51 protein-coding genes (2 of these 51 only partly in view) are annotated in these 57,671 nt (G+C 39.9%); 23 read left to right on the top strand and 28 right to left on the bottom strand.

Annotation, left to right across the window (positions count from 1 at the left end; all coding sequences use genetic code 11):
• The 3 genes from metH to OQX62_RS17805 all read left to right on the top strand — a co-directional run.
• Positions 1–641 carry the final stretch of a methionine synthase gene (gene metH / locus OQX62_RS17815; RefSeq protein WP_265832977.1) on the top strand. 3,019 nt of this gene lie to the left of the window's left edge, so only the last 641 of its 3,660 coding nucleotides appear in the window; its start codon lies off the left edge, out of view; it ends in the stop codon at positions 639–641.
• 8 nt (positions 642–649) lie between these two features.
• Entirely contained in the window at positions 650–1,603 is a 954-nt protein-coding gene (gene metF / locus OQX62_RS17810; protein WP_265832976.1) for a methylenetetrahydrofolate reductase [NAD(P)H], read from the top strand.
• A gap of 76 nt (positions 1,604–1,679) precedes the next feature.
• Positions 1,680–2,117 carry an META domain-containing protein gene (locus OQX62_RS17805; RefSeq protein ID WP_265832975.1) on the top strand — a complete coding sequence of 146 codons (438 nt, stop codon included), beginning with the start codon at positions 1,680–1,682 and terminating at the stop codon, positions 2,115–2,117.
• 56 nt (positions 2,118–2,173) lie between these two features.
• Here the strand turns inward: OQX62_RS17805 and thrC are convergent, their stop codons facing one another.
• From thrC to thrA, 3 genes are read right to left on the bottom strand one after another with little or no spacing between them, the layout of a single operon-like run.
• On the bottom strand, positions 2,174–3,484 hold the full coding sequence (thrC, locus tag OQX62_RS17800) for a threonine synthase (protein WP_265832974.1): 1,311 nt from the start codon (positions 3,482–3,484) through the stop codon (positions 2,174–2,176).
• A gap of 11 nt (positions 3,485–3,495) precedes the next feature.
• On the bottom strand, positions 3,496–4,431 hold the full coding sequence (locus OQX62_RS17795; RefSeq protein ID WP_265832973.1) for a homoserine kinase: 936 nt from the start codon (positions 4,429–4,431) through the stop codon (positions 3,496–3,498).
• Positions 4,428–6,875, bottom strand: a complete 2,448-nt coding sequence (gene thrA, locus OQX62_RS17790) for a bifunctional aspartate kinase/homoserine dehydrogenase I (protein WP_265832972.1) — start codon at positions 6,873–6,875, stop codon at positions 4,428–4,430. The genes OQX62_RS17795 and thrA overlap by 4 nt, the downstream gene beginning before the upstream one ends.
• Before the next feature lie 303 nt (positions 6,876–7,178).
• Here thrA and rsgA point away from each other — a divergent pair, with 303 nt between their 5' ends.
• Genes rsgA through OQX62_RS17775 form a run of 3 tightly spaced genes read left to right on the top strand, consistent with a single transcriptional unit; the run spans position 7,179 to position 8,885 of the window.
• On the top strand, positions 7,179–8,099 hold the full coding sequence (gene rsgA, locus OQX62_RS17785) for a ribosome small subunit-dependent GTPase A (protein ID WP_265832971.1): 921 nt from the start codon (positions 7,179–7,181) through the stop codon (positions 8,097–8,099).
• Positions 8,100–8,104: 5 nt separating this feature from the next.
• Positions 8,105–8,557 (top strand): D-aminoacyl-tRNA deacylase, encoded by a 453-nt coding sequence (gene dtd, locus OQX62_RS17780; RefSeq protein ID WP_265832970.1) that lies wholly within the window; start codon positions 8,105–8,107, stop codon positions 8,555–8,557.
• 1 nt (position 8,558) lies between these two features.
• Positions 8,559–8,885, top strand: a complete 327-nt coding sequence (locus OQX62_RS17775) for a nucleotide pyrophosphohydrolase (protein ID WP_265832969.1) — start codon at positions 8,559–8,561, stop codon at positions 8,883–8,885.
• Positions 8,886–8,893: 8 nt separating this feature from the next.
• Here OQX62_RS17775 and OQX62_RS17770 read toward each other — a convergent pair whose 3' ends face one another.
• Positions 8,894–9,286, bottom strand: a complete 393-nt coding sequence (locus OQX62_RS17770) for an HIT family protein (RefSeq protein WP_265832968.1) — start codon at positions 9,284–9,286, stop codon at positions 8,894–8,896.
• A 9-nt stretch (positions 9,287–9,295) separates the two neighbouring features.
• The gene (gene greA, locus OQX62_RS17765) at positions 9,296–9,769 is read right to left on the bottom strand and encodes a transcription elongation factor GreA (RefSeq protein ID WP_265832967.1); all 474 of its coding nucleotides are present in this window, start codon (positions 9,767–9,769) and stop codon (positions 9,296–9,298) included.
• 186 nt (positions 9,770–9,955) lie between these two features.
• On the opposite strand from greA, the gene OQX62_RS17760 reads away from it, so the two are divergent.
• Positions 9,956–11,833: a M1 family metallopeptidase gene (locus OQX62_RS17760; protein ID WP_265832966.1), complete on the top strand. Its 1,878-nt coding sequence runs from the start codon at positions 9,956–9,958 to the stop codon at positions 11,831–11,833.
• A 262-nt stretch (positions 11,834–12,095) separates the two neighbouring features.
• Here OQX62_RS17760 and OQX62_RS17755 read toward each other — a convergent pair whose 3' ends face one another.
• Positions 12,096–13,037, bottom strand: coding sequence for a 2-hydroxyacid dehydrogenase (locus OQX62_RS17755; protein WP_265832965.1), 942 nt, complete (start codon positions 13,035–13,037; stop codon positions 12,096–12,098).
• Between the two features lie 12 nt (positions 13,038–13,049).
• Entirely contained in the window at positions 13,050–13,838 is a 789-nt protein-coding gene (gene rsmA, locus OQX62_RS17750) for a 16S rRNA (adenine(1518)-N(6)/adenine(1519)-N(6))-dimethyltransferase RsmA (RefSeq protein ID WP_265832964.1), read from the bottom strand.
• A gap of 271 nt (positions 13,839–14,109) precedes the next feature.
• Here rsmA and pdxA point away from each other — a divergent pair, with 271 nt between their 5' ends.
• The 12 genes from pdxA (at position 14,110) to OQX62_RS17690 (ending at position 26,986) form a co-directional block, all read left to right on the top strand.
• Complete coding sequence (gene pdxA, locus OQX62_RS17745) at positions 14,110–15,189, top strand: 4-hydroxythreonine-4-phosphate dehydrogenase PdxA (RefSeq protein ID WP_265832963.1); 1,080 nt, start codon at positions 14,110–14,112, stop codon at positions 15,187–15,189.
• Positions 15,190–15,278: 89 nt separating this feature from the next.
• Positions 15,279–15,812, top strand: a complete 534-nt coding sequence (locus OQX62_RS17740) for a YceD family protein (protein WP_265832962.1) — start codon at positions 15,279–15,281, stop codon at positions 15,810–15,812.
• 18 nt (positions 15,813–15,830) lie between these two features.
• Positions 15,831–16,022, top strand: coding sequence for a 50S ribosomal protein L32 (rpmF, locus tag OQX62_RS17735; protein WP_090556981.1), 192 nt, complete (start codon positions 15,831–15,833; stop codon positions 16,020–16,022).
• Positions 16,023–16,121: 99 nt separating this feature from the next.
• Positions 16,122–17,060 (top strand): phosphate acyltransferase PlsX, encoded by a 939-nt coding sequence (gene plsX / locus OQX62_RS17730; protein WP_265832961.1) that lies wholly within the window; start codon positions 16,122–16,124, stop codon positions 17,058–17,060.
• An 11-nt stretch (positions 17,061–17,071) separates the two neighbouring features.
• Positions 17,072–18,061: a beta-ketoacyl-ACP synthase III gene (locus tag OQX62_RS17725; protein ID WP_265832960.1), complete on the top strand. Its 990-nt coding sequence runs from the start codon at positions 17,072–17,074 to the stop codon at positions 18,059–18,061.
• 69 nt (positions 18,062–18,130) lie between these two features.
• Positions 18,131–18,610, top strand: coding sequence for an acetyl-CoA carboxylase biotin carboxyl carrier protein (gene accB, locus OQX62_RS17720; RefSeq protein ID WP_265832959.1), 480 nt, complete (start codon positions 18,131–18,133; stop codon positions 18,608–18,610).
• Between the two features lie 37 nt (positions 18,611–18,647).
• Entirely contained in the window at positions 18,648–19,988 is a 1,341-nt protein-coding gene (gene accC, locus OQX62_RS17715) for an acetyl-CoA carboxylase biotin carboxylase subunit (RefSeq protein WP_265832958.1), read from the top strand.
• Between the two features lie 81 nt (positions 19,989–20,069).
• The gene (gene tatC, locus OQX62_RS17710) at positions 20,070–20,960 is read left to right on the top strand and encodes a twin-arginine translocase subunit TatC (RefSeq protein ID WP_265832957.1); all 891 of its coding nucleotides are present in this window, start codon (positions 20,070–20,072) and stop codon (positions 20,958–20,960) included.
• A gap of 73 nt (positions 20,961–21,033) precedes the next feature.
• A complete protein-coding gene (locus OQX62_RS17705; protein WP_265832956.1) occupies positions 21,034–22,647 on the top strand; it encodes a M28 family peptidase in 1,614 nt (537 codons plus the stop codon).
• 83 nt (positions 22,648–22,730) lie between these two features.
• The gene (locus OQX62_RS17700; RefSeq protein WP_265832955.1) at positions 22,731–24,122 is read left to right on the top strand and encodes a LutB/LldF family L-lactate oxidation iron-sulfur protein; all 1,392 of its coding nucleotides are present in this window, start codon (positions 22,731–22,733) and stop codon (positions 24,120–24,122) included.
• A 5-nt stretch (positions 24,123–24,127) separates the two neighbouring features.
• Positions 24,128–26,104 carry an alpha-ketoacid dehydrogenase subunit alpha/beta gene (locus OQX62_RS17695; RefSeq protein ID WP_265832954.1) on the top strand — a complete coding sequence of 659 codons (1,977 nt, stop codon included), beginning with the start codon at positions 24,128–24,130 and terminating at the stop codon, positions 26,102–26,104.
• Between the two features lie 60 nt (positions 26,105–26,164).
• Entirely contained in the window at positions 26,165–26,986 is an 822-nt protein-coding gene (locus tag OQX62_RS17690; protein ID WP_265832953.1) for a hypothetical protein, read from the top strand.
• Here OQX62_RS17690 and OQX62_RS17685 read toward each other — a convergent pair.
• The 21 genes from OQX62_RS17685 to OQX62_RS17585 all read right to left on the bottom strand — a co-directional run bounded on the left by OQX62_RS17685 (position 26,935) and on the right by OQX62_RS17585 (position 53,850).
• Complete coding sequence (locus tag OQX62_RS17685; protein WP_265832952.1) at positions 26,935–27,549, bottom strand: SprT-like domain-containing protein; 615 nt, start codon at positions 27,547–27,549, stop codon at positions 26,935–26,937. The genes OQX62_RS17690 and OQX62_RS17685 overlap by 52 nt on opposite strands.
• Before the next feature lie 17 nt (positions 27,550–27,566).
• Positions 27,567–29,684 (bottom strand): ferrous iron transport protein B, encoded by a 2,118-nt coding sequence (feoB, locus tag OQX62_RS17680; RefSeq protein WP_265832951.1) that lies wholly within the window; start codon positions 29,682–29,684, stop codon positions 27,567–27,569.
• Positions 29,685–29,689: 5 nt separating this feature from the next.
• On the bottom strand, positions 29,690–29,905 hold the full coding sequence (locus OQX62_RS17675; protein WP_265832950.1) for a FeoA family protein: 216 nt from the start codon (positions 29,903–29,905) through the stop codon (positions 29,690–29,692).
• A gap of 164 nt (positions 29,906–30,069) precedes the next feature.
• On the bottom strand, positions 30,070–32,874 hold the full coding sequence (locus OQX62_RS17670) for an outer membrane beta-barrel family protein (RefSeq protein WP_265832949.1): 2,805 nt from the start codon (positions 32,872–32,874) through the stop codon (positions 30,070–30,072).
• A 271-nt stretch (positions 32,875–33,145) separates the two neighbouring features.
• Complete coding sequence (locus OQX62_RS17665) at positions 33,146–33,553, bottom strand: VanZ family protein (RefSeq protein WP_265832948.1); 408 nt, start codon at positions 33,551–33,553, stop codon at positions 33,146–33,148.
• Between the two features lie 4 nt (positions 33,554–33,557).
• Positions 33,558–33,938, bottom strand: coding sequence for a glycine cleavage system protein GcvH (gene gcvH / locus OQX62_RS17660; protein ID WP_265832947.1), 381 nt, complete (start codon positions 33,936–33,938; stop codon positions 33,558–33,560).
• 52 nt (positions 33,939–33,990) lie between these two features.
• A complete protein-coding gene (sprA, locus tag OQX62_RS17655; RefSeq protein WP_265832946.1) occupies positions 33,991–41,181 on the bottom strand; it encodes a cell surface protein SprA in 7,191 nt (2,396 codons plus the stop codon).
• Between the two features lie 11 nt (positions 41,182–41,192).
• Entirely contained in the window at positions 41,193–41,777 is a 585-nt protein-coding gene (gene ruvA / locus OQX62_RS17650; RefSeq protein WP_265832945.1) for a Holliday junction branch migration protein RuvA, read from the bottom strand.
• Between the two features lie 278 nt (positions 41,778–42,055).
• A complete protein-coding gene (locus tag OQX62_RS17645; protein ID WP_265832944.1) occupies positions 42,056–43,390 on the bottom strand; it encodes a lytic transglycosylase domain-containing protein in 1,335 nt (444 codons plus the stop codon).
• Positions 43,391–43,427: 37 nt separating this feature from the next.
• Positions 43,428–44,870, bottom strand: coding sequence for an Asp-tRNA(Asn)/Glu-tRNA(Gln) amidotransferase subunit GatA (gatA, locus tag OQX62_RS17640; protein ID WP_265832943.1), 1,443 nt, complete (start codon positions 44,868–44,870; stop codon positions 43,428–43,430).
• A 51-nt stretch (positions 44,871–44,921) separates the two neighbouring features.
• Positions 44,922–45,131, bottom strand: a complete 210-nt coding sequence (tatA, locus tag OQX62_RS17635; protein ID WP_265832942.1) for a twin-arginine translocase TatA/TatE family subunit — start codon at positions 45,129–45,131, stop codon at positions 44,922–44,924.
• A gap of 5 nt (positions 45,132–45,136) precedes the next feature.
• Positions 45,137–45,538, bottom strand: a complete 402-nt coding sequence (locus OQX62_RS17630; RefSeq protein ID WP_265832941.1) for a Sec-independent protein translocase subunit TatA/TatB — start codon at positions 45,536–45,538, stop codon at positions 45,137–45,139.
• A gap of 51 nt (positions 45,539–45,589) precedes the next feature.
• A complete protein-coding gene (locus OQX62_RS17625; RefSeq protein ID WP_265832940.1) occupies positions 45,590–46,843 on the bottom strand; it encodes a murein hydrolase activator EnvC family protein in 1,254 nt (417 codons plus the stop codon).
• A 22-nt stretch (positions 46,844–46,865) separates the two neighbouring features.
• The gene (locus OQX62_RS17620) at positions 46,866–47,657 is read right to left on the bottom strand and encodes a DUF4292 domain-containing protein (RefSeq protein ID WP_265832939.1); all 792 of its coding nucleotides are present in this window, start codon (positions 47,655–47,657) and stop codon (positions 46,866–46,868) included.
• A complete protein-coding gene (locus OQX62_RS17615) occupies positions 47,635–49,089 on the bottom strand; it encodes a tetratricopeptide repeat protein (protein WP_265832938.1) in 1,455 nt (484 codons plus the stop codon). Before OQX62_RS17615 ends, OQX62_RS17620 begins: the two co-directional genes overlap by 23 nt.
• 5 nt (positions 49,090–49,094) lie before the next feature.
• A complete protein-coding gene (gene dut / locus OQX62_RS17610) occupies positions 49,095–49,526 on the bottom strand; it encodes a dUTP diphosphatase (RefSeq protein ID WP_265832937.1) in 432 nt (143 codons plus the stop codon).
• An 8-nt stretch (positions 49,527–49,534) separates the two neighbouring features.
• Complete coding sequence (locus OQX62_RS17605) at positions 49,535–51,019, bottom strand: lipopolysaccharide biosynthesis protein (protein ID WP_265832936.1); 1,485 nt, start codon at positions 51,017–51,019, stop codon at positions 49,535–49,537.
• 8 nt (positions 51,020–51,027) lie between these two features.
• Positions 51,028–51,300: an acylphosphatase gene (locus OQX62_RS17600; RefSeq protein ID WP_265832935.1), complete on the bottom strand. Its 273-nt coding sequence runs from the start codon at positions 51,298–51,300 to the stop codon at positions 51,028–51,030.
• Between the two features lie 164 nt (positions 51,301–51,464).
• The gene (locus tag OQX62_RS17595) at positions 51,465–52,640 is read right to left on the bottom strand and encodes an amidohydrolase family protein (RefSeq protein WP_265832934.1); all 1,176 of its coding nucleotides are present in this window, start codon (positions 52,638–52,640) and stop codon (positions 51,465–51,467) included.
• 50 nt (positions 52,641–52,690) lie between these two features.
• Positions 52,691–53,302, bottom strand: coding sequence for a cupin domain-containing protein (locus OQX62_RS17590; RefSeq protein WP_265832933.1), 612 nt, complete (start codon positions 53,300–53,302; stop codon positions 52,691–52,693).
• Positions 53,299–53,850, bottom strand: a complete 552-nt coding sequence (locus OQX62_RS17585) for an RNA polymerase sigma factor (protein ID WP_265832932.1) — start codon at positions 53,848–53,850, stop codon at positions 53,299–53,301. The genes OQX62_RS17590 and OQX62_RS17585 overlap by 4 nt, the downstream gene beginning before the upstream one ends.
• Before the next feature lie 94 nt (positions 53,851–53,944).
• Here OQX62_RS17585 and OQX62_RS17580 point away from each other — a divergent pair, with 94 nt between their 5' ends.
• The 4 genes from OQX62_RS17580 to OQX62_RS17565 form a co-directional block, all read left to right on the top strand.
• Positions 53,945–55,276 (top strand): M23 family metallopeptidase, encoded by a 1,332-nt coding sequence (locus OQX62_RS17580; RefSeq protein WP_265832931.1) that lies wholly within the window; start codon positions 53,945–53,947, stop codon positions 55,274–55,276.
• Between the two features lie 80 nt (positions 55,277–55,356).
• A complete protein-coding gene (gene rluF, locus OQX62_RS17575) occupies positions 55,357–56,409 on the top strand; it encodes a 23S rRNA pseudouridine(2604) synthase RluF (protein ID WP_265832930.1) in 1,053 nt (350 codons plus the stop codon).
• A gap of 69 nt (positions 56,410–56,478) precedes the next feature.
• On the top strand, positions 56,479–57,528 hold the full coding sequence (gene rlmN, locus OQX62_RS17570; RefSeq protein ID WP_265832929.1) for a 23S rRNA (adenine(2503)-C(2))-methyltransferase RlmN: 1,050 nt from the start codon (positions 56,479–56,481) through the stop codon (positions 57,526–57,528).
• A gap of 44 nt (positions 57,529–57,572) precedes the next feature.
• On the top strand, positions 57,573–57,671 hold the 5' end (the start) of the coding sequence (locus OQX62_RS17565; protein ID WP_265832928.1) for a ComF family protein. 600 nt of this gene lie beyond the right edge of the window; only the first 99 of its 699 coding nucleotides appear in the window; the start codon lies at positions 57,573–57,575; its stop codon lies beyond the right edge, outside the window.

Below are 57,671 nucleotides of genomic sequence, written 5' to 3'. Positions count from 1 at the left end.
ATGACATTTTACTCGAAGCAGAAGGTCAGCCTGTTACGATACATACCTTACGTCAGCAAGCAGAAAAAGTAGCTGGTGAACCTTATTATGCGCTTTCAGATTTTGTTGTACCCAAAGAGACCGGCGTACAGGATTATTTTGGTGGTTTTGCGGTAACAACAGGTATAGGATGCGACGAAATGGTGGCAGAATTTGAAGCCAATCATGACGATTATAACAGTATCATGGCAAAAGCACTGGCAGATCGTTTAGCAGAAGCCTTTGCTGAGCGTATGCATGAGCTGGTACGTAAGGAATACTGGGGATATGCAAAAGACGAGCATTTAAGCAGTGAAGATCTCATTAAAGAGGAGTACACGGGAATCCGTCCTGCTCCGGGTTATCCGGCATGTCCCGATCACACAGAAAAAGAAACGCTTTTTGAGCTGCTTGGTGCCGAGCAAAAAATCGGACTTCGCCTCACTGAAAGTTTTGCAATGTACCCTACCGCAGCAGTAAGCGGATTTTATTTTGCACACCCCCAATCAAGATATTTCGGCCTGGGAAAGATCACCAAAGATCAGGTAGAAGAGTATGCAGTAAGAAAAAACATGTCCCTGGAAGATACAGAAAGATGGCTTAGCCCGAATTTAGCTTATTAAACCTTAAAATGAAAATCACCGACCATATCACCAACGCTGAGGGCAAAACCCTTTTCTCATTTGAATTGCTGCCACCTGTTAAAGGGAAAAGTATCACCGATATATACGATGCTATTGATCCCCTAATGGAATTCAACCCCCCGTTTATTGATGTAACCTATCATAGGGAAGATTATATTTATAAACAGCATGACAATGGTTTACTGGAAAAAGTTTCCTACAGGAAACGTCCGGGTACAGTTGCCATCTGTGCTGCAATCATGAACAAATATAAAGTAGATGCGGTGCCTCATTTGATCTGTGGTGGTTTTACAAAAGAAGAAACAGAAAATGCATTGATTGACCTGCAATTTCTGGGTATAGATAATGTACTGGTATTGCGTGGCGATGCACGTCATGCTGATTCGTCTTTTATTCCCACACCGGGAGGCCACGCTTTCGCTACGGATTTATTAGGTCAGGTAACAGATATGAACAACGGTCGCTATCTTTTTGAAGATCACTCTGCTTTCCAGACAGACTTTTGTATTGGTGTAGCGGGTTATCCGGAGAAACATTTTGAAGCGCCTAACCTGAAGACAGATTTTAAATACCTGAAGAAAAAGGTAGAAATGGGTGCCGAATTTATTGTTACACAAATGTTTTTTGACAATAAAAAGTATTGCGAATTTGTTGAGCAATGCCGGAGTAACGGGATAAATGTCCCCATTATTCCCGGTTTAAAACCGATAACTTCTTCTAAACAGCTGATCAGCCTGCCTAAAATTTTCCACATTGATTTACCAGAAGACCTGACTGAAGCTGTACAGCAATGTAAAAATGAGAAAGAAGTAAAAGAAGTTGGAATTGAATGGATGATACAGCAGTGCAAAGAGTTAATTAATGTAGGTGCTCCGGTATTGCACTTTTATACCATGAGTAATCCGGAACCTACCAAGAGAATTGCCCAGGCAATATTTTAAAATTAGAAGGCCATTTTACTTATCTGCAATTTTTTTGGCAGATTCTTTGTACATTCCACTATCTAAGGAGATTGCTATGAGAAGAATGACATTGGTAGTACTTGCGGTTATGGGTACGTTATCTGCGTGTAATACGCTGAAAAATGTAGTTGAGGCAAGTTCTGACCTATCTAAGTTAGGCGGAACCTGGGAACTCGATTATGTTTCTGGTCCAAGAATAGCATTCAATGGCCTGTATCCTGGTAAAAAGCCAGTACTTGCTTTCGACATTCAGGAGAAAAGAGTAACAGGTAATAGCAGCTGTAATTCTTTTTCAGGGAAACTGATCGCGGATGACACCTCCATTAACTTCAATGAGCCATTGATAATGACCAAAATGGCTTGCCCGGGCGAAGGTGAAGCTATTTTTCTTGAAACAATAAAAAAGGTAAATAAGTACACCATTACTGGTGATACTACGCTGAACTTCCTGATGGGCGATATTGCGATCATGAGGTTCCATAAAATAAAATAGGATTATTTTTAAATAAAGAAGCAGAGGCGGTTTATGAGCAGCCCTGCTTCTTTATTTTAATTAGATGCAAGCAGAAAATGCTTAAAATCTTCAAAATCAAATTGCATCGAAGTCGCCTGCTTTACCTTACTTTTCAATACTTCCACCTGTGAAGGAATAACTATTTCAGCTCCTATTTCCTCGGTAAATACATCAGGAAACTTGCATGGATGGGCCGTCGATAAAAATACAAAGGTATCGTCTGCTGATGAGTATTGTTTTTGATAATCCTGAACAGCGAGCCATGCAATAGCGGTATGCGGACAAGCTACATAATTGAATTGTTTGTAGATCTCTGCGATAGCGCCTACTGTTTCCTCATCCGTATAACGGTAGCTTTTTACAATCTGTGCCAGTTGATCTCTGTCCCCTTCAAACATATCCATTATTCTAACCCAGTTGCTCGGTGCCCCAACATCCATTGCATTGGCATAGGTTTGTACAGAAGGTCTTGTTTCATACACCCCACTTTCCATAAATCTTGGAACAGTATCATTTGCATTTGTTGCGGCAATGAACTTTGCTACCGGCAATCCCATCTTATATGCTAATAAACCAGCACCTATATTGCCGAAATTTCCACTAGGAACTGAAAACACTACCTTTCTTTTACCGGCACGGTATAACTGTGCAACAGCATTGAAATAATAGAAAGTCTGCGGGATCAGTCGGGAGATATTGATTGAGTTTGCCGAAGTAAGCCTGAGCACAGCGTTCAGTTCTTCATCCGCAAAAGCTTGTTTCACCAAATGCTGACAGTCGTCGAACGTCCCATCAATCTCTATCGCCCTGATATTTTCTCCATTGCTGCACAGCTGCAGTTCCTGAATATCGCTCACTTTACCTTTAGGATACAGAATAGTTACACGCGTATTCGGAACTCCCAGAAAACCGAGTGCAACGGCACCACCTGTATCACCTGAAGTAGCTACCAGCACATCCAGCATCTTCTCGTTGTCTTTCAGAAAATAAGCCATAATACGGCTCATAAAACGGGCACCAAAATCTTTAAAAGCCAAAGATGGTCCATGAAACAACTCAAGTACATAAGTCTTTTCATTTAACTGCTTTACCGGCGCATTAAAGTTAATTGCATCCTCAATAATAGCTTTCAGATCATCTGCCGGAATATCATCTTGTAACAACGCAGAAGCTATTGTATAAGCAATTTCCGGCAAGGTATATTGATCCAGGTGCTGAAGAAATTCATTGTCCAGCACAGGAATAATTACCGGCATATATAAGCCTTTATCCTGAGGCATACTGTTAAAAACAGCCGATTGAAAATCTACTTTTAAATCACGGTTATTGGTACTGTATAATTTCATTATCTTATATTTTAATCAAGTATTACCGGGCCTTTTTTGTTGACTGATGACACGAATGAGAGACTATTGATCTGAATTGATTTCAACTGCTTTTGCAGCGCTGCTGTGATCAGCTGAGCGGTAGCTTCGTCTTTTGTCAATGCAAAAACAGAAGGACCCGAGCCCGAAATGCCAAAACTAATTGCACCAGTTTCCATGGCAATACTTCTCATTTTATAGAAATCAGGAATTAAGATAGAGCGGGTAGGCTCAACCAGTACATCAACCATGCTACGGCCAATCAGATCATAATCCTTCATAAATAAACCGGTCACTAATCCTGCAACATTTCCCCATTGTTTTACCGCATCTTTTAACAAAACTTTAGAACGAATCATCTGACGCGCATCTTTTGTAGGTACATCTACTTCCGGGTACACTATTGCAGCATACATTTCTTCGGGAAAAGGTAATGAAATTACATCCAGTGGCTCGTAACTTCTGATCAGTACAAAACCGCCAAGCAGTGCAGGCGCTACGTTATCTGCATGACCATAGCCGCAGGCCAGTTCTTCGCCCTTCATGGCGAAAGGAACAAGCTCCTGGTTAGTCAGCAGGTTATTAAACAAAGTATTAACAGCAAACAAACCCGCGACAGTACTTGCAGAACTTGAACCTAATCCGCTGCCAATTGGCATCTTTTTATGCAATTCAATAGATATACCTGCGTCAGGGCGACCAATATGTTTTAAGTAATCCTGCACACTGGCACTTACCGTATTTTTTGCAGGGTCGAGTGGCAGGCGACCATCATCACCGGTAATTTTTGTGATGATCACACCTGGTTTATCTGTCTGGTGCATAATTACTTCATCGCCCGGGGCATTCACCGCAAAACCAAGGACATCAAATCCACAGACTACATTTGCAACAGTAGCCGGGGCAAAAACTTTTACTGAATTTCTCATTTCTTGCCTACGTTTATAATGTCAGCAAATACACCCGCAGCTGTAACTTCAGCACCTGCACCAGGACCTTTGATCACTAAGGGACGCACCTTATAACGATCTGTTGTGAACGAGATGATATTATCACTGCCCGAAAGCATATAAAACGGGTGTGCATCATCTACCATCTGTAAAGTAATGGCTACTTTTCCATCCTCCAGCTTACCGATATACCTCAATACCTTTCCGCCATCGGCTGCCTGTTTTTTAAGGTCTTCGAAATAAGCGGCATTATTTTCCAGTTCCTGATAAAAATCAGCCACACTTTCTGCAGCCATACATGCCGGTGGCAGCATACTCTGAATACTTACATCTTCAGCTTCCAGCGGATAACCAGCATCACGGGCAAGAATCAGCATCTTGCGCATAAAGTCCTTTCCATTTAGATCATCACGCGGATCTGGTTCCGTATATCCTTTTTCCTGTGCATCTTTTACAATCTCATGGAAACGGACTTCATCTTTGAAATTATTGAATATATAAGAGATTGTTCCTGAAAGAATAGCTTCAATACTAAATAGATTGTCGCCACTCATCATCAGGTCCTTCAGCGTCCGTATTATCGGCAAACCTGCACCGACATTTGTCTCATAATAGAAATCCACACCATATTTACGGGCAGCATTTTTAAATGACTCATACTGCGCATACTCAGCAGAATTGCCAATTTTATTACAGGTCACAATAGAAATACTTGATTCCAGAATTTCCTGATAAAAATTAACCGGATTGGCACTCGCTGTATTGTCTACAAATACACAATTAGGCAGGTTCATCGCTTTCATCTTCTGCACAAATTCTTTAAGATCTGCCGGCTCAGCATGCTGTTCCAGTTCACTTTCCCAATTTTCAAGATCCAGCGCTTCATTGCTTAAATACATCTGACGTGTATTGCTGATCCCCATCACCTTTACTTCAAGATCATTGTTTTTTGCCAGTAAAGGACTTTGTACCAGTAACTGACGGAATAACGTTTTGCCAATGTTGCCTGTACCAAGGCAAAATACATGGAGTGTCTTTTTAAGATCTGCAAAAAAGGCATCATGGACCGCATTTACAGCTTTTGAGAGATCTGTTTTAGAAACGATTACTGATATATTATATTCTGAAGACCCTTGTGCAATCGCACGCACGTTAATTCCATTTCTACCTAAGGCATAGAATAACTTGCCGGACATACCAGGCGTATGTTTCATATTCTCCCCAACAATGGCAAGAATAGACAGGCCATTTTCTACCTGCGGATATTCCAGTTTCTTGGCCTGCAGTTCGAGTTCAAATTCCTTACTAATAATAGCAAGTGCTTTTAATGCATCTGCAGGTTTAACTGCAAAAGTGATACTGTGTTCGGAAGATGATTGTGTAATAAGCACTACATTGATCTGCTCCCGTGATAATAAAGAGAAGAGACGACCGCTAAAGCCGGCTTTACCTACCATACCACTGCCAGATAAATTCAGCACACTAATTTCATCTATCGATGAGATTCCTTTAATAGGTAAATCTGATACATTTCCACCATGACGGATATAAGTACCTGTAAAATCCACATTAAATGTATTCTTTATAACAATAGGGATCTTTTTAAGGAAAGCAGGAATCATCGTTGGCGGATAAATCACCTTCGCACCAAAATAGGACAGCTCCATAGCTTCCGTATAACTCAACTCAGGCAGTGAAAATGCTTTCTCCACCATTCTTGGATCAGCTGTTAACATACCATCTACATCTGTCCAGATTTCGATCTGACTTACATTAAGTGCAGATCCCCATATGGCTGCAGTGAAATCACTACCTCCCCTGCCCAGTGTGGTGATTCTTCCTTCGTTGTTACTCGCGATAAATCCGGTTACAAATAAAAGCTGTTCCTTATTTGCGTTGTAGAAATCCTGAATCAGCATCTCTGTTAATTCCGTATTTACTTTAGCCTGCCCGAAATTACTATCAGTTTTAATCAGTTCGGCACCATCAACTGCAAGCGCATTGGAAAAACTCTGCCTGGCAATGTGGCTTACCATAAATGTTGAACAACGCTCACCATAACTCAGGATCAGGTCCCTGGTCTGCGGACTTAATTCTTTCAAATGATATACGGACTGAAGGATATCCTCCAGCTCATTAAAATATATCTTTAATTTAGTGAATACCGGATTTTGTGCCGATGCTGGCAATAATGTTTTTACAGCCTCAAAATGCTTGTTTTCAATTTCCTTCAGTTCAGTTGCATAGTCTCCCGCTACCTGCGCTTTTTCTGCCATGGACTGTAGAAGATTGGTTACGCCATGCATGGCTGACAATACAACTACCGGATAATCGTCCTGACCGGATTGCCGGATCACATCAATCAGTGTACTGATACTCGCTGCGGAACCAACTGATGTACCTCCAAATTTTAAAATCTTCATATTTGTTTCAAGTTAAAAAAAAAGCGCCTTCCCTGATTAGAGGAAGGCGCTTAATGTGGTTTCTTTATTTTTTCAATTTATACCATTAGCTCACCTGCCTCCCGGAATAGCCGGTGGTGGTAATAATAATGGATGTAATAGTTGAGTTAATGTTCATAGTTTTTTGCTGCAGCTACGTTCTTCTGTGCTGCACCGTAAAGTAAAGTTATATTTTTATCATTAGCAAACGTTTTAACAAATTATTTTGATCAGCAGCAAAGCTGTTTTGTATAATCCTTTTTTAATACCTTTACTGCATATAATATGCACGGATTAGTAATAAAATCAACAGGAAGCTGGTATCAGGTACATGGAGAAGATGGCCAGGATTACGACTGCAGGATTAAAGGTAAATTCCGTATCAAAGGAATTCAGACCACCAATCCTATTGCAGTTGGAGATCAGATCGAATTTGAAATGGAGCCCAATTCAAATACCGGAGTAATCTTCAAACTTCAGGAGCGAAAGAATTACATCATCAGGAAGTCTATTAACTTATCTAAACAGGCACAAATTATTGCTGCTAATTTGGATCAGGCGTTTCTGGTCGTAACATTGGTTTCTCCCCGCACCTCTTTAGGTTTCATCGATCGTTTTCTGGTTACTGCTGAAGCTTACAGAATTCCTGCGACACTGATATTTAATAAACTCGACCTTTTCAATGAAGACGGTCTGGCTGTCCTGGCAGAATACAAAAGTATCTACAAGAATATAGGTTATCCATGTTATGAAGTCTCGGCACTGGAAGGAACCAATATTCCATTAATAGAAAGTTTACTGAAAGATCAGACTACCTTATTCTCGGGTCATTCAGGTGTTGGAAAATCAAGCCTGATCAATGCCCTCTTACCAGGCAGAAGTATAAAAACCGGAGAAATTTCTGAGTCGAGCGACAAAGGTCAGCATACTACAACATTTGCAGAAATGCACACGCTTCCTTTTGGCGGATACCTGATAGATACGCCGGGTATCCGCGAATTAGGGATTTATGACATCAGACCAGAAGAACTTGGCCATTATTTCAGGGAAATGCGGGATACGATGCATTTATGTAAATTCCATAATTGCCGCCACATCAATGAACCTGGTTGCGCAGTGCTGGCAGCAATTGAAAATGGAGAAATAGAAGTAAGCAGATATGAAAGTTATCTGAGTATCTTCCATGGAAACGAAACACGGGCTTAACAAACATGCGCGCAGTTATACAAAGAGTATCAGCAGCAAGCTGTACGGTAGATGGAAACATTACCGGAGCCATAGCTAATGGGTTTCTGGTCTTGTTAGGTATTGAAGAAAACGATCATCAGGAAGACCTGGAATGGCTGGCACAAAAAATAGTGAACATGCGGATCTTTGCTGATGAGGATGACCTGATGAACAGATCGCTGACAGATACAAACGGAAACATATTATTGATTAGCCAGTTTACGCTATTTGCTGCTACAAAAAAGGGTAACAGACCTGGTTTTACCAGGGCAGCGCGACCAGATAAGGCTGTCCCCTTGTATGAAGCCATGATCACTCAATTGAGTGCTTTACTCAATAAGCCGGTTGCAACAGGAATTTTTGGTGCAGATATGAAAGTCAGCCTCGTTAATGATGGTCCTGTTACGATCTTAATAGACACAAAAAACAAAGAATAAGATGACTATACAAGAGGCACAAGACACTGTAGATCAATGGATCAACGCCACCGGAGTACGTTATTTTAATGAGCTCACCAACACCGCTATATTAATGGAGGAAGTAGGAGAAGTTGCCAGGATCATGTCGCGTAAATATGGCGAGCAGTCGTTCAAAAAAAGTGATGAAGCGGTTGACCTGGGTGATGAAATGGCTGATGTATTATTTGTGCTGATCTGCCTGGCTAATCAGACCGGCATTAATCTGACCGAGGCAATGAAAAAAAACCTGATCAAAAAGAGTATTAGAGATGCCGATAGGCATAAAAATAATGAAAAATTAAAATAAAAGCGCTTTTATAATTGCGCTTTTATTTTTAAAGCAGCTTCTGCCAGCTCTTCCTGCGAAGGATTTAATTTAGGTTTGCTAAAGTTCATGTCGCCCACCGAATTCATTGGAATCAGGTGAATATGTGCATGCGGGACTTCCAGACCAATTACGGCCATTCCAACTTTTACGCATGGAAAAGCCTTTTTGATTCCTCCGGCAACAATCTTTGCAAATAAAGTAAGTCCAAAATAACTTTCCTCATCCATATCAAAGATATAATCGATTTCCGTTTTAGGAATCACCAATACATGTCCCGTTGTCAATGGACTAACATCAAGAAACGCAAGAAATTCTGTGGTTTCTGCTACTATATGTGCCGGAATTTCACCAGCTACAATTTTGGAAAAAATAGTTGCCATTGCGTTCTCTTATCTGCTGATTTCTAATATTTCAAATTCTATCGTTCCTGCAGGAACTTCAATCTCCGTCTTATCTCCTACGGATTTACCTAAAAGACCTTTTGCAATGGGTGATTTTACAGATATCTTTCCCGTTTTCAAATCCGCTTCAGATTCTGCAACAAGCTGATAACTCATTGTAGCACCATTTTTTAGATTCTTGATTTTAACAATGGATAATGCCAGCACCTTAGATGTATCCAACTTTGATTCATCGATTAATCTTGCTGAAGCCAATGTAGCATTCAATTTGGATATTTTTGCCTCATGCAGCCCTTGTGCCTCTTTAGCTGCATCATATTCAGCATTCTCAGATAGATCGCCTTTATCCCTTGCTTCTGCAATAGCTTTTGAGATCAACTGTCTGCCAGTTGTTTTTAAGTAATGTACTTCTTCCTTTAGCTTATCTAATCCTTCCTGAGTGTAGTATGTTACTTCTGTCATGACTCTATTTTATTATTTCTGATTTCCTATAAAACCAAACAAGACTACATCGGCAATCAGCCTACATAGTCTTGCTTGAATTAAAACGAAGATAACAGCGAATTCTTACAAAAACAAATCTTTTGATTTGAATTTGTGTGGAATTGAGTAAATCTTTTACTTTTGAATCGAATCACAGTTATTATTATGCAGAAAAATATATTCAGGTTACTTGCTTTAGTCTTACTTACCACAACTTCGGTCCAGGCACAGGACCTTTATATGCCCCGAAACATTAAGCAGGCTTACGAAAATGGCACCCGCTCAATGGATGGTAAACCTGGTAAAAAGTACTGGCAAAATAAAGGGAAATACAATATGACCATAACGGTTACACCTAAGACTAAACTGGTTGAAGGAACTGAGACCATTGTATATACCAATAATAGTCCGGATACCCTAAAACAGGTAACCATCAGATTCGTGAATAATATCCATAAACCAGAAGCACCCCGAGCTGGTTATGCCAGTAAAGATTTTCTGACACGCGGACTTATCATCAGCTCTTTTGCGATAGACGGTAAGAAGCTGAAAATTGATGGCAAGGACTGGGGTACAACAGGTGATGTGTCGCTGCCGGGTGTATTACTCCCAGGAAAATCAGCAACTTTTGCAATCGACTGGAACTACCCGCTTTCAAAAGAAAGCGGCAGAGAGGGGCAGATTGACAGCAATACATTTTTTGTAGCTTACGCCTTCCCAAGGATTTCTGTTTACGATGATTATAACGGCTGGGACAAAATCCCGCATATGGACAGGGTAGAATTCTATAATGATTTTAACGATTACCAGCTGGCTGTTAAAGCACCTAAAAATTATGTTGTCTGGGCTACGGGCGACTTAAAAAATCCCGATGAAGTATTACAGACGAAGTATGCGGAAAGACTTAAAAAATCTTATCTGTCAAATGAGGTCACTGCTATAGCTACAGCCGATGAAATCCTCAAAGGCAATGTGACCAGACAAAATACCTGGAACACCTGGAAATTTAGCGCAGACCATATCACTGACGTCACCTTTTCGCTTAGCAACCATTACAACTGGGATGCAGGAAGTGTGCTTGTGGACGGTAAATTGAAAAGAAGAGCAAGTGTACAATCAGCTTATAGTACTGCCGCTAAAGATTTCTCACATGCTGTAGAATGGGGCAAACAGGCTTTGAGCTGGTTTTCTAACAATTGGCCTGGTGTAGCATATCCGTTTTCCAAAATGACTGCCGTGCAGGGATATGCCGATATGGAATATCCGATGATGGTGAATGATTCCAGCACACCTGATCTCGAATTTACACAGTTTGTACTTAACCATGAAATTGCCCATACTTACTTCCCTTTTTACATGGGTACTAATGAAACAAGGTATGCCCATATGGATGAAGGCTGGGCGACTACGTTAGAATATCTGATTGGACAGGATCAGCTGGGAAAAGAAAAAGCGGATGAAAATTATAAGAATTTCAGGGTAAAACGATGGATCTATGATGTTTCTACAGAAGAAGATCAACCCGTTATTTCTCTGTCTACCCAGGTTTCAGGATCAGGGTATGGAAACAATGCCTACGTAAAACCTTCTCTGGCTTATCTGGGTTTGAAGGATATGTTTGGTGATAATGATTTCAAAAAATACCTACATGCCTACATGGAACGCTGGAATGGTAAACACCCTATTCCATGGGATTTTTTCTATACAATGAATGATGTTTCCAATCAGGATCTGAACTGGTATTGGAACAGCTGGTTTTTCAGCAATAATTATATCGACCTGAAAATTGAGAAAGTTGCCATTAAGGGATCGGGTTATACGGTGCTGCTAAAAAATGTTGGTGGTTTTGCAGTGCCCTTTGATGTGAAGATAATTTATGCAGACGGGACTAAAAAAGTAATTCATCAGACTCCTGCAATATGGAAAACAAATCCAAAGTCAGCCAGTGTACAATTTAGCGGTGCAAAAGGGGTTACTGCTATTTTAATTGACGGCGGTATTTTTATGGATGCAGCACCAGGAGATAATAACTGGAAAAAATAAGAGGAAAGATCAGAATACGTGGTCAGAATGTGAAGAATAGCTAATCCTGTTTGGGTAGTGTAGTAGTACTGGTTTAGTTGTTAACGCGTACCTATCGGCGTTGAAACGTCATTTGCTCGGGTCGGACCCGAACAAATGCCTGAAATACCCGAGCAATACCCGAGCAAATGACGAATATAATCAAACCACTATCCAAACACCACCCAACTGGAAATACTGTGTCCTGTGCTGGACTAAATTTAACATAAGAAGTAGGAGCTGCCTAAAGCAATCCCTGGCTAGACCATCTCTCTAGCTTTTCTGTAAGCACTTCTGATATTTTGCGGTAGGATTCGAAAGTCCATCCTCCTACATGCGGAGTAAGTATTACTTTTGGCGATGCTTTCAATTCGTTGTACCAGGATTGTTCTGCTAGGTTTGGAAATTTTTCAGCTTCCAGAACATCAAGGCCTGCACCTAGTATTTTTCCTGTTTTCAGGGCCTCTAATATAGCCTCAGTATTTACGATCTCCCCTCTGGCTGTGTTTAAGAAGAAAATCTCTTTACGGAAATGGCGGAGATACTCTTCATCTACCAGTTGTCGAGTCTCCTTAGTGAGCGGGATATGCAAACTTAACACATCACTGTATTTTACAATTTCTTCCATGCTGCATTCTGTGACATAAGCATCAGAGAAACCTGTTTTGTATTTATCATAAGCAATGACTTTAACATCAAAACCAGCCAGTTTTTTTGCAAAGCTACTGCCCATGAACCCGTAGCCGATAATGCCGACAGTTCTGCCCTTTAATTCCCACCCACGATTACCTTCCCGATCCCATATACCATTTCTAATTTCAATATCCGCCTTACGGTGATTGTTCATCAATGATAATAACATTCCTACGGCGTGTTCCCCTACAGCATCACGGTTACCTTCCGGAGCATTCATCAGCTGGATATTTCTTTCTTTAGCATAAGCTTCATCAATATTGTCCAGTCCGGCACCCGCCCTTGCAATGAATTTCAGTCCGGGCGCTGCATCCATCAGTTCCCTGTCAATCTTAAATTTAGTACGGACAGCAATACCTTCATATCCGGCAATGCTGGCAAGGGTTTCCGCTCTTGTGATGTTTGGCAGGTCATCTACCTGATATCCTAGTGCTGTGACCCCGTTTTTAAATGCAGGGTGCAGATCGTCAACAATTAAAATTTTACCTTTCATTTATTTGTTATGTTATTGCTCCTGAGCGAGCGCATCTACATGCTGAGTGAGTGTAATAAAATCTTCTACAGTGAGTTGCTCAGCACGTTTGTCAAAGAAAAAGTGCTCATCCATTTTCTCTTTTGGAATAACGCCGGATAAAGCATTGCGCAAGGTTTTCCTGCGTTGATTGAATCCGGCTTTTACTACACGCCAAAATAACTTCTCATCACATGGCAAAGTCTCTACCTTATTTCTGCTGAGACGGATTACACCGGAATTCACTTTTGGAGGAGGATTGAAAGTTCCGGGTTTAACCGTAAAAAGATATTCTATATCATAATAGGCCTGAATCAACACACTTAAAATACCATAATCTTTCGTGCCCGATTTAGAAGCACAGCGCTCTGCTACTTCTTTCTGAAACATACCTACCATCTCAACTACATTGGCCCGATGTTCCAGCACCTTAAAAAGAATCTGTGAAGAGATATTATAAGGGTAATTACCTATAATGGCGAACTTTCCAGGAAATATTGCAGCAAGATCAAGTTTCAGGAAATCACCATTAATTAAACGACTTCCCATCTGCGGATATTTATCTTTAAGGAAGTGATAGGATTCCGTATCGATGTCTATCATATAGGTCTCCAGGTCTTCCCGTTCCAGTAAAATGTCTGAAAGAATCCCCATCCCGGGACCTACTTCCAACACTTGTTTGTACTGATCGGTATGGACAAGGCCATTTACAATTTTAGCTGCTATCTTTTTATCGGTCAAAAAATGTTGCCCTAAATGTTTTTTTGCCTTTACCAAACTCATAATTTCTAATATTAACCGGTTTCACCCATAATTTGGACCCAACCTTTGTTCGCGCAAAAATAACTAAACTTTTATCTTAACAGGCTAATATTAACAAGAATATAGAAAAGCCGAAAATCCCACTGCTTAAAACAAATGTCCTGCTGATGAAACCTGCATCTTTTACAGTTTATAAATTTAGATGAATAAAGCTTATACCAGCTTCACCACCTATAAAATGAAAATATATTCGGATGAAATTTTGTATTTTGCGCTAAATTTTCAGTAGAACATGAGCAATAAAATTAAAATAGGTATCAGTATAGGTGATGTAAATGGGATTGGCCTGGAAGTAATTCTTAAAACCTTAGCCGAAGTCAGGATCCTTGATTATTGTACTCCTATCGTTTACGGACATACTAAAGTAGCCTCTTACCACCGAAAAACCCTTGGCTTAAGCGATTTCAGTTTCAATGTAATTAATGAAGCTGCTGCTGCAAATCCTAAGAAAGCAAATATGATCAACTGCTGGGAAGAGGATGTGAAAATTGAACTAGGTGTAGCAAATGAAATTGGTGGAAGATATGCTTTACTATCATTGGAAAAAGCTACGGAGGATCTGATAGCAGGAAATATAGATGCATTGGTAACTGCACCAATCAACAAACACAATATACAGTCAGAAAATTTCAAATTTCCCGGCCACACTGAGTACCTGCAGGAGCGCAGTGGAAGTAATGATGTACTGATGTTTCTCATCAGTGAAGACATCCGTGTAGGCGTCGTAACAGGGCATATCCCTATTGCTGAAGTTGCACAGCAGATCACTAAAGAAAAGATTGTTAAAAAACTGATCATGATCAACGAAAGCCTGAAAAAGGATTTCTGGATTGAAAAACCAAAAATAGCGGTACTGGGACTTAATCCGCATGCGGGTGATAATGGTTTATTGGGGAAAGAAGAACAGGATATTATTATGCCTGCAATTCAGGAAGCATTTGACAAAGGTGTAATCTGTTTTGGTCCTTATCCGGCAGATGGCTTTTTTGGCAAAGGCAGTTACAAGCAATTTGATGCAGTATTGGCAATGTATCACGATCAGGGCTTAATTCCATTCAAGACGATTGCTTTTGGAACAGGTGTAAATTATACTGCCGGTATGAAGTTCGTACGTACGTCTCCGGATCATGGAACGGGATACGACATTGCCGGGAAGAATATTGCTGATCCGGCTTCATTTATTGAAGCTATCTTTGCTGCTACGCATATTGTAAAACACAGACGGGAACAGGAAGCTTTATTGAGCACCCAGTTAAGAAGTGGCGGTAAGATTATTGAAACTGCAGCGGATGTGAAAGACGATGCGAATTAGCAAGGTGTTGACAATTAAAAGAAAAAGCTAAAAACATTTTAGTTTTGTCAAAATAATTCATACATTTGCGGGCTAAAATTTTGTTACAATTGAAACCTTTAAAACAATTTTCTATACCGTTTACGGGCTTAAAAATTGGCAAGCATCAATTCGATTTTGAGATTGATAACAGCTTTTTTGAGGCTATTGAGTACTCTTTAGTAAAAAAGGGAAACTTGAAAGCTGAAATTGAAATGGATAAACAGGAGACAATGCTGATTTTACAAATCCATATCTCCGGAACAATTGAACTGGATTGTGACAAATGTTTATCGGCTTTTAATTCGCCGATTGATATTACCGAAAGGCAAATTGTAAAGTTTGCGGAAGACGATCTGGAGAGTGATGATTTAGAAATCATCATGCTCAACAAAAAAGAAAGTAGTGTTGATATAGCGGAGATTCTCTATGAATTTATAACTGTATCGGTACCTTATATAAAAATATGTGAGCAGAATGGCGACGGTGCCAGATGTGATCAGGAGATGGTAGCCAGGCTGGAAAGCCTGAGCGGAGATGCTCCACAAGAAGAAGAAAACAACATTGACGACCCACGATGGGCAGCGTTAAAAAAATTAAAATAATAATTAAATAAATCAGCAATGGCACATCCTAAACGCAAGATCTCTAAAAGTAGAAGAGATAAAAGAAGAACACACTATAAAGCGGTAGCTCCTTCTTTAGCTACTTGTCAAACTACTGGTGCGATCCACATTCCTCACCACGCATATAATGTTGATGGTAATCTATACTACAACGGTAAATTGGTTATTGAAAATACTTCAATAGGTTAATTTCCTGAGAAATTGTTTGTGTTTTCCTCCTGTTTAGGGTTAACTTAGACGCTTGAAAAAAAAGGCAATAACGCTTTATTCACAAACTGATTTTTTACTATGAAAATAGGTCTCGATATAATGGGCGGAGACTATGCTCCCAAATCAAATGTTTTGGGAGCAATAGCAGCTCATGAATTATTATCGCCAAATGAGCATTTGGTTCTGTTTGGCGACACCCAGCTGATTAAGCCTTTAATTGCTGAAACCGGGTTTAATCCCGATCACTTTGAATATGTTCATACCGAAGAGGTTATTGGTATGGGCGAACATCCCACAAGGGCAATTGCCCAAAAACCAAACTCCAGTATTGCTGTTGGTTTTTCCATGCTTAAAAAAGGAGAACTGGATTCTTTTGCCGGCGCAGGAAATTCAGGGGCAATGATGGTAGGTGCTGTCTTTAGTGTAAAGACTGTGCCGGGTATCATCAGACCTTGTTTATGTACCATCGTCCCAAAACTCAGCGGAGGCAGAGGTTTGATGCTTGATGTAGGTGCAAATGCAGATTGTAAGCCTGATACCCTGCTTCAATTCGGAATTCTGGGCAGCTTATATGCTGAAAATGTAATGCAGATCAACGATCCTAAAGTTGGCCTGATTAACATTGGTGAAGAGGATGAAAAAGGAAATATGCTTAGTCTGGCTACCTTTCCATTAATGAAGGATTCAAATCTTTTCAACTTTATAGGTAATATAGAAGGACGCGATTTATTCAATGATAAAGCCGATGTAATTGTCTGTGATGGTTTCACAGGAAACATCATGCTGAAGCTTGCTGAATCCTTTTATATCATGACCATAAAGAAAGGATTAAAAGACGAATTCTTTGATCGCTTTAATTACGAAAACTATGGTGGAAGTCCTGTGCTTGGTGTGAATGCTCCTGTAATTATAGGACATGGCATATCTACGCCTACTGCCGTAAAAAATATGATTCTGCAATCAAGGGATATGATAACTACAGGCCTGGTAGAAAAAATACAGGCTGCTTTTAAATAAATCTACATCAAATGAATAAAATTCACGCTGCAATTACTGCGGTTCAAGGTTATGTTCCCGACTATGTACTTTCTAACAAAGAATTAGAGACTATCGTAGATACCACGGATGAATGGATTACCTCTAGAACCGGCATTAAAGAGCGAAGAATATTAAAGGGTGAAGGACTGGGTACATCTGATATGGCTGTACATGCCGTAAACGGATTGCTCAAAAAGCGTGGCATAACTGCAGAAGAAATAGATCTGATTATATTTTGTACCACTACACCAGACATGCCTTTTCCTGCAACAGCCAATATTCTGGCCGATAAGATAGGGGCAAAAAACGCATGGGGCTTTGATCTGAATGCAGCCTGTTCTGGTTTTATTTACGGTCTTTCTACGGGATCTCAGTTCATTGAGTCTGGCAAGCATAAAAAAGTATTGGTAGTAGGCGGAGATAAGATGTCTTCTATCATTGATTATACAGACAGGACTACGTGTATTATTTTCGGTGATGGTTGTGGCGCAGTATTACTTGAACCAAATGAAGAAGGAAATGGTATCATTGATAATGTGCTGAAGTCAGACGGTTCAGGCGGACAATTCCTGCACCAGAAAGCCGGCGGATCTGCCAGACCTGCATCAATTGAGACAGTAACCAACAGGGAACATTACGTTTACCAGGAAGGAAAATCTGTATTTAAGTTTGCAGTGACCAATATGGCTGATGTGGCTGCAGAAATCATGGAAAGAAATTCATTGAGTTCAGATGATGTTACCTGGCTGGTTCCACATCAGGCAAATAAAAGGATTATCGATGCCACTTCTTCAAGAATGGGCGTAGGAGCCGAGAAAGTAATGATCAATATTGAGCGTTACGGCAACACCACTAACGGAACTATTCCGCTATGCCTGTGGGAATGGGAAAGCAAACTAAAAAAAGGCGATAACATTATTTTAGCTGCCTTTGGAGGTGGTTTTACCTGGGGTTCTGTTTACCTTAAATGGGCTTACTAATTTTATATAATAAATCCTAACTTAGCGGATTCTAAAGACATACTATCTTTTTCAATAAAACACCAAAAAATGGATATAAAACAAATTCAGGAACTTATTAAATTTGTTTCTCGGTCGGGCGTAAATGAAGTTGCAATAGAACAAAAAGACTTCAAAATTACTATCAAAACCAATCAGGCTCCAACAGTAATCACGACTACAGTACCGGCAGTTGCACCACAAGTGTTACCTGCTGCTCCTGCGGCTCAACCTGTTGCTACGACTGCAAGTGATAGTGCTCCTGCTGCAGCAACTGAAGACACTTCAAAATATATTACAATCAAATCTCCAATGATAGGTACTTTTTACCGGTCATCAAGCCCTGATAAACCTTCATTTGCAAATGTTGGTGATGAGGTAAGTCCGGGTAAGATCATCTGTATCATCGAGGCAATGAAGTTATTCAACGAAATTGAAAGTGAAGTTTCTGGAAGAATAGTTAAAGTACTGGTAGATAATGCTTCTCCGGTAGAATATGACCAACCATTATTTTTAGTAGAACCTATGTAATATTTGCTTCTTAGCAAATTATCATCTTATCAATTATATGTTTAAAAAAATATTAATTGCCAACAGGGGCGAAATTGCCTTGCGCATTATTCGTACCTGTAAGGAAATGGGCATTAAAACTGTTGCTGTTTATTCTACCGCAGACCGCGAAAGTTTACACGTACGTTTTGCTGATGAGGCTGTTTGTATCGGCCCCCCTCCCAGTAAAGATTCTTACCTTAGCATTCCTAATATTATTTCTGCAGCGGAGTTAACCAATGCAGATGCAATTCACCCTGGCTACGGATTTTTATCTGAAAATGCGAAGTTCTCCTCTGTTTGCAGAGACTATGGAATTAAATTTATCGGGGCTACTCCTGAGCAGATTAATTCAATGGGTGATAAAGCTTCGGCGAAAGAAACCATGAAAAAAGCAGGTGTACCGACTATACCGGGTTCTGAAGGTTTGCTGGAAAGTGTTAAAGAAGGAATCAGGATTGCTAACGACATGGGTTATCCCGTGATCCTTAAGGCAACTGCCGGTGGCGGTGGCCGTGGAATGCGTGTAGTATGGAAAGATGAAGAATTTGAAAATGCATGGGACAGTGCCAGACAAGAATCAGGTGCGGCCTTTGGCAATGATGGTTTATATTTAGAAAAGTACATTGAAGATCCGCGTCACATTGAGATCCAGATTATTGGTGACCAGTATGGTAAGGCTTGTCACCTTTCGGAACGCGACTGCTCAATTCAGCGTCGTCACCAGAAATTAGTTGAAGAGGCGCCATCTCCTTTCATGACTCCGGAATTGAGAGAAAGAATGGGTGAAGCTGCAATTAAAGGGGCTACAGCTGTTCAATATGAAGGAGCTGGTACAATCGAATTCTTGGTTGACAAACACCGTAACTTTTACTTCATGGAAATGAATACCCGTATCCAGGTAGAACATCCGGTAACTGAAGAGGTAATTAACTATGATCTGATCAAAGAACAGATCAAAGTAGCATCGGGTGTACCGATTTCGGGAAGGAATTATCTTCCTGATATGCACGCTATCGAATGCAGGATTAATGCAGAAGATCCGTTTAATAATTTCAGACCTTGTCCGGGTAAAATCACTAATTTTCACTCTCCGGGCGGCCATGGTGTAAGGGTTGATACACATGTTTACGCAGGTTATCAGATCCCTTCAAATTATGACTCCATGATCGCAAAGTTAATTTGTGTGGCACAAACCCGTGAGGAAGCTATCAGTACAATGGAGCGTGCATTGAGTGAGTTTGTAATTGAAGGTGTTAAAACCACAATTCCTTTTCATTTAAAATTAATGAAGGATCCCAACTTCAGGGCAGGTAATTTTACCACAAAATTCATGGAAACTTTCGTTTTCTCAGAATAGAGTAAATCTAATTCCTATATTTAAAACGTAAATACCATTCTAATAAAATAGAATGGTATTTTTGTTATACAAACAATCTACATGAGTGATAATAAAGCAAAGGACCTGATCGGTGCTATTAAGAATAAAGGAAAGAGTCTGGAATCAGAAATGTCTTTCTTTGACCATATCGACGTACTACGAAAACATTTACTGCGCGCACTATTAGTCATCGTCATATTCACAGCCAGTGCATTCTGGTTTTATGACTTTATATTTAACACGGTGATCATGGGACCAAAAAGTCCTGATTTCTGGACTTACCGGATGATGTGTAAATTAGTTGCAGCCTTCCCCTCTTTAGGAGCGGATTTCTGTATCACTGAAATAAAAGGAAAAATTATTAACACAGAGATGGCAGGGCAGTTTACCCTGCAGATCAATTCATGTATCATGACGGGAATTATATTTGGTATCCCCTACTTACTTTTTGAATTATGGCTGTTCATTAAGCCGGCATTGCATGAAAAAGAAAGAAAGTCTGCAAGTGGATTTGTATTTTTTGCTTCTTTGTTATTTCTGATAGGTATTATGTTCGGATATTTCATCATCTGCCCGCTTTCTATCAACTTCCTGACTAATTTCTCAGTAAGTCCGATGATTGAAAATACATTCACAATTGATTCTTATTTATCCTCTGTAGCCACACTAACTATAGGTACGGGAATCATCTTTGAATTGCCTGTCGTGATATACATCCTCTCCTTGTTCGGAATTATGACCCCGGCATTTATGCGGGCAAGTCGCAGGTACGCCGTTGTAGTCATCCTGATTATTGCGGCAGTAGTTACACCTACGCCAGATATGATGACCATGCTGGTAGTTGCTTTCCCTTTATTCCTGTTGTATGAACTGAGTATTTTTATCTCTGCAGGTATAGAGCGTAAAAGAAACAGAGAGCTTTATGGTACTTCTACTAAACCTAAGGAATAATATACGTGTTGAACGCCTGATGAGCGTGGAGAGATCAGTAGAAAGATATTCCTGTTAAACCCTTAACTAAATAATGAACAAACAATTTTTAAGTGCAGGCTTAGCATTAATGCTAAGCCTGAGTGCTGTAGCCCAGGACAAAAATGCGATAAAGTTTAGCGCAGCAATCAACAAGGATAATGCTTACAAACACCTGTCTGTGCTCGCTTCTGATGAATATGAAGGTAGAGAGACAGGAAAAAAGGGTGCCTGGATGGCTGCCGATTATATCAAAAAGCATTTCATAAATGTTGGTCTGAAAGGTCCTGTAAATGGTGATTATTTTCAACCTATTGATATGGTTGCTTATAATCTAAGCAAGATGGCATTTTCCCTGAACGGACAAACCAAAGAATACGGGAAAGATTTTGTGATCTCAAGTTCTACTGTTGCAATTGGTGGTTTTAACTTCAGCACCAATGAAGTTGTATTTGCGGGATATGGTTTAAGTCAGGATGGTTACAATGACTATGAAGGCATTGACCTTACAGGAAAAGTGATCTTGATTTTTGCAGAAGGAAATCCGGCAATGGAAACAACATCCGCTCCTGAAACCCGCGCAGCAAGAATGAAAAGAATGCTTGCTCAACAGGCCAGGATTCAATATATGGCAGATCATAAAGCGCTGGCTGTAATACAAATTGATCCTGCTCTGGATAATATGACACCAGAGATGAGAGAGAATTATAGCGGTAAAGGTCAGCCCACCCTAAAAACAGAAGGAAGTATCGCAAAGATGAAAAGAATGAAATCTTTTCCTTCAGTACGGATATCAACTGTTCTGGCAAACGAAATTTTAAAATCAGCGGGTACGAGTGTAGCTGCTCTGCAACAAAAAATAAAGTCAACAGCAAAACCAGCTTCACAAATTATCAAGATTGCTGTTACCGGTACCGCAATGAAAAATGAAGAAAAAGTAAGAGCTGAAAATGTACTGGGCTTTTTAGAAGGTTCGGATCCTAAATTAAAAGATGAAGTGCTGGTGATTACAGGCCATTATGACCATATTGGCTTAACAAGCTCGGGAACCGACAAAGTAAATAACGGAGCTGACGATGATGGTTCCGGAACTACGGGTGTACTCATGCTCGCTGATGCTTTTACCAAAGCTAAGAAAGCCGGTAAAGGCCCTAAGAGAAGTATTTTATTCATGACTGTTGTTGGCGAAGAAAAGGGATTATTAGGTTCTGAATGGTATTCAGAACATCCTGTATTCCCTTTGGAAAAAACAATTACAGACCTGAACATAGACATGATTGGTCGTGTTGATGCTGCACATGAAAGTGATCCTAATTATATCTATATCATTGGATCGGATATGTTGAGCTCTGAACTGAACGCAACTGGTATCAAGGCAAATGATGATTATGTAAAAATGAACCTGGATATGAAACATAATAACCGTACAGATCCGGAGCAATATTACTACAGATCTGATCATTATAACTTCGCTAAACACAATATTCCGGTAATTTTTTACTTTAACGGCATACACGCTGATTACCACCAGCCAGGTGATGAGATCAGTAAAATCAACTTTGATATGCTGGCAAAACGTGCACAATTAGTCTACTTTACAGCCTGGGAATTAGCCAATGGAGCTAAAAAGCCGGCAGTAGATAAAAACGAAGACGGAACACGTAAATAACATAAATTGAACAATTTGATAAAACCTGCCACAACCGGCAGGTTTTTTTGTTTAGCTACTACGTAATTTATTTATATTTGAACATGACGAAGATTGCTGAAGATTTTTTGGTGAAGGCAGATGAGAAGGCATTTGATGTAGATCATCGTAATACGATTAACCATAACATTGGTAAATACAATACTGCGGTTGAACGCGGTTTATCAAAATTTGAGAATTTAGAGAATTCAAAAAAGAAGGCTCATGTGATCAAATGGAGAGTAATGGAGAACCTCGACAAGTTTTTACCTGAATTTGAAGCCAATTTTCAACGCAGGGGCGGAAAAGTGATCTGGGCAAATGATGTTGAAGAAGCGCAAAAAGAAATCCTGAATATCATCAATAAAAATGGTGGCAAAACGGTAATCAAGTCGAAGTCGATGACAACTGAAGAGATCCATCTGAATGACTTTTTAAAAGAGAATGATATCGATTCTTTAGAAAGTGATCTGGGTGAGTTTATCGTTCAGCTGCTGGGACAGGCACCTTATCATATTGTAACACCAGCAATGCACCTGACTAAAGTGCAGATCGCAGAATTATTCCACGAGAAGTTTGGTACCCCTATAGAGTTTACACCAGAACAGCTTACACAGAAAGCAAGGGAATTGCTGCGTGAAAAATACCTTTCTGCTGATATCGGCATTACCGGGGGGAATTTCCTGATCGCCGATACAGGCAGTATCGCATTAACAGAAAATGAAGGGAATGCAAGATTAAGCACTACCTTTCCTAAAATACATATTGCTATTGTGGGTATTGAAAAGATTATACCTTCAATGGCTGATTTAGACCTTTTCTGGCCTTTGCTGGCCAGCCATGGTACAGGACAAAATTTAACCGTTTACAATACCATTTTAAGCGGACCGAGACAAGCCCACGAAACTGATGGACCGGAAGAGATGTATGTAATTCTGCTGGATAATGGGAGGACAAATCTGCTTGCGCAAAAGGATCAGCGTCAGGCTCTGTATTGTATCCGGTGCGGTGCTTGTTTAAACGCCTGTCCGGTATACAAAAACATTGGGGGACATACTTATAATACTACCTACAGCGGACCTATCGGATCTATCATCACTCCTCATTTGAAGGGAATGAAAGATTTCAAACATCTGAGCTATGCCTCCAGTCTTTGTGGTAAATGTTCAGAAGTATGCCCGGTAAAAATAGATATTCATAAAATGCTGCTCCTGAACAGAAGAGATGCTGCAGCTCAGCATGAAAACACTAAAACTGAAGAACTCGGTTGGAAAGCATGGAATACAGGCATGGCTAAAAGATCACGCATGGATTTCATTGGCGGTAAACTTAAAAACTTCTTCCTCAAATTTTTCTTCAAAAAGATGTGGGGTAAATACCGTGAAATGCCTGAAATCGCTCCTACATCCTTCTCCAAACAATGGCAGCAGCAAAATAAGAATACACCACAAATATAATTCATATGCAATTTGACCGCAAAGATAAAGATGACGCTACGTTACTGAACTTATACAAAAAGTTACTTTATCCAAGAATGGTCGAAGAAAAGATGCTGATTCTGCTCCGCCAGGGTCGCATTGGCAAATGGTTCTCTGGTATAGGTCAGGAAGCTATAGCTGTTGGTGCCACATTGGCAATGAACCCATCAGAATATATTCTGCCTATGCATAGGAATCTGGGCGTTTTCACTACCCGTGAAATTCCACTTCGTAAACTAATGGCGCAGTGGCAGGGAAAGATCACTGGTTTTACCAGGGGCAGAGACCGTTCATTTCACTTTGGCACACAGGAATACAAAATTATTGGAATGATCTCTCATTTAGGCCCGCAACTGGCGCTGGCAGATGGAATTGCTCTTGCTGATCTTATTGCAGGCAAAGAGCAGGCCACGCTGGTATTTACAGGTGAGGGAGCCACAAGCGAAGGTGATTTTCATGAAGCCCTTAATGTTGCTTCAGTATGGAATCTGCCTGTTATTTTTTTAATTGAAAATAATGGATATGGACTTTCAACACCTGTAGCCGAACAGTTTAAGTGTGCCCAACTGGTAGATAAGGCAATAGGTTATGGTATGGAAGGACTTAGAATTGACGGTAATAATATCCTGGAAGTTTTAGATACGATGTACGATCTGGCGGAAAAGATGAGAACAAACCCTAAGCCTGTACTGCTTGAATGTATGACCTTTAGGATGAGGGGCCACGAAGAAGCTTCCGGTACAAAATATATACCGCCTCATTTATTTGAGGAATGGCAAACCAAAGATCCGATAAGCAATTTTGAGACGTTTCTCTTACAGGAACAGGTCCTGGATCATAAAATTATGGAAGAGATTAAACAAGTCTTTAAATTGGAAATAGATCAGGAGGTTGAAATCGCTTTTGCTGAAGCAGATCCTGTGCCCTCTCTTATCAGAGAAGTCCGTGATATGTATTATCCCTCTGATAATACGCCTGTCCTGCCTGGCCAGGAAAGTTCAGAAATACGTTATATAGATGCGATAAGTGATGCCCTCCGTATTGGTATGCAGAGAAACAACAATCTGGTGATTATGGGTCAGGATATCGCAGCATATGGCGGTGCTTTTAAAATAACGGCGGGTTTTGTAGAAGAATTTGGTAAACCCAGGGTTCGGAATACGCCTATATGTGAGTCTGCAATTGTTGGTACTGCACTGGGCCTTTCTATAAATGGGGCCAAAGCAATTGTGGAAATGCAATTTGCAGATTTTGTTACCTGCGGTTTCAACCAGATTGTAAATAATCTGGCGAAAACACATTACCGATGGGGAGAAAAGGCAGATGTGGTAATACGGATGCCAACGGGTGCCGGATCTGGTGCAGGGCCTTTCCATTCACAAAGTAATGAGGCATGGTTTACAAAAACGCCGGGACTCAAAATTGTTTATCCTGCATTTCCATATGACGCGAAGGGTTTATTATTAGCCGCGATTGAAGATCCCAATCCCGTGATCTATTTTGAACATAAATTGTTATACAGAAGCCTGACAGGTCAGGTTCCTGCCGGCTACTATACGCTGCAAATTGGAAAAGCAAATATCCTTAAAGAAGGTAATCAGCTGAGCATCATTACTTATGGATTGGGTGTACACTGGGCCCTTTCTTATATGGATGATCATCCTGAAATATCGATATACCTGTTAGATTTATGCAGTTTGCAACCATGGGACCAGGAGGCTGTTAGAAATTCAGTTAAGGCTACCGGTCGGATAATTATTATGCATGAAGACACATTGAGCAGTGGATTTGGCGCTGAAATAGCCGCATGGATTGGTGAGCATTGTTTTAATGACCTGGATGCTCCTGTGATGCGTTGTGCGAGTTTAGATACTGCTATTCCGATGAGCAAACCTTTAGAAGACCAGTTCCTGGCAAAAAGCAGATTACATGAAACAGTAGAAAAGCTATTAGCTTACTAAATACCATTTCATTGGCACGATAATGGCCTGCATAGCAGAGATCTCCCGTTTCGACCGCATATGAAGACCATTCACTTACTCTATTTAATTTTTGTACTTTTTACACTTCAAAGCTGTAATAATTTTAAGTCTAAACATCCGCAGGCAGAAATAGCTAATGAAGACGGAGCAACAGGGATGACAGATAAATCAATTTTAATCTTCGCTGCTGCAATAGACAGACAACTTAATAGTTTTAAAAAAGAAATCAGCTTAATTTATCAGTCGGGAGATCTGTCTATATATGCCGAGCGATACAGTGAACACAATGATGGTATGTTATATAAAACCTCTTCTTCGAACGGACTGATCAGCAATACGGTCAAAAGTTACTACTTTAAAAATGACAGTCTGATCCTGGTAAAAGAGAGAAGTAAGATAATGAATGAGGAAGGACAGATCTTAAAAGATACAAGGACGTTTTTGCGCAATAATATCATTTTTAAAATCGAAAACCGTACAGCAGCCTCACCGGAGGCTATACGTACCCTTCCATACCTGCTGGTACAGCGCTCTGGTAATAAATACCCGGATGAAAACTTTGTTGAAGATATTAAGGTAATAAATGACGCGATAAAAGGTACAGATAAATTTGAAATGGTATTTCAAAATATTACTACCTACCCTGATTCCAGGTACATTGTACTGAAAAGCAAGAAACAGAGTAACTATACAGCCAGCATTTTAGTAAAAACCAAAGACTCATTTATAGATAGCCTGCTAAATATGCCATCCGTATTTAAAGATGAAAAACTAAACATCAGATGGAAAATTACTGATAAAGATGCAGTTTACGTACCTGTAGCCGATACAATTACTTCTGCCAGCGGACTAAATAAATAAACATTTCCATTGTCAAGACAGAGGCATCTAAACCTTTTTCTAAGTTTCTCCCCCTTTTTAAATTTCCTTCCGTCTTTTATAGTGAACAGCGTATCGTGAGGAAGCTCTTCTAGTCTGGACTGACCCATTGCCTCATCATACTTTTTAAGTGCCCTGGACAGCTTAAGATCAGTACAGCTGGATGCGGAAGGATTAGTCAGATAAGCGGTAATCGCCTGGTGCACATCATCCGGAAACATTTGTTGTTCCAGGAAAGGCACCATCATGCGTTTAAAATTATGCTTCCACTCTTCACCATGTGGTTTGACTTTGTTCTTATGGTCATTCCAGGTAAGCAGATGCGCAAATTCGTGTACCGTAGTCACGAGAAAAGCATATTGATTCAGGTTATTATTGACCGAAATTTTGTGGCCCGATAATTTAAAGGGATGCCGGTAATCCCCCTGTTTGGTCGCCCTGTTTTTAGAAATTTTAAATTCACATTGAAAGTAATCAATCCATTTAGCAATAATAGGTGCTGCAGCTGGCGGCATATACTGAGATAAAACACTGACTTTTTCCACAGTACTAAGTTAGTAAATTACTTCAATAGCTGATAGGCAATTAAACTTGCAATATAGGCCAGCACGGTCATATAAACCAATTGTATCACAGGCCATTTCCAGGATTTCGTTTCTCTGTAAACAACTGCCACAGTACTCATGCATTGCATGGCAAAGGCATAAAAAAGCATCAACGAAAATCCTGTGGCAAAGGTGAATATAGGCAGACCGGTATCCGCATCTTTTGCGTCTCTCATTTTATCGCGAATCTTAACCTCTCCGTTGTCATCAGCACCATCAACACTATAAATAGTAGCCATAGTTCCAACAAAGGCCTCTCTGGCCGCAAATGAAGTAATCAGGGAAATACCGATTTTCCAATCGAAACCCAGCGGTCTGATTACAGGTTCAATAGTATGCCCCAGTATACCAGCGTAGGAATTTTCCAGTTTCTCGGCCGATTTATCTCTTTCTATTGTACTGATCTGCACACTATCTTTTTGTAATTCGATCTGTGCATATTTCTTCTCTATCTTTTCAAAACGGTCTGAAGGACCATAGGTAGCTAAAACCCACAATACAATAGAGATAGCGATAATAACTTTACCAGCTTCAAAGACAAAAGTCTTTGACTTTTCATACATCGTAAAACCTACATTAGTCCACCTTGGCATTCTGTAAACAGGAAGTTCCATGATGAAGTATGATTTTTCCTTTGCTTTAATCAGGAAATTCATCACAAAAGCCACTAACACCGCTGCTGCAATACTAATCACATACATTCCCATCAGCGCAAGTGCCTGCATACTGATAAAGCCTAAAACCTTATCATCAGGTATAATTAAAGAAATAAGTAATGTATAAACCGGTAATCTTGCGGAGCAGCTGACCAGCGGGGCAACCATTATCGTAATAATCCTGTCTTTCCAGCTTTCGATATTACGTGCACTCATGATCGATGGTACAGCACAGGCAAGACTTCCAATCATCGGCACAACCGATTTACCACTCAGGCCAAATTTCCGCATGATCTTGTCCATCATAAAAGTCACCCTGGCCATGTAGCCAGTATCTTCAAGAATAGAAATGAACGCAAAAAGAATTGCAATTTGAGGAATGAAAATCACGACACCGCCCAATCCGGCTACAACACCATCCAATAAAAGATTAGTCAATATCCCGCCGGGAAGATGTTCATGACCATAATTTGTCAGCCATGCAAAAGATTCTTCAATCAGCTCCATAGGATAAGCAGCCCAGGAGAAAATAGCATTGAAAACAAAAAATAGAATGAATAGAAAAATAAAGAAACCCCAGAACCTGTTGGTTAGAACCGCGTCGATCTTATCACTCATCTTGAATTTACGTACCGTGCCGGTATCCTCTACCACCCCAGATAAGATTGTACTTAAATGCCTGTAGCGGGCAATTGTTTCTGCAGCCTGTAATTTTGAAGATTCAAATTGATGATCTTTCTCTATCTTTTCAAAAAGGTCGTAATTTTCAGTATGTGCATCAAGATACTCATGCTGATGAAGGAATTGTAAAGCAAGATAATCATTTTCGGTTTTGACTAATGTTTTTACCTCCGCAATCGCCTCCGGTGCCAGCATAGTCATATCCGGCCCGGCCTGCTGTGTAGCAATAGATGTTGTGTTTACTATAGCCTGTTTTAGCTGCGATAAACCAACATTACTTCTTGCGGAAATAGGAACAATTTGCACGCCTAAACGTAAAGACAGCTGATCTACATCAATCTTTATTCCCTCCCTGGTAGCCATATCTGTCATGTTGAGCGCGATGACAGTTGGGATACCCAGATCAGCAACCTGAGAATAAAGCAGTAAATTTCTGCGTAAGTTAGTTGCATCTAAAACAATTACAACAATATCAGGATGACTGGGGTTTTTAGGATCTGCCAGTACCTGAAAAACTATACTTTCATCTTTACTCTTGGGGTACAGGCTATAAGTGCCGGGAAGGTCAATTATTTCTGCTTCTTTATCAGCAGCGAGCCTGCAATAACCTGTCTTTTTATCTACAGTAATTCCCGGAAAATTTCCTATTCTCTGGTTTAAGCCAGTAAGTAAATTAAAAAGTGTTGATTTCCCTGTGTTAGGGTTACCAACTAACGCAATTTTTAGAGTTACCGCCAAAATTTTTATGATATTATAATAACAGATGCTTCACTTTTACGTAAACAAAGCTGATAACCTGCAACACGGATTGCAATCGGGTCCCCAAGAGGAGCAAAGCGCTCTACTTCTACAATTTCACCAGGCAGGCAACCCATCTCCATCAATTTTACTGACATCTCTAAGTCTGTAAAAGCTACAATAGTACCACGTTCCCCTGGATTTAACTGCGAAAGTTTCATCTGTTTTTGTTAATGTGTTTATCCGACAACATGTACCGTTAATCTCTGGCTTTAGGAGCTCAAGACCAAACAACCACAAGTATCAAATCAGGTGGCAATTTAGCCTTTATCGATAATAAATCCAAATAAAGCAGGTATTTTAATCCCCAGAGATGATGTTGAAATTACATTCCCCCTCTGCCACGGCCGCCAAAACCACCTCCGCCTTCACCTCTCCCAGGCATATCGCCAGACATATTTTTACCGCCCATTCTGCTTAGAGAATAAGTAAAAGAGAACATATAATAACGTTTCAGTACATTATATCTTAAGTCAGTAATTGTGTTATTGCTGGAGGTTCTTGTTATCCCCTGATTCTGATTTAATGCATCATTTACCGCAAGCTTAAATGTGCCTCTGTTTTTGAAAAACTGTTTGCTTATATAACCATTCATCAGCGTATAATTGGTATCAAAACCAGCGCCTCTTCCGGTATTCTGATAATAATCAACGTCTACGGCCAGACGTATATTCCCTGGGAACATATAACTCACATCGATGGTAGGATTTAATGTATAATAAGTTGTGTTCTGGCTGGATTGTGCAGAGTAAGTTGCACGATTGTATGAACCACCTATCCCGGCAGTCAGATCCAGCTTGTCCATAGATGAAACCAGTCTGTATTTATTGGTGATAGAAAGATCGTTAGTAATATTTTCAAGAGAATTGGTGAAGTTGACCCCTCTTCCATAAGATCCGCCCAGGTCAATATTCAAATTCAATTTATTATCTGTAATGATCGGGAGACCTATTGATGACCCCAGATTCCCCTGATAAACACCACCAACATTAACGGGTATCACATTTAGCTTACCTTTATTCTCTCCATCCGTAATTACTGCGGTATTATTTCCAAAAGCATTAAACGTTTGTGTAAGATTAGCAAACACGAATAAAGAACGGAATTTGGTAAAGTTGAAGTTGTTGTATAAAACCGTAAAATTATTAGTAAATGAAGGTTTAAGATTAGGATTACCTACAGGAATGCTCTGTGTGTTTGAGTTATCTGGTATAGGCTGAATTTGTGAGATGGATGGTTGCTGCGTGTTACCTCTGTACCTGATCACCAGTCTTTTGCTGTCACTGAATTTATAGCGTAATTGTGCGGTAGGCACCACATTATAAACATTCTGTCTGATCATATTTCCGGTGGTCAGGTTATTATTTTTTCGGTCTGTGTTCTGTACGCCGATACCTATATTCCAGTTATACTTTTTCTCCGTTTTGTTGATACTTGTTCCAATTGCATTGGTAACAGTTGTATTCTCATATGAATTGGTATAATCCAGGTTTACAATATCATATAGAGAAGTTACCGGATTAAAATCGTAAGTATACCTGTCACTATTTGAAAAACTATATAAATTCTGATAGTTCATCTCCAGATTCAATGTTTTTGATAAGGGTTCAGTATATACTAAACGTGAAGTATTACTGATCGAATTTGAATTCTGATCGTTCAGCTGATTGGTGATGTTTTGCGTATCTCCATCAGTTGTACTGGTTATATTTTCCAGGATATCATTGTAGTTCTTGCTATCACTATCATTGATATTCGTATTGATATTAAGCGATAACGTACGTCCCCTCCTCAGGAACTTTTTCCGGATCAAGATATTATTGGTTATCGTAGGTGAAGAAGAAGTAGTTTTATAGTTTTGTGTACCTACAGTCCTATTGTCCGTAAAAGTATTGATATACTTACTGTCACTATTCAAATCTGATTCTGTATAACTGATATTAGGCTCAACGCGGATGGTAGTAGAAGAATCAATTCTGGTATCTACAAGAAAATTGAATCGGTGATTAATATTATCTGTTAGGCTGTTCAGACGCTGATCAAATGTAGTGGTCTGGTCACCCAATATATTTTGTCTTAAGCTGGTCTGCTGATTATCCAGCGAGGTTTTATTGAAAAAGTAACTCCCGGAAATTTTTGTTTGATCGGTATAGATATCTGCAAAGTTTAAACCAAATGCATTGGTTGTAGTTATCCCCTGCTGCTGTCCGCCGTTAGCAGATGCTCCATTGAAACGCCCCCGGCCGCCTCCGCCGCCACCATTACCGCCGCCAAAGTTCTGTTTATTCACATTATTAAACTGACCTATAACTGAAAATTGCTGTTCATCTTTAAACTTATTCACATTTAGGTTCACGTCATAACGATCATCGGTGCCATATCCTGCACTTGAATTTCCGAAATAGCCATTTTTCATTCCTTTTTTAGTAGTGATATTGATAATCTTCTCTCTGTTCCCATCGTCTACCCCTGTAAACTGAGCCTGGTCAGATAACATATCTATTACCTGTATCTTGTCTACCATATCAGCCGGAAGGTTCTTCGTTGCCAGTAACGGATCACTTCCAAAAAAATCTTTTCCGTCTACACGTACCCTGGTAATCGTTTCTCCCTGTGCTTTTATGGAACCATCTTTAGAAACCTCCACCCCGGGTAACTTTTTAAGCACATCTTCTACTACTGCATTTTCTCTGACTTTGAAAGCAGACGCATTGTATTCTACCGTATCCGTTTTAACCACTACCGGAACAACCACTCCTTTGATCACCACCGTGTTCAGGTTCAGCCCGGTATCTTCCATTGGGATGTCACCTAGCTTAACAGCAATAGCCGACGCTGTAATTGAAAAATCTTTATTACTGGTTTTTAGCCCCAGGTATGCTACAGATAATCGGTATGATCCTGGCGCAAGTCCCCTGATCTCGAATGTTCCATCGGCAAGTGTATTTGTAACACCTGCAACACTGGAGTCTTTCAAATTTTTAACAGCTACAGATGCAAAGTCCACAGCAAGCAGATCTTTGGCATTGACCACTTTTCCCGTTACCGAGCCATTTTTTGTTTGTGCAATAGAGGAATAACTGATAAATAGAAAGGCTATCAGCAAGAGATTTTTGGTAAAAGTCATCATTTAGAATAAGGGATATGTTGTAAATCTATTCTATCAGACTACATATGAAAAGAATAGTTTGTTAACGAATATTAAAACAGAGTAACATTTTTAATACAAGAGAAGCAGGAACACATCGTCGCTGCGAAAAGGTACTATTGGGAAGGTTGATCAGGAGGTTTTAAGAACCTTAGTTGAAATTGGTGTAGTGTATACTACTTTAGGACATTTACATCCAGGCTTGAAAATACTGCAGCTATTTAACAGACAAATCGCGGCAAAAGCGATAATACTAACTCTTTTTTTCATCAAAATTCATTAAATGTAAGATAACATAACTAAAAACACCCATCATCACCCCGAGCATATCACAGCCCAGATCCCACCACTCTGCAGACCTGTAAGTAAAGATCTTCCATTGGATCAACTCTATTGTTCCACCAAGCATGAAAGTAATAGTAACAACTTTCAAAATTGTGAGGATCCTGAATTCATAGCTTCGCTGAGTCTGAATTTTCCCGTAAAAAAGCAGGATAGTCAATACAAAGAAAAATCCCAGGTGAACAAGCTTATCAAAGCCTTCAAAGAAAATGCCCGAACCTTGTGTATCGGGCATTTTCATATTACAAAGAATTAAGATAAATACCGACCATAATAATGTCCAGTGCTGATACTTTAATGCTTTAGCGATATTCTTCATTTAATTAGGCTCCAACTAAAGCCTGGTAAGCTTCTGCAGTCAATAATCCTTCTACTTCAGCAAGGTCTGATAAAGTTACTTTTACCATCCAGCCTTCACCGTAAGGATCAGAATTAACCAGCTCAGGATTGTCATTCAGTGCTGCATTTATTTCCAGCACAGTAGCAGTAACAGGCATGAACAGATCAGAAACTGTTTTAACCGCCTCTACAGTTCCAAAAACATCATCTTTACTTACCTCTTCACCAACACTATTGATGTCAATATAAACGATATCACCTAATTCGCGTTGTGCGAAATCAGTTATACCAACAAAGGCTTCGTTGCCTTCTACTCTAACCCATTCGTGGTCTTTAGTGTACTTTAGTTCTGATGGAAAATTCATTATTATTAGATTTATTTTTCAAAGGTAATTAATCTCTCCCTTTATACCAATGCTAATTGAGGGTTATGCGTAAACTAAACCCGAAATTGCTGAAAGAAGTATTAAAGGTCTGTGATGTATACGGCTTGGTAATATTTGAATCGTAAAACAACTTAACGTTAAAACGCTGGTTTAAGATATAATCTACCGTAGGTCTGAAGGTGATATTCTTAGCCCCTGATGATACTTCTGCTTCTAAAACATCTGCTCTGTAGATAACCGTCTTGTTATCTCTTACCGCCACATCAAGTTTAAAATCCATGTTATTATCCATCTTAAGTTGCTTAAACCAACCAAAAGGGAAACGGAACTTCGTGGTCCGGTAGCCAATCCCAAACACCATATTATTTTCTGATAACTGGGCCAGCTGACTGTTTGCGAAACTTAATCCGAGTAATCTGGTCCTCCCCATTTCAAAATTTGCCGTCAGGTTGTTTTTCAAACGGGTATCGACACCAATCAAAGGAGAAAATTGCTCTGCTATTGTTACTTGTGCATACTGATAAAAAGGAAGGAAATTCTGGTTTTCATCTCTGCTGCTTACATAACCGTCAGCTTCCTGATAGCGGATCAATGAATTAAAGCCATTTACGCTATAGATAGAGCGATAGGCATGTCGTATATCAATTGATTTAAAATTTTCTTCCAGGAAGCCTATTCTGGATAAACCACCATAATTTATTCTCCAGTTCGGCAGGGGAATCTTAGGGAAAGAATTCAATTTCACTGAAGATGCACTCTTACCAGTATAGGCCGCAATGAAAGCAGAGATAATCACATCTTGTGAATTTTGATTATAACCATCGGCATAGCCACCAATATTACCTGCAGAATTTACGTTTCTGATTCCCAGTCGCTGAGAAATTACCTGCCTGTTTGCCATAAACTGGTTAAACAGTTTTGATATCGTACTGCCCGACTTTTCAGAAAAGGCTGTACCTAGTGTAATAAATGAAATACTATAATCTCCGGTAGTGGTGGGACTGAGATTACGGAAGCTGCCCATATTGTTATCGTACCTGAAGTTGGTAGAATAATTCATCGTTCTGTTTTTGTTAGCAGTCAACGTAATGCGAAAATCTCTGAATGGTTCCAGCACACTGGTAAAACTTAAATCTTCTCTTAATGTATTGATATAAAGTTGCGACTGCAGGGTGTCCGTCGTAATCCACCCGCTGTTAATAGCCATTTGCCTGATATCGCGCTGGCTACCAAATACGAATCCTAATCCCGGTGCACCGGTGATATTATCTATTCCGAAATAATCTGTAGTAGGTAAATAGCCTGGTAAAAAGATTCCCTTGGTTTGTGTATAGGCAGCATTGACATTTTTGATGGTGGTCAGTAAATTAACAAATAAGCCGGGACCACTTTTATCATCATCACTATTTTTTGCTCTTCTTAAAAAACCAATCTTATTGTATAAACCCACAAAATTCAGGGTTGGATTTACCTGAATTGTTCTGGAATTCTGGATAGTATTTCCCAGATTAATTGAAGGATCCCTTAAGGTCGACAAAGGTTCTGTCTGCCAGTTAAAGTTTGTTCCGTAACGGGTAGCTACATTGATCCAGTCCATACCGGGAAGCTTATTGACAGGCAGGGCATAAGTAATATTCATATTATGACTGTAATCAGTTGTCCGCCCCAGACTTTTTAAATTTTGCCATACCGTATCTCGTTTCAATCCTTCTATTTTACCATCTGGTTCATCAATGATGGAATAATTTGTTGCATCGAAATCCAGGGTCAGTGATCGGGTCAGGTTCCACGAAATAGCATAAACCCTCGTCACCAGGAAGTTTTTATTATAAGTCGTATTTATTGGGATAGCATTTTGGGGATCATTATTTCTCAAGCTGTTTTCTGAGTAGAAACGATCCAGGTCAACCCTAAAGTTGATTGAACTTGGCAATAAACTGAAGTTAACATCTCTCAAAAGAGCCAGTGTATTAGACTTGATTATTTTATCAAATGGCCTGTAGTTTTTTGGCGTTGCCGAATAGTTATAGGCCAGCGATCCGCGATAAGTTTTCTGTATGGTATTTTCATTGATAAAATCATGGTGCAGGAATTTGGTATAAGAATAACTGACACTCAGATTTTCCACATCCCACAATTGTGGCTTTTTCTCTGTATTTGTACGTTCCTTGTGTACATTGGTAAAGTTGATGCTGTTCCTCGTTGTTACGTCCTGAGCATAATCCAGAATCTGTTTTTTCTCCTCTTTACTGGCTGTTCTCAATGCCGTTTTCAATTCAATATCAGGTGTTCTCGGATCATATTGCGGCGTACTTACCTGACTTGAATAGCTGACAAACATGGGCACCTTTATCCCTGTCTTCTGCGGGAAAAACTTACCCAGTTCCATACTGGATGACACATCAAAAAATGTATTATCAGCCCTGTTTCGTTCACTTACTCTTTTATCTAAAGATCCGAAGCCTATCGTAGCCTTACTCCCTGAAACATTCACCTCTGCAAAATCGGCCAGCTGTGCATTCATCCTTGCTGTTGCTGCCCAGCCTCCACGCTCATCAAACTCAGTTAAACGCAGCTCATTAAACCATACCTGCGCACTCTTCTCCAACCCATCATCATTTCCGGGAGAGGAAGGGTTCTTCAACGGATTTTTCACACCCAGCATATATACTTTAACCTGGCTCATATCCGGCTGTCCTTTAATGGTAATTGTCTTATTGCCATCTACAACATAGGTATATGGATCACTGATATTCCAGGCATCACCATTGGCATTTGTTGCCCTATTTCTGGCGATTTTTGCATTCTGGAACAGCTCCAGCGGTATATCTATCTTATTGGCGTCTGGCCAGATAGCATATGGATCACTTGTATTGGGTTGCGTAACCGTTAATGGTTGCAGATACTCATAATAGTTATCCTGATTGTCTGTTCCAATTCTGATAAAAGCGCTCAGATCATTCGTACTGACAATCGAATTCCCGAGGGATTCAAGGTGAACAAACATCTCCAGTCTTTTGTAAGACCTGAAATCGTTCAGCGCAGTTTTGAAAGCAGCACGACCATATCCATCACGTAAATTGGTGATCGTAAAAGCCAGTGACTGCTCATTCTGCCTGGTATTTGTTCTGTAGTTGTTGAAATCAAGCTCTCTTTGAATCCCCGGTGGCACTACATACGGAATTGGGGACCGCTTTCCATTTTCTTCTATATTCACTGTGCTGATCTCAATAGTTGAATTATCCGGGGTCACTGTTGTTAGCGCCGGATCTGTAATGATCTGATTGCTTTCATTATTACCATTGTATTTTCTCCACTCCCCTCTAACCAGCTGAATCTTTGCAAATCTTAAAATAGTAGTATCCGCAAAATCTGTAAGGAACATCCTGAAAAAACGGATAGATTTAAAATCTTGTATGTTACCAACTTTCTGCTGGTAATCTGATAAAGGAATTCTGATCTGGTACCAGGTTACCGGTTGTGTCTGACCATTAGCAAGTTTAACCTGCGAGGTAACCGCATCTGTCACATAATTTTTTCCTACTTCAAGATCACCTTTCCGCATCGAAACTTTATATTGAAAATACTCGTCCGATTGTGTCATGTTGTTATCCCTGTTCACATCTTCTCCGTCCGGTAATGAAGTAGACGCAGAATTTTCTATACCTAACTCTTCCTGTGATTGCTGAGAGGTTTTAGAATTTCCTTCTGGTCCGTTGTACTTTTCGTATCGTTTCAAAATGCCGGCATTAGCCTGGTCCAGTGCCGTACCCCTGTAATACGTATAATCATCAGAACTTGGATCATTATCAATTGCAGCAGCGGCTGTAGCATTCAGCTGAGTTTTGATCTGTGCCAAAGGAGTTGCAAATTTCGTTTTCTCATCAACGCTGCTCAAACCATCCAAACCAACATCTTGTGCTTTCCTTGCCGCAGGATCATTATCAAAGGCCTGCACAATAGGCTGCAATTTGGGTACGCGGCCCCAGTTGGTTTCGTCATATTTTGTCGGATCTCCATTGGCAGGCAGCCCATTCTCCAGCGACTTTCTGCCGTCTTTTAAAATATCTTCCGAGATATTTCCAATGTTAAAATATAAATCTCCTCCTCTGGAATCCGGTTTATAAATATGGGGATCCATCACCCATAACTCAATGTACTCAATATTTAACGCCTGAAAGTCATTTGTCTCAATCTTGCGGAACAAACCTCCCCAGCGGGATCTTGGATTGATAAAATCACCATTTGCATTAAAGCCGCTGGTGGTATAGTTATAAGGACCACGTTGCGTCGGGTAAAATGCGACATCCAGCGTAGGTAGTGAAACAGACTGTCCTGTTGGGGTTTCCTTGAACGGAAAAACTTCCTGTTCAATAATCTCTCTCACATAGTGGTTTGATAATTCGTTCCTGTTATTCCGCAGATTCTCAGGGATAGTTGTTCCTCCCCTGTTATAAAAAGATGGATCAATGTTGTAAAATGCAATTCGTGCCCTGTTATAACCATAAGCAAGGTTATCTATTAACTGTGCTTCCTGGAAAAGCTGTGGCGTACCAGACAGCTGCCATGAAATGGCACTTTTCAAATCAATCACTGATCGTGATGCTTCAAAATCATCCAGATAACTCACCCCGCCTTTTTTCCCTTCACCATTTAATGCTGCCGGATGGCCGGGAACCAGTTGGGCAAACTCTCCTGAAAAAGCGAACTTAGAAGGCACCTTAGTAGAAATAAATGGTAATTTGTCAACCAGCTTCGTTAAAAACCTGGAGCTTGTGCTATAATTGAGGTCAAAACCCCAGATGGTATTGGAAATAGGCTCCTCCCCGATGTTAACTTTAGGCGTAAGCGGCTTTTCAGAAAGGTTCATGTAAGTACCGCCAATATTCAGCTTATTATTCACCTTATAGTCAAGCCTGGTTCCAAACAGAGATCGCTGCTGTAAGCCAAAAAGTTCGTTATTCTCTGTTGTAATTCGAATTGGCTGACCAGAGATCAGCAGTCCTGTATTGATTATTTTCACTCTCCCGCCCTGATAATCGACAGTAAAATCAGCACCCTCCTGTAAAGGGATAGTTCCTGAAAATACTTTTACCGACCCTTCAGGAACATTAATTGAATTCAGGCTGAATTCAGATGCCACTTCTGACTGATAATATCCTTTTATAATGTACCGGTTCTGACTGGTAAATAATTGCTGTGCTACTACTTTGGTGGAATCATACAATGCCTGATAAGTATATTTATCGATCAGGTTCTGTTCACCGGGATTAAACTGTGCAGCCAGATCTTTACCAAAAGGTTCTATTAAGGGAAATATAACACGACCGTTGAGCGGATCAATGGTGATATATCCGGTACTTGTATTTGAAGAGAATGTAGCCAGGCTGGAGCTGGTTAGGGAAGCGTTTAAGTTCCCCATAGAAGTAGCCGTACTCCCACTGTTGGTACTGGTAAATGGCCGGTCTTCGGCTTCAAAATCAAACACCCCATCTGGTTTACGTTCATTCTGCTGGTTTAGCCGGTCCAATCCTACTACCTGCAGCCATAACTTGTTTTTCAGCGGTCGCCGGAATTCATCAAATTTCTCACCTTCATCAATCAGCGGACGCTCAATTCCTGTTTTATTGTCTATCCTGAAAACATCTAGTTTGAAGTTTTGCGGACTAATCTGATACCCGCCTATAGAATAGATGTTTTTCATCATCAGATCCCAGGTAGGTAAATTGGTTTTAGTCGTTTCATTTTTCAGCAACTTTGCAAATAAGACTTTCGGTGTCGCCTGATCAAAATTAACATCAGTAGAGAATTCTCCAACCTGATATTCTACCCCGTTAAAGGTGTACCGGAATACAACCGCCAACACCTCATCGGCATTTAAAGCATTGTTCAGTGATACATAACCCAATTGCGGATGGAAGGTATATTCCTTATCAGATAACTTCCTCGCGTAAGTCAGCTTTCCAAAGTTATCAGTCCCCCCATTGGCTTGAAAATAAGAAATGATCGCATTAGAGTTGGTCAGCCTCGCATCAGCAGGCAAACGTGATAACAGATCATTAGACTGTCTTGGTCCTTGTGGTAATGCGTAGCCGGAAGGTAACAGAGAAAATGCTGCCCCTCCATTTACTTGTGCAACATTATACGGAGTGTTTTCTCCTAAATCGATAAAACCCAGTACATCCCTTGAATCTTGTGTATTACCCGTTTTATTGGTGATCCATACTTCTATTTTCGTAATGTTTACACCCGATGTAATTGTTGGTGGTGTAGATAAAGTTTTATTGTAATTATCCCGGAAGTACTGTGCTAAAAAGTAATGCTTATTCGCCTCATAATTGTCACCGCTAATCCTGAATTCATTTTGCTGGGCGCCATTATTGATCTGCAATTCTCTGGACTGCGATTTCTGCTGTGTAAAGACAGTGGTTACATTCAGCTTACCAAATTGCAACTGGGTTTTAATCCCGAATAATGCCTGTGTACCTGTGATCAGAGAAGTACTTAAAGGTAAATTTACGTTACCCGCCTCAATTTTTTTAATGATATCATCTTCTCCGCCGGTCCAGTCCAGTTTGATCTGATTTTCAAAATCGAACTGTGCCTCTGTATTATAGTTCAGATTGAGTTTAACATTCGTACCGATATTACCCACCACGTCCATCTGGATACGCTGGTTAAAATCAAAATTACTCTGCACCCGCTGGCGTTCATTAAACAGCGGGTTTTCGTTTTTATTTATACGTCCTAAAAAGGTGAGTTCAGCTTCTCCCCGTGGCTGAATATTAATAACATTACTACCAAATATTTTTTCAAAAGCTTTACTATTAACAGTGAGGCTGGGAATAATTCCGGTTTGCCTCACATTATCCACCTCTGCATTAGAAATTACCCTCCAGTTATCTCTTTTAATTTCACTGTTGATCAAGCGCTGGTACTCGTCAATCGTCAGGTATTGTGGCGGATTAAAAAATCTGCCGCCAACTTTATTTCTGATGATATAACGTTTATTTTTTGCATCATATTCCACTTCCCTGGTAAAGTTATCCGGGAGAGGTGAAAATGAATCGCCGGATTGGCGAATTCCCAATCTTTGCTTTTCTTTCAGGCCGAAGTTATTCTTTGTACTATCTGCATTAGATGTGCGCCGAACCTGTGAAAAAGCATATTGCCAGCAAAAGAAAAATATGAATAAAACAACTAAAGTAAAAGTCTTTCTCAAAGGCAATTATATTATAAGTTCTTTAAAGCTATCTTAATCATTTGTTCAACCGACAAGTCGTTGCCATTGCTCTTAACAGCATTATCAATAACCTTTTCGGCAGGAATTTTCGCAAAGCCCAGCATCATCAATGCAGACAAAGCCTCTTCACGTACAGTATTATTTAATGGCGCCGAGATTAATGACCCACTACCTTCTTTTTTTAACTTATCCTGCAATTCCAGTACTAACCGCTGCGCAGATTTCACACCAATACCTTTGATACGCTGTATAAGCGGCAAATCAGCGTTTACGATCGCTGTTTGAATTTCTACAGGTGTGATGGAGGAAAGCATCATCCTTCCGGTATTCGGACCTATTCCGGAAACCGAAATCAAATGCAGGAATAACCTGCGTTCACCTTCATCAATAAAACCATACAGCGTATGCGCATCTTCCTTAACATGCAGCCAAACATATACTTTACACCTTTCTTTGTCGCCCAGCCCACTGTAAGTATTCAACGAAATATTAATATGATAGCCAATTCCTCCTGCCTCAACCACAATATATGCAGGGCATTTAAAGGTCAGTCTGCCATCTATATAATCAAACATAATTTTATTTTTTTAAGCCTGCGCTAAGCTACTAAAAGGAAATATATCTATATGCAATAAAATGTTAAGGAAAGCCTCGAAAAGAAGAAATAAATTTAACGCCCATCTTATTATATGGACAGGATAAAGCATGCTGACCTGAATTTTACTCATAAGCTACACAGTAAAAGGAAATCACAATTGTTATTATCGATAAACAGGTAATAGATAACAAACAAATATCAGGAAATAATTCAGCAAATAAATGCGGGAATGAAGGATGAACAAAAAGAACAAGATTAGATTTTGTCCATTTTCTGACTACTTTTAGCTTTATAAGAAATATACTTTTTAGCAGTTTTAGGTTCAGCAGTTTTGATAATTGCGCCGCTTTTCGCTACGATCAGCTTTTGGCCGGGCACAATATTGTTGCCTTTCAGCTTATTCCATACTTTCAGATCCTGTATCTCAATATGGTACTGGTCGGCTATTTCACCCAGATTCTGTCCGGATTTAACGTGGTGGTAAACCGGATTATACTTTCGTTCCGGAGCAGGAGTGACTTTTACTTTTTTATGTAATCTCCGGTCATCATTAGAGGCAAGAATAATCTTTGTATCCGTATCCAGGCTGCTATTGTTCAGTACCTCATAGATCATCGCAAAATTAGTTAAACTCACCTTCGGCATAATAATCCGCTTAGGGGATTCAGCAGATCCGTTCACGATTTTTTTCTTATAAGATGGATTTAGGTCAAACAGCTCATCTTCCTCTATTGATAGTGCCTGTGCAACGTCGGTCAGGGAAATGAATCTGTTTACCTGGATGGTATCAGTCTTCATTGCAAAAAAAGATTTTTGCGCTTTAATCTGATGTTTTTCAGGACAGTTCATCACGTAAATAGCTGCGATAAATGCAGGTACATAATTTCTTGTTTCTAATGGCAGATAAGGTCTGATCTGCCAGAAATCTCTGGAATGCGCCTTGATAATTGCCCGGTTCACATTGCCCGTTCCGCAATTATACGCCGCTATAGCCAACAGCCAGTCACCAAGCTCGGCATATGCATCTCTAAAATAAGCAGCGGCAGCATAACTTGCCTGAATAGGATCTTTTCGTTCGTCTACGAAGTTATCCATATTCAATCCATAACCTTTCGCAGTAGAAAACATAAATTGCCATAAACCTGTAGCACCAACTCTTGAGATCGCATGAGAATTCATGGATGACTCAATAATGGGTAAATATTTAAGTTCCATTGGAACATTATATTCGCGTAAGGCATTTTCAAAAATGGGAAAATAATATTCAGACAGGCCCAGCATTTTTCCCATCATCTCTTTCCGTCCGCTATAGACTTCAATATACTTTTGTACGGATTCATTATAACTCAAAGGAATCTCCCGCTGAATGGAATCAAGACGCTTCTTATAGGTAAAGTTATAGTTGTAAAACAAGGGGTTTTCCATTACCACCGGCACAGCAGCAGTATCACTTGATAAGGTGGGCGACAAAAATCCTGTCGCTGTTATATTTCTTACGGAATCTAATCTGTTAATCTTTTGCTGAGCCAAACCAGTAGCGGCCGACAATACAAGCATACAAAAGCATAGGGTGAGTATATTTTTTTTCATAGGCTTCTCCTGCAATTAAGCAATGGAATATTTTTGATTAAAGATAAACTTGAGCAGTCGTTAAATTTAAGAAACTATTTGACATAGAAAGCAACGTGTTTTCATCAAAGTGTTTTGCCATTAACTGTACACTTAACGGCAAACCTTCACTATTATTGCCCAAAGGAATTGATATTGCCGGTATGCCAGTTAATGACGCTAAAACTGTAAAAATATCAGCCATATACATAACCAGCGGATCATTCATGTTCTCCCCTATTTTAAATGGAGGAGTAGGAGCCACAGGAAGCAGAATTACATCAAAATCCAAAAACAGCTTTTCGATCTTATCCCTGATCAGTCTCCTCACCTGTTGTGCTTTCTGATAATACGCATCATAATAACCTGCACTGAGTACAAAGGTTCCCAGTAAAATACGTTTTTTTACTTCCTCACCAAAGCCTTCGGCTCTCGATTTTTTATATAAATCGTTTAAGCTAAGTGCGCTTGTATTTCTATAACCATAATGCACCCCATCATACCTGGAAAGGTTAGATGAAGCCTCTGCAGCAGTTAAAACATAATATGCTGGTACGAGATAATCCAAAAGGTCAAAAGAAACATATTCAATAGTATGCCCCTGCGCCTTAAATTCTTCAATTGCATTCAGAAGAGATGTTTTTATTTCCGGATCAAGTGCTTCACTTTCCAGTGTCTCTTTCAATACAGCAATCCGTTTAGGCTCATCAGCATTGATTTGATCGGTATATGCAGGAACAGCTAAAGTCGAAACCGTACTGTCATGTTCGTCAGCACCTGCCAGAACTTCAAGCAATAACGCTGCATCACTGATAGATGAGGTCAATGTACCTACCTGGTCGAAAGAGGAAGCATAAGAAATTACACCATACCTGGAGATACGCCCATAAGTAGGTTTTAGTCCGATACAGCCACAGAAAGCAGCAGGCTGTCTAACAGACCCGCCTGTATCTGTACCCAGAGCGGCAAGGCATAAGTCGGCCTGAACAGCAACAGCCGATCCACCTGAAGACCCTCCGGAAACACGTTCCGTATCTGCAGCATTGCGCACGGGACCATAGTAAGAAGTCTCATTGGATCCGCCCATCGCAAATTCATCACAGTTTAACCTGCCGATAATAATTGCATCTTCCTGTAGCAGACGCTCTACTACTGTAGAAGAATAAGGGGAGATAAAACCCTCCAGCATCTTAGAAGACGCAGTGGTCGCATGATCTTTATAAAGAATATTATCCTTAATACCGATGACCATACCTGCAAGCTTACCTGCAGTACCATTATCTATCTTTTTCTGTATTAAAGCAGCCTGATCATTTGCGGAATAAAAAAACACCTCATTGAATGCATTGAGGTGTTTATTCGCTTCAATTTGCTTAAAATAATAATCAAGCAACGCTGAAAGATGAAGTTGTTTTTTACTGATGAGAGACTGTATCTCTGCTAAAGAGCTGTACTTCTTCAAACTATAAGAAAGAATTAAAGGTTAACAAAATTCAATAAATAACACAAAAACCTACAAAGGTTTATGTGTATTGGTACGGTTAGCATTTACAGATTCATTATCATCTGCTCCATCTTTTCCGTCTTTGAATTCTTTCACACCTTTACCCAGTCCGCGCATGAGTTCCGGAATTTTTTTACCACCAAAAAGTAATAACACAACGACTAAAATAATGATAATCTCTGGTGTACCCAAGGCTGCTAATATGGTTGTATTTAACATAATCTTTAGTTAATTTTATTTTTTTCTATTTCTAATTTCTCCGCAGGCGCTGCAATATCAGTATGTTCTGCCGGAGCAGTATCTTTATTCAAATTAATCGGTTCCTTTACTTCATTCTTTGGATACATCTGCTCTTCAAGAGTTTCAGTAGGGCTTTTGGTCTCAGTAGTGGTTGCATAGGTACCATCTGCTTTTAGTTCATCATCAATATCCATAGCATTAATATTCCTGTGGATTTCTCTTTTAACGCCTTCAGAAGCATCCTTAAAATCTCTGATCCCCTTGCCTAAGCCTCGTGCCAGCTCAGGTAATTTCTTACCACCAAAAAGCAACAGCACAACTGCAAGGATCAACATGATCTCCCCACCACCCATATTTAAGAATTCAACTAATATTCCTGTATACATCTCAACTTGATTTTATAATATAACAAATATAAACATTTTAGATCCAATAATTTATTTGGCAATCCAGGCCTCCGGATTCAACTTAGACTGACCTCTCATTATTTCAAAGTGAAGTAAAGCGCCATCTGAAGTCGTTGCCACAGTTCCCAGCGTCTGTCTCGTATCTACTTTATCTCCTTTAGCAACAGTCGGTGATTTAATATTCTGGTAAATTGTAAAATAATCACCATGCCTCAATGCCACTACATAAATTCCCTGTATCATTGTCACAAATAATACATCCCCACCAAATACTGCTCTTACCGATGCACCTTCACTGGTCAGGATATTAACACCATCATTGGTATACCCTGCCTCTCCTTCTTTATGCCTGCCAAATCCTTCCGTAATGGACCCTTGTCCAACCGGCCACGGCAAACGGCCACGATTATTTTCAAACCCTGCAGACAACTTTGCTGCTTCCGGCGTAGCAGTAAGATAATTACTGGTAGTCTTAGCTCTTTCAACAGGTGCCGGTTTATTATCTGCTTTAGCTTTTGCCGCAGCGATCCGTGCCTCTTCCTCTGCTCTTTTCCTGGCTAATGCAATTTCACGCTGAATGGCATTTCTAATTTGTCTGTCAATTGCCGATTGTTGTTTTTTACGTCTGGCAATATCCTGACTGAACTGGCGCTCCTGCTTACTGAATTTGCTCAATACAGAAGACTGTTCATTTTTATTTTTAGCCAGTTTACTTTGTTCAGTTTCCTGCTCACGTAAGAGACTGCTTTTTGCTTTTAAACTCTTATCCAGCACAACAATCTTATAGTTCAGATTTTTTTCAGTCCCCTGGATATAATCAGCTTGTTTTTTACGGTACTGACCAAACTGCTGTAAATATTTAATTCTTTTATAAGCCTGGTTAAAATCCTTCGCAGCAAAAATAAACATCATTTTATCATATGAATTTTTATTCCGCTGTGCAAATCTTATCATACCGGCATATTCCTTTTTCAGCTGTGCCAGTTGCCCCTGCAATGAATGTACGGTATTTGTATTTTCATGGATTTCATTATCCAGGTTTTTTATCTCAGAATTGATGACGGTGATCTTGCTTTGCATTAAGCTGATCTTGGTATTCAGTGCACGAATTTCACCCAGCGTAAGTTTTTTACTCTGTGCCGCTTTATTCAGATTTTTCTGCAGCAGTTCGATCTCTCTCTGGATAGCTTCCTTTTTTCTTTTAAGCTGAGAGCTGCTTTGGGCTATAGCCGAAGATGCAAACGTAACAAACAAAAGTAACAGAAGTAATTTGTGTAGCTTCATTGCATCAAAAGTATGAAAAAAATTAGTTTATTGTCTCAAACCTTTTAGGAACTGTAAACGGAAAATCCAGTTGAACATTGCGCTCAATTTTAGAAAAGTTGAATGCAATACTGATTTTATCCTTACCAGACACAGAGTTCACTTTTACTACCGAAGGAAACAAAACGGCTTCCACCAGTTGATAATCCGCATACTCTACCTTTAAGGCCTGGCCTGTAGTCACATTATTTAACTCCGTTACTGATGGTTTCAATAAAGTATTAAAAAGCAGATTAAATGCAAGATCCCCCTGTTCACCTTTGATTCTGAATCCGGTAGCCTCCAGATCAGGTGTGGCTTTTTCATTCGTGAAATCAGCTATCGTATTTCCTGTCAGGATCGACTGCAACATAGTGAAGCTAACTTGTTTATTGGCAAACTTGCGTACATAGCTAAATGGCTTTTTTAAGACGACCGACTGTATCCTGTTTATTACCAGGAGACTATCTGGCGTAATCAGCGCACGTGCTACTTCAATTCCAGCAATTGCAGTAATGCTGATCCATATTTTCTCGTCTTTTTTGATCCTGATGGCCATGTTTACGCTATTGTCATTGCCGTTGATATTCAATTTGGCTTTGGACTTTAAAGACAATGTGGTGTAAACTACGTCTTTACTCTTCAGCAATTTCAGGTTCTCTGATTTTTTATCATTAACTGCTGGCTTTTCTGCAGCTACAGCAGGATTTCCAACAATAACCTTTTTAGTTTTGCAGGCCATAGTCAGGCTCAGCACGAGTAAAAGCAGTATGCTATTTAATATATTTCTTTTCATTTATCTTACGTTTTAATAAAGGAGACCCATTTCCTGCATCCAGCGACTTTTGCCATTGGATCATTGCCTGCTGCTGTTCGCCCAGAAAAAATAGAATATCGCCATAATGTTCCAGATAAACGCTGTTATCAACAGCATTGTTTTTTAAGGCACGCTCAATCCATACTTTAGCATCTTCATACTTTGCCCTTTTAAACAACACGAAGGCATAAGTATCAGCCACAGAAGCATCCTCAGGCAATGCTTTTGCCGCAGTTGCAATCAAACTTTCAGCCCTGTTCATCTGCTCATTTCTTAACGCCAGGTAATAAGCATAATTATTCATGATCAGATAATTCCCGGGATCCAGCTCCAGCGCCTTATTGAAGGAAACCTCCGCAGCAGCAAGTTTATGTTCATCTATCAGAATTTCTGCCTGCAGTGCAAATATTAATGCTTGCAAAGCTTTATTCTCACCATCTAGCTGTAAAGCAGTTCTGATATAAGTCAGCGCTGTATTATTTTGTACTTCCCTGTGAAGCGCAAAAGCCATATAATAGTTTAAAATCGCCTGATTGGGATAAATTGCCAAGGCAGCATCGCCCATTACGATCATTTCTTTATACTGGCCAAGAAGAATCTGTATATTGAGTACCTTTTCCCATACTCCATACAATTGGTCTGTTAGTCTTAATGCCTTTTTATATGCAGTGAGCGCAGCAGGCAAATCTCCTGTTTCAAATAATACATCTCCATATAAAGCCAGAAACAACGGATCTTCCTGCCGGGCATCTGCAATTCCTGTTAATATTTTTGCCGCGTTTGCGAAATCCTTTTTACCAATATAAGCAGTGGCGAGTGCCAGTGGCTCAGTGTTGTCCGTTTGCTGGTTTACAGCAGGAGAAGAATTACTATCTTCATTTATTCGTCCCCTGGCCTGATCCAGCGCGGGTGAGGACCCAAATTTCTGTTCAATAAGTTGATAACCCTGCAAAGCCTCCTGTTTTTTACCTGCAATAAGTAACGCGTTTGACCTGTCGAAATAATAACTCTGCTCTTCCGGCAACAAAACGATCAGCTGATCAAAAACAGGCACGAGCGCTTTCATATTCCCGTTTCTTTTATACAACTCCGCTAATAGCTTCAAGTACCACGGATTTGTTTTGTTAAGCGAGATAGCCCTCTTTATATCAATTTCTGCATCAGGTATCCGGTCCAGACGATATTTCAATAAGGCGAGTTCATAATAGGCCGCATCGTTATTTGGGTCAAGCGCCACAATCTTGCTGAAACTTATATTTTCTCTGCTATAGTCATCATTCAATTTATCACGTAAGCCTGCAAAAAAGAGTTGTTTTATGGTCGTGCTATCGGTAGCCGATAACACTTTGAGCTGTGCATTGGTATACAATGCTCCAAATAACATCAACCATAAAACAACAGCTAATTTCATATCAATTATTTACCTGTATGTCCATATCCTCCTGCGCCACGTGCAGTATCACTTAGTTCTTCCACACTATCCCAAACCACAGTCTCATGTTTGGCTATCACCATCTGTGCTATCCTGTCCCCGTTTTTTACCACAAAGTCAGTATCAGAGTGGTTAATCAGCAATACTTTGATCTCCCCTCTGTAATCGGCATCAATCGTACCGGGTGAATTAACAATGCTGATTCCATTTTTATAAGCCAGACCACTACGCGGGCGAATCTGAGCTTCATATCCAATCGGCAATTCGATATGTAAACCCGTAGGAACTAATACACGCTGTGCTGGTTTAATTACAATTTCTTCTGCTGTAAAGGCACGCATATCCATTCCGGCAGCATGGGCTGTTTCATATTGTGGTAATGCCAATCCTGACTTGTTAATAATTCTAATATTCATCGATTGTGTTATTTTGTTTTCAATAATTTAATAATATCGCCTTTTTCCAACTGAAATATACCTGCCAGAAATAAGATCAGCAAACCATTTCCTATAAATATGTTTTGTTTAAAGGTATAAAATGATAAATAAACCAACAGAATGGAAACGCTTAAATATCCTGTCATCCGTTTCAGATTATAAGGTATAGGATAATGTTTTTGTCCCAATACATAAGAGATCACCATAATCATAAAATAGGCAAGCATACTAACCCAGGCAGACCCCATATAGCTGTATTTTGGGATCAGAATAATGTTCATAACGATCGTAAATACTGCGCCGATCAGGGAAATATAAAGACCATACCGGGTTTGGTCTGACAGGCGGTACCAGATAGAAAGATTCATATAAATCCCCAGACATACATAACCAAATAATAAAAATGGCACTGCCGGTAATCCTATCCAGAATTTACTGTTGATAAAGTATTTTAAGATGCCAATATTGGCAATCAGGCCGACAAACAAAATTGCCAATGCCAGTACAAAGTAATTCAATATGGTGGCATAAGTATTTTTAGCATTTTCATTTTTGGCATGGCTGAAGAAAAACGGCTCTGCTCCTAATCGAAATGCTGTATTAAAAATGCTGATAAAAATAGCCAGCTTGCATACAGCCCCGTAGATTCCTATCTCATGGTCTGCAATGTTGGTAGGCAAATATTTACTCAATAAGATTTTGTCCAGATTTTCATTGATGATAAATGACAAGTTAGCCACCAGCACCGGCCAGCTGTACCCGAACATTTTGTAAAATAATGATTTATCAAATTTCAATTGCAGGTTCCGGAACTGCGGCAGCAGCATCACTAAAGTTACAATGCTGGCGATAAGATTAGAGACAAATACATATCCTATCCATTTAGGCCTGAACCAGCCCGATAACCATTCTGCACCCGGCCCCTGATGTTTGATTAATGATGGTATAATGAAAATGAAAAGCAGATTGAAGCCAACAAAAAACCCTATATTCAGAAATTTAATCAGACTGTATTTGAAAGGTTTTCCATCAGCTCTTAACTTGGCAAACGGAATAATACTGATGGCATCGAAAAAAAGAACCCAGACAAAAAATTGTACATATTTCCGCTGATCTGCTAAGCCGGAAATATTTCCATTCAAAGTAAACCGGGCAAAGTAATCATTAAAAACAAGGCCTGTTATTAAAAATAAAACCGCCATGAAGCTAATAATCCAAAAACTATTATTGTATACTTCCTGCTTTCTGTCTTCGTGTTTATTCAGGTAACGAAAAAAAGTAGTCTCCATTCCAAAAGCAAGAATGGGATTAATTAAGCTCACATAACTATACATTTTCGTAAACACCCCATATACACCTTCTGCATAAACAGTGGTATAGATAGGTGTCAGAATAAAATTGAACAGTCTGGAGAAAATAGTACTCAGACCATAAACCAAGGTCTGCCCTGCAAACTTTTTATAGATCGACATGCGCTGGCTTACTTTTTAATAATTTCAAAATTCCTGTAGTTCTTCAGTTCGCCGCTGGTCACTTCCACATTTTCAATCTTAGCCCTGTCTGGTCCTTCATTACACCATTCCAGAAAAACTTCCAGCAAAGTATCATCACCTTCAGCTTCAATATATAAACTACCATCTTTCTCGTTTCTAACCATTCCCCTAACCCCCATTTGATCGGCTACTACTTTTGTGGTATATCTAAAAGATACACCCTGTACTTTACCTGTTATTCTAATAACTATATGTTTCATCAATGATATTTGTTTTCTTCTACTTTTGTTATTGTCGTCAGCTGCCCTTTGCAGGTATCGATGATGAAGACTTTTCAATCCCGATCTTGCCTTCTTCCATATCAGCCTCAAACATACCTAATTTTGCCCTTGCCCTTCTTAATAACGCTGCTAAAAATGCTTTATTAGTATAACCGGCGAATACGGGTATGATCTGTTATCCTCTCTTCTACTAATCCTTCAATGAGATTAATCCCCGGTGCCTTATCTATTTCCAAACTCCCGAACCGTGCACTTATCCCCAGAAAATCTGCACCGTTTAAAGTCGCCCACCGTAACAGTTCTTCAAATCTTACAGGATAGTTGTCCTGAATGGTTTTCATCTCTGCGAGAATACTCAAACCATGATTACTGGCCAGACTGTCAGTCCCAAGCGTAATCTTAACTCCCGCACGTTTCAATAGTTCAACGTCCGGCAGCCTGTCTTCAATATACTGATTCGCATTTGGACACAAACACCAGTATAAATTTCCATGAGTAGCAGTCGCAAATTCAATATCTTCCCGGCTTGTAAAAGTATTGTGAACCAATAAGGTCCGTGGAGCTGTGGACAATAAAGGAAGATAAGTCTGTAACGAAGTTTTACCCGCAGGTTTAAAAAAAGAAATATCCAATCCCAGGAATGAATACAAATTCAAGAAATGTCCGGTCTTAGTTGCAAAAAAATCATTCTCCGCCATCGTCTCCTGATTATGTATGGAAACAGCATCCCCGGCAACGTTGGAAAGCTGAGCGATTTCAGCAAATAAGGCTCCAGAAACAGAATAAGGCGCATGTGGTACAACGGTAGCCTTTAAGGGGCTGAAGGCTGATGCGGTTTCTTTTGCTTTCTCTATAATTTCTGCTGCACGTATGGGATTAAAACCCATAGCTTCAACAAAAGTATGGTAATAAAGGCTACTGCCGGACTTCACTTCCCTGGAAATTACCTGATTTGAGATGTCGCCCACAGCCACAATTCCGTTTAAATACATTTCTTCATCAGCTGTCAGCATTGCTGCATTTATCTCTTCGGCCGATTTTTCACGTTGCTGCATCACTTGCTGAACAAAACCCGGCAGGCCGGTATGCATCGCTATTTTTCCTTTAAGATGAGATAATTCCAGATGACAGTGGGTATTAATAAGCCCGGGTACGATTACACCCGTATATTGTTTTATGGGCGTCAATTTCTGCTCCTGCGCTTCCAAAGCAGTAAAAACTCCGGTAATGGTTCCGTTTTCAGAAATTGCAATAACTCCATTTTTTAAGGGTGCGGAACTAACCGGATAAATCCAGGATGCTGACAGGTAAGAACTCATTTTACAAATTACGGTTATTCTTACGAAAGCTTAAAAGATTGCAGCGTATTTTATATTTTCACTCTTTGTAACAATACTTTGCAAGGTATCTCCGAAGTAACAGTAACATAATGATTTTTATGCAGGGGAATAGTCAGATAATCTCCTCTTTTTAAACTATGAATTTCGTTTTCTATAGTGATTGTACAAGTCCCCTCTAAAATGAGGAATTTTTCGTATTCGTCATCATGTACTTCCTGGGGAGCCATCTCTTTAATCCAGACAACCGCACTGATCAGTTTCTCCGTTGCGCTCAGGATTTTGGCATATACATCTTCAAATCTATCAGTAAGAACCATGTCCCCCCGTTCTATCCAATGCGCGTAATCAGCTATTTGTGAAGCCTCATTCAATATTGGCGGACTGCTGAATTCTTCTCCAGCCTTCATCCGTTCCATATAGTCGATAGTAGCTATTAAAAAAGGTTTTACAATAGGATCCGGCGCAATCGCATTGGCCAGAGCATCGCGTTCCAGCGCCATACTTATCGCATTAATTTCCACCATTATTTCAGGGAAATTCTCAGCCATTTGTTCTACCTCATCATTCTCTGTCGCAGTGGTTAATTCCAAAACATATAATTCTAAAATGCCAGATGCAATAAATTCCGCGCAATTTTTCATGTTATTACCGTTCCCTTTAACGTTTTAAGTATTTTGATCATATTACCGCGCAGTATAACCACTGGAATTCCTAATTGTTCTGAAGCTGATGAGAAACTGTAACCTTCAAAATAAATCAGAAAAATAGCCTTTTTAACATCTGCATCTATCTCATTAGCAAATTTTTCCCCATCATCATCGTTCTTCTGCTGTAAAAAGAATCTGATATCAGTTGCATAAACGAGGTCAATTTCTTCACGGATTTCATTGTCAATAAATTGCTCATTTTTAACAGACTTAAATGACTCACATCCTTTCACCATCTTTAACATCCAGGTAAACAGACGTTCCTTAGACGGATCAAATGTCAGGCGTTTATTCCACATTTCGCAAAAAGATGCCTTAATGCATTCCTCCGCAAGATTAACATCTCCAAAAGTTCGTATCAATACACCTAAAACGGCCGGAGCATATTTATTGTATATATTTCGATAATCATTTTCATCCCCCCGCCGAAACAAAACAACCATATTTTTATCCATTTCATCCAAAGGAGAAGGATTTGTCATAAATTTTAATATTTAGTGATATAAAAGTAGATAATTTGATTTATCCATCAAAATCATTTATGCACGATGGCATAAAGATTGTTCAACCCTGATAATGAAGCACATATTAACATTAATAAAAATCTCGTTATTACTGCTGGTTACTATGGCTTCCTGCAGATCTGGTGCGGGAAATTTGTTTAAAACATCCTCACCTCATGAACAATATCAAAGAAAGTTAATTGCCGCGGGCCTTGATAAAACCTCAATGGGAAAAGCATGGAGCACGATCGCGAATCAAAGTTTAAATAAAGCATTGCTCATTACTCCGCCTTATAAAGCAAACGGCTATTTCGCCGCCGAAAAAATTCCTGCTATGGCTTATCGTTTTGAGGGCTTACGCGGACAAAAAATAAGTATTCATCTAGTTCGGTCTGCAGCAAGTGTCAATCATATTTATGTAGACCTGCTTACAAAACAGGATAATGGTGAGTTCAAAGTTATCGCCTCCGCGGATACAACAGGTAAACCACTTATCGCCGAGATGCAGGAGAACATCACATATTTTATCCGGCTGCAGCCGGAATTGCTCAGCAGTGCCGCTTATACCATTGAGATTACAGCAGGTCCCTCTCTTAATTTTCCACTGACAAATAATAGCCGCAAAAATATCCAGAGCCTTTTTGGCGACGGCAGAGATGCCGGATCCCGGAAACATGAAGGAATTGATATCTTTTCACCTTTCCATACACCAGTCCTTGCAGCTGCAGATGGAACCGTCACCAGGGTAAACGAAAATAATTTAGGTGGTAAGGTAGTATGGATGAGACCTGAAGGAAAAAATTACACACTCTACTATGCACACCTTGATCGACAGATTGCCGTAGAAGGTCAGCAAGTAAAAAGTGGCGATACATTAGGTCTGATGGGAAATACCGGAAATGCAAAAACTACAAGTCCGCATCTGCATTTTGGGATCTACACGCCCGGCGGCACAGTCGATCCGTTACCTTTTGTTAATCCTGTCATCCAGCCTCTGCCTGAAGTTACCGCAGCTGCTAACCTGTTAAACACCCGGGCAAGGACAAAAGGCAAGACCAACTTATACTTATCTGCATCGTTAACAGATCAGTCTGCTGTTGCGCTGCCACCCGCCACTGTGATCTTTATTAATGCAGCCTACAAAAATGCGTATGGCGTAGAACTTCCCGATGGAAAAACAGGATTTATCAAAAGCAGACAGTTAACTGCCCTGGCACCGCTTAGAAAAATAAAAATAACCTCTTCCCCCTTACCTGGATATGAACAGCCCGGAGAACCCATGATTGTAAAAACCAATTTCAGTCAGGGTGAAACAATCAGCGTAATGGGTGTTTTTTCGAATTATCTGCTCGTTAGCGGCGACACAAAAGAAACCGCCTGGATCGTTAATAACGGGTCATGGTAGCCCTATTAATTTATTTTGGTAGCATATATGGGTATTAATTGATTACTTTGTAAAAAGATACCATATTAATTCAACTGTTTATGTCTGATTATACTACCCGATTAAATAAATACATTAGTGAAAGCGGCCTGTGCTCAAGAAGAGCGGCAGATAGATATATAGAACAGGGAAATGTATATATTAACGGGAGAAAAGCCAAAATTGGCGATCAGGTTTATTTTGGTGACATCATCACAGTTAACGGACAAACAATTGAACCTAAGGAAGCAGAAAACACAATCCTGATAGCTTTTAATAAGCCTGTAGGTATTACAAGTACAACAGAAGCAGGTGTAAAAAGCAATATTGTCGATTATGTGAACCACAGTGACAGAGTTTTCCCTATCGGTCGTCTCGACAAAGATTCACAGGGATTGATCTTCATGACGAATAATGGCGACTTGGTTAACAAAATTCTAAGGGCTGGTAACAACCATGAGAAAGAGTACCTCGTTACCGTAAATAAACCACTTACCGACCAGTTTATCACTGGTATGGCAAAGGGCGTACCTGTATTGGGGGTAATGACTAAAAAGTGTAAAGTTGTAAAGGAAAGCCCCTTCATCTTCAAAATTACCTTAATCCAGGGATTAAACCGACAAATACGCCGCATGTGTGAACATTTCGGATTTGAAGTAACCAAACTGGAAAGGGTACGTATCATGAATATCAGCGTGAAAGGTTTACCTGTAGGCGAATGGAGAGAGTTAACTCCGGAAGAGCAAACCGAAATATTTAATATGGTGGCTAAATCCAGTTCTGAATCGGATGCAGGACCAAAAAGGGTAGTTAAAAAGTCGAAGCCAAAAGAAGAAAATCTGGAGACAAACGTTACACCTGTTAAGAGAACCAGCAGAACAAGACCTTCCGGGCCCACAAGAGGCAAAGCCGCAACAGGCAGAGCGAGTGCAGCCGGCAGAGGCGATAGTGCTGAGCGATCAGATAAAGCGGCTCCGAGAGGCTCTTCAGCTTTTAAATCAACAAGCGCATCAACAGACTGGAATAAAAGTAACGGACCAAGCAGAAGGCCAGTTAAACCTTCACGCGGAAAGTCGGGTGCTCCGGCAGGGAAAACAAAGAGTCCAAAACGCTAATGCCATCTGTAAGTCAACTCATTATATGAAAATTGGGTGACTTATTTATTTTAGGTAACTTTGCACCAAATGCTTGCAACAACTAAAACAGATATCCGGGCGCTGGACCTGACTCAACTCCAACAGCACTTTACGCAAATGAGTGAACCTGCATACCGGGCCAAACAAGTCTATCAATGGCTATGGGAAAAGTCTGCTCGTTCTTTTGATGAAATGAGCAATCTTTCCAAAGACCTTAGAAAGAAGCTTGATGAAAATTATGCGATAAATGTAGTTGAAGTGAACAATTCACAATTCAGCAACGATCACACGATAAAGAGTGCATTCAGGCTCTATGATGGTAACATTGTAGAAGGTGTACTGATTCCGATGGAAGAACGCATGACTGCCTGTGTGAGTTCACAAGTTGGCTGCAGCCTTACCTGCAAATTCTGTGCGACGGGTTATATGGACCGTAAGCGGAATCTGAATGCGGATGAGATCTATGATCAGGTAGTGCTGATTGATCAGCAGGCAAAGAAAAATTACAATGCACCTTTAACGAATATCGTTTACATGGGCATGGGTGAACCCTTATTAAATTATGCCAACGTTTTAAAGTCCATAGAGCGTATCACTGCTCCTGACGGATTAAACATGTCTTACAAGAGAATCACTGTGTCTACAGCAGGTATTGCCAAGATGATCAAGAAACTGGGTGACGATGGTGCGAAATTTAATCTGGCACTTTCCCTGCATGCTGCGAATGATAAAAAAAGAAATGAAATCATGCCTATCAATGAGGCAAATTCCTTAAAGTCCCTCGCTGAAGCATTAAAATATTACTTCGCTAAAACAAAAAATCCGATTACCTACGAATATATTGTTTTCAACAATTTCAACGACGAAATTGAAGATGCAATAGACCTGGCTAAATTCTGTAAACACGTACCTTGTAAGGTCAACCTGATTGAATATAATCCTATTCAGTTTGCCGACTTCATTAATGCTGAAGGAGATAAAATTGATGTCTTTTCTAATTACCTGAAAAGCCAGGGTGTAAATACCAATATCAGACGTAGCCGCGGAAAGGATATCGACGCCGCTTGCGGCCAGCTGGCAGTCAAAGAACAAGCCTGATGATTTTTAACCTTTATATTATCAGATGAAGTTAAGTTTGCTGCATGATACTAATCAGGCAGATAGTAAACGACTTTCTTGGCTTACTCTTTCCTTACTTATGTAACGGCTGTGGCATACAGCTCTATCACGGGGAGAAGGAA

Source organism: Pedobacter sp. MR2016-24 (assembly GCF_026239655.1).
In the GTDB taxonomy this organism is placed as follows: Bacteria; Bacteroidota; Bacteroidia; order Sphingobacteriales; family Sphingobacteriaceae; genus Pedobacter.
Note: the sequence above shows the minus strand (reverse complement) of the source record. Positions and strands in the feature narration are given on the sequence as shown.

Bases quoted from the DNA above. Each gene is read 5' to 3' on its own strand.
- OQX62_RS17705 (WP_265832956.1), top strand. From the start codon at position 21,034: ATGAACAAACAATTTTTAAGTGCAGGCTTAGCATTAATGCTAAGCCTG.
- OQX62_RS17695 (WP_265832954.1), top strand. From the start codon at position 24,128: ATGCAATTTGACCGCAAAGATAAAGATGACGCTACGTTACTGAACTTA.
- gcvH (WP_265832947.1), bottom strand. From the start codon at position 33,938: ATGAATTTTCCATCAGAACTAAAGTACACTAAAGACCACGAATGGGTT.
- OQX62_RS17795 (WP_265832973.1), bottom strand. From the start codon at position 4,431: ATGAGAAATTCAGTAAAAGTTTTTGCCCCGGCTACTGTTGCAAATGTA.
- metF (WP_265832976.1), top strand. From the start codon at position 650: ATGAAAATCACCGACCATATCACCAACGCTGAGGGCAAAACCCTTTTC.
- OQX62_RS17630 (WP_265832941.1), bottom strand. From the start codon at position 45,538: ATGTATACAGGAATATTAGTTGAATTCTTAAATATGGGTGGTGGGGAG.
- OQX62_RS17665 (WP_265832948.1), bottom strand. From the start codon at position 33,553: ATGAAGAATATCGCTAAAGCATTAAAGTATCAGCACTGGACATTATTA.
- rpmF (WP_090556981.1), top strand. From the start codon at position 15,831: ATGGCACATCCTAAACGCAAGATCTCTAAAAGTAGAAGAGATAAAAGA.
- OQX62_RS17760 (WP_265832966.1), top strand. From the start codon at position 9,956: ATGCAGAAAAATATATTCAGGTTACTTGCTTTAGTCTTACTTACCACA.
- OQX62_RS17580 (WP_265832931.1), top strand. From the start codon at position 53,945: ATGAAGCACATATTAACATTAATAAAAATCTCGTTATTACTGCTGGTT.
- accB (WP_265832959.1), top strand. From the start codon at position 18,131: ATGGATATAAAACAAATTCAGGAACTTATTAAATTTGTTTCTCGGTCG.
- OQX62_RS17645 (WP_265832944.1), bottom strand. From the start codon at position 43,390: ATGAAAAAAAATATACTCACCCTATGCTTTTGTATGCTTGTATTGTCG.
- OQX62_RS17620 (WP_265832939.1), bottom strand. From the start codon at position 47,657: ATGAAAAGAAATATATTAAATAGCATACTGCTTTTACTCGTGCTGAGC.
- rsgA (WP_265832971.1), top strand. From the start codon at position 7,179: ATGCACGGATTAGTAATAAAATCAACAGGAAGCTGGTATCAGGTACAT.
- OQX62_RS17625 (WP_265832940.1), bottom strand. From the start codon at position 46,843: ATGAAGCTACACAAATTACTTCTGTTACTTTTGTTTGTTACGTTTGCA.
- thrC (WP_265832974.1), bottom strand. From the start codon at position 3,484: ATGAAATTATACAGTACCAATAACCGTGATTTAAAAGTAGATTTTCAA.
- OQX62_RS17805 (WP_265832975.1), top strand. From the start codon at position 1,680: ATGAGAAGAATGACATTGGTAGTACTTGCGGTTATGGGTACGTTATCT.
- tatA (WP_265832942.1), bottom strand. From the start codon at position 45,131: ATGTTAAATACAACCATATTAGCAGCCTTGGGTACACCAGAGATTATC.
- OQX62_RS17670 (WP_265832949.1), bottom strand. From the start codon at position 32,874: ATGATGACTTTTACCAAAAATCTCTTGCTGATAGCCTTTCTATTTATC.
- OQX62_RS17775 (WP_265832969.1), top strand. From the start codon at position 8,559: ATGACTATACAAGAGGCACAAGACACTGTAGATCAATGGATCAACGCC.
- OQX62_RS17700 (WP_265832955.1), top strand. From the start codon at position 22,731: ATGACGAAGATTGCTGAAGATTTTTTGGTGAAGGCAGATGAGAAGGCA.
- OQX62_RS17770 (WP_265832968.1), bottom strand. From the start codon at position 9,286: ATGGCAACTATTTTTTCCAAAATTGTAGCTGGTGAAATTCCGGCACAT.
- plsX (WP_265832961.1), top strand. From the start codon at position 16,122: ATGAAAATAGGTCTCGATATAATGGGCGGAGACTATGCTCCCAAATCA.
- rsmA (WP_265832964.1), bottom strand. From the start codon at position 13,838: ATGAGTTTGGTAAAGGCAAAAAAACATTTAGGGCAACATTTTTTGACC.
- OQX62_RS17605 (WP_265832936.1), bottom strand. From the start codon at position 51,019: ATGTCGATCTATAAAAAGTTTGCAGGGCAGACCTTGGTTTATGGTCTG.
- OQX62_RS17755 (WP_265832965.1), bottom strand. From the start codon at position 13,037: ATGAAAGGTAAAATTTTAATTGTTGACGATCTGCACCCTGCATTTAAA.
- thrA (WP_265832972.1), bottom strand. From the start codon at position 6,875: ATGAAGATTTTAAAATTTGGAGGTACATCAGTTGGTTCCGCAGCGAGT.
- OQX62_RS17725 (WP_265832960.1), top strand. From the start codon at position 17,072: ATGAATAAAATTCACGCTGCAATTACTGCGGTTCAAGGTTATGTTCCC.
- OQX62_RS17615 (WP_265832938.1), bottom strand. From the start codon at position 49,089: ATGAAATTAGCTGTTGTTTTATGGTTGATGTTATTTGGAGCATTGTAT.
- accC (WP_265832958.1), top strand. From the start codon at position 18,648: ATGTTTAAAAAAATATTAATTGCCAACAGGGGCGAAATTGCCTTGCGC.
- dut (WP_265832937.1), bottom strand. From the start codon at position 49,526: ATGAATATTAGAATTATTAACAAGTCAGGATTGGCATTACCACAATAT.
- OQX62_RS17595 (WP_265832934.1), bottom strand. From the start codon at position 52,640: ATGAGTTCTTACCTGTCAGCATCCTGGATTTATCCGGTTAGTTCCGCA.
- greA (WP_265832967.1), bottom strand. From the start codon at position 9,769: ATGACAGAAGTAACATACTACACTCAGGAAGGATTAGATAAGCTAAAG.
- OQX62_RS17690 (WP_265832953.1), top strand. From the start codon at position 26,165: ATGAAGACCATTCACTTACTCTATTTAATTTTTGTACTTTTTACACTT.
- rluF (WP_265832930.1), top strand. From the start codon at position 55,357: ATGTCTGATTATACTACCCGATTAAATAAATACATTAGTGAAAGCGGC.
- tatC (WP_265832957.1), top strand. From the start codon at position 20,070: ATGAGTGATAATAAAGCAAAGGACCTGATCGGTGCTATTAAGAATAAA.
- OQX62_RS17590 (WP_265832933.1), bottom strand. From the start codon at position 53,302: ATGAAAAATTGCGCGGAATTTATTGCATCTGGCATTTTAGAATTATAT.
- dtd (WP_265832970.1), top strand. From the start codon at position 8,105: ATGCGCGCAGTTATACAAAGAGTATCAGCAGCAAGCTGTACGGTAGAT.
- ruvA (WP_265832945.1), bottom strand. From the start codon at position 41,777: ATGTTTGATTATATAGATGGCAGACTGACCTTTAAATGCCCTGCATAT.
- rlmN (WP_265832929.1), top strand. From the start codon at position 56,479: ATGCTTGCAACAACTAAAACAGATATCCGGGCGCTGGACCTGACTCAA.
- pdxA (WP_265832963.1), top strand. From the start codon at position 14,110: ATGAGCAATAAAATTAAAATAGGTATCAGTATAGGTGATGTAAATGGG.
- OQX62_RS17585 (WP_265832932.1), bottom strand. From the start codon at position 53,850: ATGACAAATCCTTCTCCTTTGGATGAAATGGATAAAAATATGGTTGTT.
- OQX62_RS17600 (WP_265832935.1), bottom strand. From the start codon at position 51,300: ATGAAACATATAGTTATTAGAATAACAGGTAAAGTACAGGGTGTATCT.
- OQX62_RS17675 (WP_265832950.1), bottom strand. From the start codon at position 29,905: ATGAAACTTTCGCAGTTAAATCCAGGGGAACGTGGTACTATTGTAGCT.